This window comes from Leptospira ainlahdjerensis (assembly GCF_016919175.1).
Lineage (GTDB): Bacteria > Spirochaetota > Leptospiria > Leptospirales > Leptospiraceae > Leptospira > Leptospira ainlahdjerensis.
Map to the genome: position 1 here is coordinate 1 of NZ_JAFFPU010000056.1, position 57,671 is coordinate 57,671.

Consider the following 57,671-nt stretch of genomic DNA (forward strand, 5'->3'; position numbering starts at 1 on the left):
GTGGAAAAATTCCGGAAACTTTCCTCTATCATAAAATCAAACTTTTCGCAAGAAAAAATTCTCATGTAGGAATTCCCACAAAATGCCTTTCTCTCGGGACGATTCTCGTTGTATCTCCTCTTAAATTGTGGGAAGGGTTGCGCTCTGGGTGGTGGAGGCGGGCTGGTGGGAAAAGATCGGGAGAATTTTCCGTAGCACAGAAGACAAATTTCGTAAATCTAAAATACACGATTCTTCTTTTGTCGGAACTCCGACAAAGAAAAAATCTGCTGAAAAATTGACCGACTCCACTTCGCCTTTTTCCCAGCGGGATTTTTCGATCCCAAAAGTAGGAGCTCACACGTTCCCTAAAATTTTCGACTGAATTTCTGAATTCTCGTTTTCTCATACGATCCCAAAAAAAACCCTTTGCCGTGGGAACTCCCAAAAAAGAAAAGATCTCCCGGAAAACCCGGGAGATCGATAAGAAGGGAGAAAGATGTCTTGGTTAAAAACAAATTCAAAAAAAAGAGAAGAAGCACCAACGCTTCCTCCGAAAAATTTTCTACTTTTAAATCGGCTCCGCATTTCGAATGGCTTCCTCGATTTCTTTGAGCTGAGTAGAAATTCTCGCGTCGATCGCTCCCACGTCCGTCTCGATGATAACACCGCCTCGATCCACACGAGAGTCTTCGTAGATATTGACCTTGCGAAGAGATTCCATAAGTTTGATAAGTTCGTCTTTGTGAGCCGTTGTAAGTTCCAAGTCCGCGAAGTTGACCCGAATATCCACTCGGTCTCTGTCCTTGATTCTCTTTAAGGCTTCTCTAATATTGTTGAGAACGATTTCCTTTCTCTCAATGATTTCGTCTTTGATCACTTTCCGCGCGATGATCAAAATCATCTCGACCATCTGTTTCTCAGAGGCCTGGATGATTTCCTCTCGAATATCGATCGCTTTACCAACGATGGTTCCTAAACGGTCGATGAGTCTTCGAACTTCACCTTGACCTTTTTTGAAACCGACTTCTCGTCCCGCATCGTAACCTTTTAAGTAAGCCTCGTGTTCGATCTCCGCGACCTTCATCTCCGCTTCTTTGATCATTCTCTCGACTTCCATCTTCGCACGGTCGAGAATCTGTTCCGCTTTTGCTTTTCCGGTATCTTCTTCTAATTTAACTTTTTCTTTGGAATCTTGGATCATCTGGAAGGCGCGCTTGCGTCCTTCCTCTTCGATCTCTTCCGATTTTCTTCTCGCGTCTTCGAGAAGTTTACGAACCTGTTCTTCGTTCTCTTCTCGATAACGGCTCAGTTCCGCTTCGATCTCTTCGATCGAAGGCCCCTGATATTGTTCGATGATATTCCCTTCTTGGTCTACCTCGAACTCTTCGGCGTCTTCGTCTCTGTGAAACTTTTTATATTTATCGGGAATCGCTAATTCGACCTGATCTTTGATGTCTGCGATTTGAATCGGTTTAAAGACGAGTTTGGCCATCGGTTAAGTAGCTCTCCAAAATTTGATACTTCCTTCTTCGATCTCTTCCCGGAGTCTTTCGAGAATTCCATTCTGAGCCGTCTCCATTTCAGCGAGACTGATCGGACCCATTGAGTCCGACTCCAGACGAATCGACGCGCTCAGAGCCGGTTCTAATTTTTCAAGAATCTGGAGCTGAATTTCAGTCTCCGTCCCTTTGAGCGCACAGGATAGAACGATCGGATGAAAAGAAGAAAAGAATCTATTCAAAGGTTCTCTTTCTAAGAATAACAGATCTTCCATCCGAAAGAAGTGTTCAATTATATTTTCGGCAAAACCTGGTCTCTTCTCGCGGATTCGATCGAAGATTTTTTGAGAATCTCCGGGATTCAGTCTTCCCAAAAGGTCCGCTGCCTTTTTCCCTCGCTGGTTTCGAGTCGGAAGGCTCTTCTCTTCCAATGCGAGCGCTTCTAATTTGAACTTCAGAAAGCGTTCCAGGCGATTCTTCTCATACTCGCTGGAAAGGTCGAGATCGTGGATTTGGATGAGAATTTCTTCTTTTCGCGATTCGGGAAAGTCGTTTAACACCGCGGCGGCCGCGTCCGGATTTCCGAAACAGAGAACCAAGGCGATCATATCCGAATTCTCACCCGAAACGATTCTGGAAATTTCTTCCGCGCTCTTTTGTTTGAGCTCTTGTAAAAGATCCCTTTCCTCTTTTTCTTCTTTGAGAAGAGCTTCCAGTTCCCGAATCAGATTGAGACTTTCGGGATCTATATTCTCCTCTCTCTGAATTTTGGAGAGGGAGCCGAGGAAAGAAGAGAGAACTTCTCTCTCTTCTTTTGAATCCGGTTTTCCGCTTTTATGAAACGATTCAAGAAGTTTCCCCGTCGTCTCCGGACCTAAGTGGCGGTAGACTTCCGGAGGGAGATGTTCTCCCAGGATCCGGAGAAGACTTCCCGCTCTATTTTGTCTGGACGACAGGGAATTCATCAGCTTGCTTCCTCTTCAGAGAGCCATGTGCGGAGAAGCTGTGCGACTTCCTCCGGTTTTTCCCTTGCGAGGTTGATCGCGTTTTCGAGGAGTTCTCTTCGATACTTCTCGTCGAGTGAGAGTTCGACTTCCGCTCCACCTTCGTCCATGACTCGAAGAGCCGCTTCTCTCATCATCTGTTGTTGTGCAGCGAGTTCTTCTTCTCTGAGTCTTCTTCTTCTTGCGATTTCTTTCTTAACCGCTCTGTAAACCAGGATGCTTACGATGAGGAGAAGAATGATGATCAAAGACGCGATGATCATTTGGCGGATCGCTTTCTGCTTGCGGAGTTCTTCGTCTTCCGCGGCGAACTGAGCCGATCTGTCTTTTGGAATCGTGATTACGGAAATCTGATCCCCTCTCGCTTTGTCGAGTCCGACCGCGGCTTCTAAGTTCTTACGGATTTGTCTGAGCTCGTCGTCCGAAACCGGAACGTATTTTCTTTCATAGCCGGTTCCGTCTTCTTTCTCTTTCTTTTCCCACATTCCGTCGATCACGACCGACAAATTGATCTTTTCGACTTTCCAAGGTTGTTTCTGAACTTCGGAAACTCTTCTGTTGAATTCGTAGTTATTGATGTTTTCGGATTTGCTATATTCGGATTTTTGATAGTCCGTATCCTTGTATCCGGGAGGAATGTTCGGCTCGGTTCCCGCAGGTCCGTCCGGAGTGAATCCTCTTCCTTTAAAGTCTTCTTTTGTTTCTTTGGAAGAAACTTTTAAAGAATATCCGTCTACGAGTTTTAATTCGGAGTAGGGCGTGTTCGGGTTATCGGGAATTGCGACGACGGGAGAAACGGAGTTGTCTTTATAGGATTCCTTGTCCCAGTTTAAATTATATTCAAAACGTGTAATATCGACTCTTTCTTCGCCGCCGAGGAGCCAACGAAGGGTGTTTCTCATGTCGATCAATCTTTGGATTCTCTGTTCTTCACCGATTCTTAACTTTTCTTGAACGATTCTGAGTTCGAGTCTTTCTTTTTCGAGATCTTCTTCGAAGTCGCTTATGATCTTACCGTCGGCGTCAGCGACGCTCACGTTTTCAGGTTTTAACTTTGGAACCGCTCTCGAGATCAAGTTTACGATCCCTTTTACTTCCTTTCTGGAAAGAGATTCTACGCCGGGAATGTAATGGAGAATTACGGATGCCTTTACTGGAGACGAGTTGGAGCTAAAGAGTTCGTCTTCGGGGAATGCGATGTTGACGTATGCCTTATCAACCGAACGAAGCGTCATCAAGGATTGTTCGATGGCTCCTTTGAGAGCTCTGTATTTCTTGATGTCTTTGTCGAACTGGGTCTCCGTGAACTTGTCCACGTTGAAAAGTTCCCAGCCTTGCACTCCCGCTGGGATTAAATTTTCCTGTGCGAGTTTCGTGACAATCTCTTGTCTTTGTTCGGGATCGACTGTAACAATGCTCGTATCCGAGGTTCCATATTGGTATCCAAGAGAATCCAGTTTTTTTGTGACCTCGGCAAAATCCTTGCTCGTAAGGTCTTTGAAGAGGACGACTCGGTTCTTTTGCAGAGAGATCGTAGAAAGAATTCCGATCGCAACAATTACGGTTAACGCAACTCCTCCGAGGATGAGTTTCTTGGTCGTATCCAGGGTTGTGAAAAATTCCCGGACGTTATTAATGATTTTCTGCAACTGCTCTGGCATAGCGAATCTCCACCGAATTTACAATACGGGACATAATCAAATATCGGAAAGAAAGTACAATCTCTTTTCAAATTTTTTTAGAAAATATTTATTTGGTACACAAATGTTAAGCGTAGTGGGGTGCGAGCATTCGTTATTTTGAATGTGTTTATTGATATCCGCTTGTGTACTCAATCTTTGTGTAGTGAAAAAGGATTCCGAAAAACCTACTTGGCGTTTAGAATTGAATGTAAGACGGACGAAAGACGAATATAAAATTTTTCATTCCTATGCTCGGGCGAATTTTTCTCCGCCTTTGGCGGAGAAAAACCGCGCTCTCAGCTTCAGTCAAGAAATTGTGTCTCCCGGAAGAATATTATAATGTACGAATTTCAATTTCTTGACTCCGCATCGATCGCTTTCGCGTTCATCGATCCCGCTATTCTTGCAGAAACGTTGGAAAACGTTATAGCCAAAAAAAATCTCCGGCTTTTGATTTAAGAATTGGGTACTTCCGTTTCCATCTCTTGACAAAAAGAAAAATGGTCGAAGACAAGTCGAAAGCCAAGGGCCGCGCTCTGGTTGTCGAATTCGGTGGAGGAATCGACTTTCATATCCATTTCCAAATACAACACAATCGGAATCATTCTCACTTTCGTGACGTAAGTCATCGTTCGCAGTCTTCGATTCTGAGGAGGAAGGTCGGCAAATTACGAATAAACATTTTTGTTTCGACTGTACATTTTTCGAAGGCGAGGGGGAGTTGAATTCCTATCTAATTCCCAAAAAAGAAAAACCGACCGTGCTTATCCGAGGAAAAAACGATGTCGAACGCATGTTTCTGAAAAATTAGGGTTGGAAAAAAAGGAGAAGAGGATAGGAGGTTGCGGTCTCTCGATCGTAATTTCTAAAACGATCGAGAGGAGTGAAATTTTCGATCCCTTTCTCTTCAATCCGCTCCGCTTCGTTTGAAAAAATACTGCAAAAGTTTTCGAACCTGGGCTGGAGGGATTCCGTTTCCGAAAAATTCTCCATCCACCCAGATCTCAAAGTGGAGGTGAATGTTATCGGATAAACCTTTCGCTTCTTCGATGAGTCCCGAATTGCCGATGGTTCCGACGATTTCACCTTGTTTGATTTTACTTCCCACCCGCAGATTGTTTTTGATTGAGGAGAGGTGATTAAAGCTCGTCATAACCCCGTTTCCGTGATCGATCCAAACCTGTCTTCCGCCGAAATCTTTCTCTACGTAAGTAACCGTACCTTTGTGCGACTGAGAAGTATGATATTCGTAATCGGCTAAAGTCATCGGAGAATACGAATGATCCGCGCGAACGACGATCCCGTCTCCCGGCGCGACCGCCTCGTCCTGAAAGTTTAGATTTCGAATTTGTCCATCCGTATCTTTCTTTTTGTATATATCAATTCCCTTATGAACTCCGTTTCTATAAATTCTAGGAGCATTCGGAAGCTGAAAATCTTGGGCGGGAATCAGCCCGCCGATCACGGGAAAGGTATAACCTCGGAGCCGCGCTTCGATTCCGTTCAAAAGTCTCTGGTTCAGAAAAAGTTTTAGATCGCTGATCACGACTCCGCGTTCCGTCGTGTTCGGAAAATAAATTCGTATGACAGAAGCGTCTATACTTTCGAGTTTGTGAAAGTTGACGAGTTCCACTTTTTCGTTTGTAAGAATCGTTCTCCAGTCGTCTCGAATCAAAACTTGAATTTCGTATTTGTGAACGGCTCTTTCCTTTCGAAAGAGGGGAACGGTGATCTCAAGTCCGTTGATGAGACGTTTGGAGCCGAAGTCCACGATGACCCATTCGTTTCCCGGTCGATTGGAGGAATACCAGTGTGTTTGTTGATCCGAATCAAAAAGATTAAAACCTCCGTATTCCGCGGAAAACGCGGAGGATACGGAATAACTAAAGGGCGCGGTTGTCCATCTTCCAAAGTCGATAAAGTCCACTTCGGATCCGAAGTTTCCAAAATTGGGGGCCGAAGCGATCGACACCGTTGAAAGTAGAATCAAAAATGAGAATTTTGATAAGCGAAATCGCATTTTATAAATTATAAAATCCTTATACATGAAACGGTTTGCCGGGTTCCGCTTTGAGATGTTTGGAAACCTCGATTTCCCAGGAATCCAGATATCCGCCGCTTCTTTGTGTCAGGTCCGGCCTGAGCGCGATCGGATTTTCGTTTTTGTCGGCGTACAACGCTCTTCTTCCAAAAAATCTTCCGCCGACTTCCTCTTTCCAAGGTTTTTTTTCCCCGTTTCCTCTCATCTTCCACGCGAGAAGCGAAGCGTCGCAGAGTTCTTTGAGTTCTTTCGGGTCGGCCGAAATTCCGTGATCGGGTCCGTCCAAATTCTTATCCAATGTAAAATGTTTTTCGATCATTGCTGCTCCGAGTGCAACGGCACTGGTCGCCGCGACGCTTCCTGCAGTATGATCCGAAAATCCGATCGGAAACGTATAAAGATTTTGGAATGTTTCTATGATTCTTAAATTTGCTTTTTCAGGCGGAGTTGGATAGAGGGACACGCAGTGCAAAAGACAAAGCTGGTTCGTTCCTTCCTCTTCTAAAAAAGAAATCGCTCTATTCACTTCAAAAAAATCAGCAGCTCCGGAGGATAAGATAACCGGAAGTTTTGTTTTTGCGGTTTCACGCAAAAGTGTTTTGTTTGTAACGTCTCCGCTCGCAATCTTGATCGCGGGAACACCGAGGCTGACGAGTAGCTGCAAAGAACTCACACAAAGGGGTGTGGAAAAAAAGATAAGACCCTCGTCTTGAGCGGCCTCCTGGAACTTTCTGTGCATCGTTTCCGAAAGTTCATATTTTTTGAATATATCCACAAGGATCTTTGCGTCCGGATTGTTTACGTCTATAAATTCTTCCGTAACATAGGATTGAAACTTAACTGCCTGGACTCCCGCTTTTTTCGCGGCGGAAATCGTTCTTTTTCCGATCTCTTCGTCGTTGTTATGATTGAGCCCGATCTCGGCTACGATTACGGGTGGATGTTCATTTCCGACGGTTGTTTGTTTTGAGATTGAGAATTCTTTTTGAAAGGTCATGTTTTACTTCGTCTTCTAATTTTTTGGCGGATATATAAGATTTCGGCTCATCAGCTCATAACTTAAGTTCCAAAATGATTTTGCTTTGATATGATAAGATTCGCATTTTACGGGATCATTCTTACATTCTTCCGTTTCTCCGATTCGAGGAGCGATGGAAAAGGAAGAATTTCGAACCTTGTCCGTAAAACTATAAAAGATCCAGTTGTCTTCGATCCAACCAAAAAGATTTCCGAATGCGAAGTAGGCGGTTCCTCCATTCAGCTTCGGATCCAAAAGATCTCTTCCCATCGCGGAGAATAGAACCTTCTTTCCGACGATTCCGAGGATAGTCGGAATCACGTCCAGTTGAGAGGAAATTCTTGAATCTATTTTGGGTGCGATCTTTCCCGGTGCGTAGATCAAAAAGGGAATGTTTCTGTCTTCAAAATAGTCCAGGTTTCGATGGTGCGCGTGATCTCCTACGAAGATAAAAACCGTTTCTTTGAAGTAAGGAGCCTTCTTTGCCTTTTGCAAAAAAGAATGAATCGCTTCGTCGGAGTAGTGATAGACATTAAAATAATCGGCTTCTTCGAGTGCGTTTGTAAAGACTCTGTCGCTCTGATTCGGGGTTTGATACGGATAGTGAGTGGTTAACGTCAATGTGACTGCGAGAAAAGGAGATTTTTGACGCATTAGAGTTTCGTGAAGTTCGCTTAACAAATCTCCGTCGTAGTATCCCCAAGGTCCGGGTTTGTATTTTTTTAGCGTTTCGAAATGTTCCTGACCTAGGATCGTATCGAATCCCCAGTGTGAAAAAAGAAAATTCATATTATCAAAACTAACGTCTCCTCCGTGAAGAAAGAGGGTTTGATAGCCGATCGATTTGAGGATGGTTCCGAGTCCTGCAAAACGACTGAGGACAAGAGGACTTCTGACTACGGTCAGTCCGGGGCCGTCCGGAATTCCGGTTAACGTGGATAGAAGTCCGTTGGTCGTCCTTCCTCCGCTTGCAAAAAAGGAGGAAAAGTAGATTCCTTCCTTTGCGAGTTCTTCGAAATGAGGAGCGACCAATTTTCCCTCCGGGCGAAAGTTTCCGTTCGAGAATGCGTATTTTCCGGTCCAACTTTCCAGAAGAATCAAAACGATGTTAGGCGGTTTTTTCCCATTCTTCTCTTTGGTTTCGCGTAGGAGGGGATATTCTTTCGAAATAAACTCGGCGCCTGGATACTCGATTTCATCTCTTACGGTTTGTATGGCTTTTGGATAAGGAACTACCAAGTTCGGCGGAATCGACTGGTTTTTTAGATCCATGATCGAAGTAAAAACGCCGTTCAGTGCGAGTTGGTTTACAAGGTGAGTCTTCGACGTCATCGCGTCGCTGGCTCGGAGCGGTCTGGATTGAAAGCCGCCACGAATTAACAAGAATATGAGAGGTGGGATATAAAGAAGTTGCAAGAGTTCCTTTTTTCCGAATTCAGGCGTATAAGTATAGTATGAATTTCGAATGTATTTTGCGGTAGTAAACGGAAAAAGGATGATCAGTAGAATCGTCGATACGGTAGCGATGACCGGATTTCCCGCAAAAAAGGATTTGAGAATCACGAAGAATTCCATTCCCAGAAATACGAATCCCTCGTATCCGAGGTGTTTGTTTGTTTCTCCGAAGTAGAGAACGTCTCCTATAAGATGGGCGGCCGTCCAAAAGAAAAGAACGATCGGAGCCGTTCCCCAGAGCAGTGCATAGATTTTCCATCGATTGAGCGGATGGATCGCAGAAAGGATAAAAAAGGGGCCCAATAGGATTGCACATACCGAAAGGTCGAATCGAATTCCTACAAGAAAACTAATTAGGATTTCGATTAACGTAGCGGATTCTATTTTAGAAAAGAAAATCCCCAAAAAAAAGATTCTGTAGATCAAAAAAAGAATCAGAAATCCCAAGGTATAGGTCGAGAGAATCCTGAGATTTAAGGGAAGCTTTCTAAACATCGATCCGTTTTAGGAAAATAAATTCCAAATCTGAAAAACAAAAAAGGAAACCGTATATGCTAAAATTGTCATGTATCCGAAAAGAAACAATGGCCAGAACATCGAGTTTGTTTCTTTTTTTACAACCGCAAGGGTGGACATACATTGACAGGCAAAGGCAAAGAAAAGAAGTAAACTTACGGAATTCCGAAGACCCCAAACCGGCTTTCCTTGTTCGTCTACGTCCTTGCGAATCGCTTCCTTGAGGTCGTCTTCAGATTCTTCCCCTCCGACTCCGTAGATGATGGAAAGTGTGGAAACCATAACTTCTCTCGCCGCGAAGGAAGTGATGATTCCGATTCCCATTTTCCAATCAAAGCCGATCGGTTTTAAAACGGGTTCCATAAACTTTCCCATCTCGCCCGCGTAGGATTCTCGAATTTGAATTTTTTTGACTTCAGCTTCGGTCACATTTGGAAATTGGGAGGAGTCGATTCTCGGATAGTTTGCCAAAAACCAAAGAAGGATCGAAATAAAAAGGATCAGTTTTCCGGCAGTCGTCAAAAACGCTTTCAATTTTTTGAATACGGTAATTCCTAAACTTTTAAGAGAAGGAGTGTTGTAAGCCGGTAATTCCATGAGGAAATAAGAAGAATCGGAACGAAAGAACGTCTTTTTGAAAACGAGGGCTGCGAGCATCGAAGCGATCATCCCGAGAAGAAATAGACTCAAGAGCGCCAATGCCTTGATGCTAAAAATTCCCCAGAGAGCTCCCGCAGGAAAGATCGCTCCGATGACGAGGATATATACCGGATAACGCGCCGAACACGTGATCAACGGAGAAACAAGAATCGTCGTGATACGATCGGCTTTGTTTTCAATCGTTCTCGTGCCCATGATCGCGGGGACCGCGCAGGCAGCGGAAGATAAAAGCGGGATAAAGGATTTTCCAGAAAGCCCGAACTTACTCATAAAACGATCCATCACAAAGGAAGCCCTTGCGATATAACCCGTTTCTTCCAGGATTCCGATAAAGAAAAACAAAAGGCTGATCTGGGGAATGAATACAAGAACGGCTCCAACGCCTCCGATGATTCCTTCTTGTACGAGCGATCGCAGAGGTCCTTCCGCAAAGTAAGCTCCTACAAAAGTTCCCACGCTCTGAACTGTGGATTCGATCCAGTCCATAGGAATTTCCGACCAGGTAAACAAAGCTTGGAATACAAGAGCCATGATTCCCAAAAAGGAAACGACTCCCCAAAACGGGTGGAGGAGAATTCGATCCACTCTGGAAAGAATTCTTTCGTTGTTAAGCGAAGTCCCCGAAACCGCAGAACCCAGTATTTTCTTGATATAGATCGATTTCTGAGTCAATTCTTCCAAATATGTAAACTTCAAATTGGAATTTTCGAACTGTTCTCTAACAAACGTTTGGGATTCTTTCGGAAGAAGGGAAAGAGCGGGAAGACCCTTTTGTAGTGTCTCCCCGGAAAGTTCTTTGAGGGCGCTTGTCAAAACAAACTTTAAAGAATTGGTATCTTTCGATGAGAAGGATTTTAAAAGACGGTTTAAGAATTGCTCGCGTTCTTGATCCCATTGAAAGGATTTGATCGGAAGACGAAAGGCTCCCGGTGAAACGAGAAGACTTTTTAGCTCTTGGATTCCTTCTCCTTTTTTTGGATTTACGAAATGAAATAAAATTCCGAATTCGCGGGAAAGAACGTCGAGATCCAGATGAACTCTCTTTTTTTCCAAGACGTCTTTCATCGTTACCGCGACCAAAACGGGAACGTTCAATTCTAAGATTTGAAGAAGGAACTGCAAAGACCTTTCGGCAAGAGACGCATCCATTACAAATAGAATTCGATCTCCTTCTTCGTGACTGATTAGAACTCGGCTCGTGACCTGTTTGTCTTCCGCGTTTGCTCCGAGGCTATATGCTCCGGGAAGATCCAAAACCTTTAAGGAATTTTCTCCTTGTTTTACGGTTCCTTCGGCTTTTTCCACGGTCACTCCGTGATAGTTCCCTGTCTTTTGTCTAAGACCTGTTAGGCGATTGAAGAGGGTCGTTTTCCCGCAGTTTGGGTTTCCCGCCATCAGGATTCTGGAGGTTTTAGAATTTGTACTCACGTCAGCATGGCCCATCGGCGACCTCACCTATTCGAATCAATTCCGCTTCCGCTTCTCGAATCGCAATTTCCACTTCTCCCGCTCTGAGGATGATTTTTTTTTGAGATTCGTATCTTTCCAAAACGAGAACCTTGATTCCGGGTAGAAGGCCGATATCCAGTATATTTCGAAAAAGGTCTTCTTTTCCGGGCTTCTGAATCAAAGATACGATCGAGGCTTCTTGCCCCTTTTTCAATTCGTTTAACAAAAAGGTCATATCAGAAATTTTTCTCGGTCTCGGATGAGATCGATATCCGGAGCCATCGTCTTTACGTATCGATCAAAATAAAGTATCTGTTTGATGAGAAGTCCGAATTCTTTCGGGATCTTGAGTCCGTTTCGAAGCGAAATTTCCCGAAACTCGAAAAGAATCGCGTTTAACTTCTTATCGTCGAGCGATTCTAAATCTCCCATCTGAAGTTTCATCACCATGTCGGTCATACGAGAGAAAACCGCTTCCAAATCTTTGGAAAGTTTTTTCTCGTCCACCCCCTTTGCAGTGGAATCCATCTGGATCAAACCCTTCGCGATCTTTTCGGTACGATTGAGACTCAGTCCCTCGAGGAAAATCATCAGACCTTCCCAGACGCGGGGCGAAATTCTTCCGACGATTCCGAAGTCGATAAAACCCACGGTTCCGTCCCGAAGAATCATTAGATTTCCTGCATGAACATCCGCGTGAAAAAAACCGTTTCTTGCAAGAGTGGAAAACCAGATTTCGAGGGCTTCGGTGAGAGTTTTTTGAGGATCGGAAGAATATCTTCGGATCGATTGTTCGTCAGTGATCGGAGCTCCGTAAAAACGTTCCATCGTAAGAATTTTTTTCGTTGAAAGTTCTCTGTAAACTTTCGGAACCCTCGCCCTGGTTTCTCCCATTGAAAGAAGTTCCCTTTCAAATTCTTCTATGTTGTCGGCTTCTTTGTAAAAATCAATTTCTTCTAATATAGAACTTTGGAACTGTTCGACCATATCCGAGATTCCGGATTTACTCAGGCCCGGCGCAAATCTTTCAAAAAGAACGGAAGCAAAGTAGATGAGATTCAAATCCGCTGACAAGGTAGCTTCGATATCGGGTCTTTGCACCTTGATGACGACGTCTAGTCCGTCCTTTGTGACCGCTGCGTGTACTTGTGCGATCGAAGCCGAGGCGATCGGAATCGGTTCCACGCTGTAAAAATGATCCGTGAGTTGACCACCGAGTTCTTTGCGAATGATTTTTTCGATCGTAGAATAGGGAAGAGGGCGGATCGAGTCCAAACATTTTTGCATTTCACTCACAAACTCGTCGGGGAAGAGAGAAGGCGCAGAGGCGATAAATTGACCTAATTTGATATAGGTGGCCCCAAGGTCTTCAAAGGCTTCCCGGAGTCGGATGGGAAAGGTTTCCAAGGAACCGCCGCCCAATGCGAGATCTTTTACGAGGAGGAGCGTTTTTGTGGAGAATACAAAACCGCTATTTAAGATACGGGAGGCACCGCCAAAACCCATTTTCAGGGATTCAAAAAATCCGGCCATATTCACAAAGGTTCTGAACTTCCTTCCAAAAGACAACTACAGAAAGGATGCTTAAAAAATGGCGGTGTCTGCGAGAGGAAACCGCTTTTTTGTTTACGAACGAAGTCAAATTCTGATTATGACTAAATAAAATACACCTCCGCGGGCGTATCTTCTCTATGAGTAGCGATTCAGTATTACTTCAGGAACTCGATAAACTTGAACTCAACGACCTGAAGAAAGTCGCCACCCTCTGGAATCTAGCGAAACTTCCCTACAAAGAAAAAAACAAAAACGTAACCTATCTTTACGAAATTTTTCAGGATGAATTTTTTCTGAAAGGAGTTTTGGAAAAGCTCACTCAACTTCAGGTTACGATCTATACCAGCATTCTTAAGAATAAAAACGTTCTGACCTTGGGAGAAATTTCCCGCAAGGTGAACATTCCTCCGATCAACGTGGAGATGGAACTCAATCTTCTCCGAAAATACCAGCTCGTTTATCAGAGAAAAAACCGAGAAAGACTTACAAACAATTTAGATAAGTATCATGCTTTTGAAGAGATTGCCGATCTCGTTCCTCTCGAACAGAATCTCAAAGGGGATAAATATAAGATTTCCTTGGAGAAAATACTCGATCGTAAAAAAACGACCGAAATTCCGGACGAGTGGAAGGCAGCCGTCAAGTCTCCAAAACAGATTGACTCGATAAAAAAATTCTATTCGATCGCGACTTCCGAAGAAGGAATCGATCTCAATCTACAATCTCTCGCGGATTTGGAAAGAGACACTCTTGTGCGAATTTATCTGAGCGGAGGCGTCTCCGAAGCCGAGGATATTCGCAGTTACGTTGTTACAAGCCGTGGAAAATACGAACAAGTGGTTCCTTCGCTCATTGCAAAGGGAATGGTCGTTGACGTTTGTTTCGTCGACGAAAAGTTCGTTCGCGTTTTTGCGATCCCCGATGAAATTCTAAAATACGTTCAAACCCATCCGATTCTTCCTTCCGTAAAAAAAGGAACCAAACAAAGGACCGAAAAACTCGCGGCGAACGATCTTGATTTCTTTCTCAACACGAAGAAATTGATCTCTTATATCAGCCGCAAAGGGCTTGTCCTCGCAAAATCGGGAAAGGTAAAACAAGCCGATCACAAAAGAACGGAACAGGAACTTCTCAATCCGGATATAGGAATCTTCCCTGAAAAGAGCCAGATCTATCAGATGGAGCTCATTCTTCCCGTATTAAAACTTTTGAATCTTGTGGATATCAAAGGTGAGAATATCGTTCTGAAAGGGGACGTGAGCGGGTTTATCGAAAAAGATATCTTTGAGATCATGAAACTCGTCGTGCACGAAGTCAACGAAGCGAGAATGAAACGAGTAGTTCCTGCGGAAGTCTTCACTGCGACGGAGATGCCATTCTACGACAAACTCATCCTCGATAAGTGTGTGAGTTTGATCATCAAGGCGAAACGAATTCATCTTTCGGTGATCTTTTCCAATATCATTCGGGAACACATGATTCTTTCTCCTGGATTTAGAACGAAGAATTTTCAATCTGACCTCGCGGAACTCCGCAAGGAAATCATGAGTGGAATTTTCTATCTTCATCTTTTCGGACTTTTAGAAATCGAATATCCGAATCGTTTTTTGACCCTTTCCAAACTGGGTGAATATTTTTTCCAAACGGGAGAATTGTCTCACAGGACCGAAAAGGGCGGAATCACGATCAACCCGGACTTTACGATCATTGCGTTTCCGGATCGAGTTTCGATTCACGGTCTTCATCTTCTCAAGGCTTTTACCGAACTCAAGGACTACGATCGGGTCTATACGTTTGTTCTTACCAAAGAAGCGTTTCAGCTGGGAATTCTTCTCGGATACAAACCGGCTGAGTTTGTTGATTTCTTAAAGACTTCCAGCAAAGCCGATCTTGCACAGAACCTTCTCTTCTTATTGGAAGACTGGGGCGGAAATCTTCCGGTTGTCGATATCACGGAAGATTGTGTTCTCGTGCGCACCAAAGATCAAAATACGATGGAGCTTCTTTTGGGTCAGATCAAAGGGAAGAAGATCGTCCTCGACGAAATCGGACCGACCGCTGTTCTTGTGGATAAGAATCGGGTGCAAGACGTGATCACCGTTTCTGAAAAATTGAATCTGATCGTAAACCTTACCCGCTAAAAATTCCGGTCCTCGGGTGATTCCTCATCCTCCTTTTTGTCTTTTGTAAAAGAGTTGTTCTCGGTTTCCGCTCCTTTCGAAAATAAGACTCCCCAAAGAATTTCCGGAGACGCGGAATGGGGTAACCTATTAAAATCCGATCTGTGGACTTCGAATTTTCTTCGAAACATTTGCAGTCGACGAAAGATTTGATTCCAAACTTCTAAAAAGTGTGGGAACTCCCCGCCTGGTTTTCAAAAGCAGACTCGAAGACAAAAAGTGTGGGAACTCCCCGCCGGGTTTTCAAAAGCAGACGCGAAGACAAAAAGTGTGGGAACTCCCCGCCTGGTTTTCAAAAGCAGACTCGAAGACAAAAAGTGTGGGAACTCCCCACCTGGTTTTCAAAAGCAGACGCGAAGACAAAAAGTGTGGGAACTCCTCATCGAGTTTTCAAAAGCAGACTCGAAGACAAAAAGTGTGGGAACTCCCCACCGGGTTTTCAAAAGCAGACTCGAAGACAAAAAGTGCGGGAACTCCTATGTTTCTTTTCTCATTGCTTTTCCGCTCAGACCGATCGATGACTTTTTCGAATCTTTCGAAATATGGAAAGAAGCCATTCCTTTTCTGCTCTTGAATGTTCCGAAAGAAACCTCACAGCCGATTCTTGTTAGCAATCCGGAAAGCAACTTTGATCGAGAGACGATCTTATATTTGAAAGAAATGTAGATTCGACCCGGAAATCGGCTCGAATCTACGTGGAAAACAAAAGTTAGGCGGAGGAACTCTTTTCGGCATTCGTTTTTTGTTTTCCGAGGTTTAGATTCTAACCATCGAAATCTTCTTCAGGATCGAGGCGGAATTCAGAAATTCTTCCTCAAAAGAAAAATGATGGTTTCAGATCGTGGAGTCAACACACGAAGGGAGAGGCTTTCGTCGTAAAAGCGGAGGTGATCGCGAACTTTTTTTAGAGAATCCGATTTCAGAAATCGAGGGAAGACGCGGATGGGTTTGTGATTTTTCGAAACCAAGAGGATGAGGAGTTTCCAAAGAAACGTTCGAAAAATTCAAAACAAATTTTCGGGAAAGTTCGGAGGGAGAAAAAAAGGGAACGATTTTAATTTTGAGGAAACAAGAAAAGAAAGGCGAATCTCAGTTTCCGAGCCCGAAAGCTCGGAAAGGAAGTTGAAAAATTACTCTTCTACTTTGATTTTACTTTTGAATTCCCATTTACGATAGGGAGCAATCGCTTGTAATCTTTCGTCCGTTACGAAGAATAAAGCCTCTCCGTATTTCACGAGACCCCCTTTGTAGTGCGCATACTTTGTCTTATGATCGATCAGTCCGATTTCTCTGACCTTGCTCCAATCGTCGCATGTCTTGAGAGTCGGGACTTTTCTAAGATGCAACTCCTTGATCTTATTGTCTTTCACGGAGTCTCTGAGTATCTTTTCCCATTCCATAAAGTGCAAACTAAAAGGAAGGGGGGAAAAATCAAGGGTTTTTGCGCGCCTTGCGGCTCTCTTTCTTCTTCTTTAGAGTTTGAAAAATTCCACTTCTTTTTTTAGATCCTCTGCGAGTCGTGCAAGGCCGATCGAACTGGAACTCAGCTCTTCGGAAGAAGCCGCAGACGACTGATTGAGATCGTTTATCATCGTGATCGTTCTTGAGATTTCCTCGATTGCGATTTTTTGTTCTCTCACCGCGACCTGGATCACGTCCGATCTTCCTTTGACTTCTTTTGCCGTAAGATTCATCTGATCGTTTTTAGAAAGTTGGTCTTCCATAAACTGATTCACGGTTTTCATCTGGCGGTTGATCTCGGAAATTCCCTGGATGATTCCCGATATAACGGTAACTGTGTTCGTGATGTTTTTGATTCCGTTCCCGATTTCGGTTTCGTTACTCTGGATGATTTCCTCAATGTCTTTGATGCTGTTCGTCGTTTTGTCGGCGAGTTTGGAAATTTCATCGGCGACCACGGCAAACCCTTTTCCCGCAGAACCCGCTCTTGCGGCTTCGATAGCAGCGTTTAACGCCAACAAGTGAATCTGTTCCGAGATCGTGTTGATGATTTCGATGACGCCCGTGATGTCTTCGGAACTGCGGCTGATCTTGGTGATCGATTGGTTCGTGAGTTCGAGAGCGCTTCCGCCTTTTTTGGCTTCCTCCGTGATTCTTTCCACGTCCGACATCGTCTTTTCGAGATTGACCGAGGTTTCGTGGATGGAGTTGGAGAATTTATTCATGTCAAGACCGAGCCTGTCCAAAAGACCCACCTGTTCCCTCGTTTGAGTTTCGACCCCATCCATTCCCGCTGAAATCTCTTCGATCGAAGCCGAAATCTCTTCTGAAGAAGCGGCTTGATTCTGCGCGTTGTCCGAGATAAAATTGAGGGCTCCCGACATTTCATCGGAAGAGGAGGCGAGATTACCGGAGGCCTCGATGATCTTCCCGAGGATCATTTTCACTTTTTTGTTAAACGAATTGATGGAGATGGACATTTCTCCGATTTCGTCCATCGACAGAACCTTAAGACCTTTTGTAAGATCTCCTTCCGCCATCGCTTCCAAAACGTCCTTGCTATCCTCCAGAGGTCTGAGTCTTTTTTGCAGAATGATATAGATCAAAAATCCGATAAACAACATCCCTACCGTGGAGATTGCTGCCATCGCAAGAACGGAAATGATCGCATCATCCGCAATCTCTTCGTTTTCGATCGAAGCGAACGTGATAAAGTCGTATTTTGGATTCTTACGAAGAATCATATATTTGTATTTTCCGTTGAATAAATAACGAACCGGAACGTTGTCCTTATAATTTTTCACCTGTTCGTAAAACGGAAAGTCAGTGAGATTTTTTAAGTTTAGAGTCGGGTTTACGTGATTGATGATCACTTCTCCGTGATTGAGAAGACCGGGATAACCCGACTTACCGATTTGAATCGAGCCGATCAATTTACTCGTAAGATCCGCGATTCTAAGGCCGAGTGCAAGATAAGTTGACTTTTCACCCGGAATCGATTCCAGAGCCAAAACTACGGGAGTGCCCGATACCGAAGACGCGATCGGTTTGCTGAGGAACATTTTTTCCGAAGAAAGAGCCTCGATGATTTTTGTTTCGGAGGGAAGTTGGTAATCCGAGAGTTTGGAAGCTCCGTTGGATGCGAGAGTTCCGGTCGCGGCTAAAAGTTTCCAATTCTCACCTTCGGCTCGAATGATCGCCATCGATTCGTATTTGGAGGATCTTCCGAGAAGATTTTCAAAATGTTTCTGCGTTTCTTTTTCTTTTCCGCTCGAGACCGAAAAAAGAAAATTCGGATCGTTTCGAAGTCTATCCGCGTCACCTTGCACTTCCTCAAAAATCGTTTCGGTAAGAATGTGAAGCGTTTCATTCACGTTGATCATCTGATTAAAATACGATTTTCGGATCGCGGTATAATTGAGTTTGAAGACGAGGCTCGAAACTCCGATCGCGAGAATGATGACGATGAAGATAAAAGTGATCGTGAGAGACCTTGTCAATTTGACTTTTACGAGACTGGAAGTGTCGATATTGCTGAACGCGCCGGATTCGATGAGTTTGGAAGTAAGTCTTTCCGAAACCAGAAACGAATAGACTCCCAAGGAAAGCGAAAGCATAAGAATGATCGAAAAAAGATTGTAATAGTCCGATTTATCCAAAACGGTAAAACGGCTGAGCAAAATCACGATGACCAATCCGGAGATAAAAATTCTCAAGGCGATTTCGATCGAATGTCCGAAAGGAAGTCTCAAAACGGCTTTTTGAGCGTTCAGGGCCGTATCCTTATCGATGATTCCTTGCTCGACAGTATGGACGTAATTTTCGATCGGTTTTAACCTGCGTTTGTCCGCAAAGACGGTATAGATCAGAGTAAAGAACGTGGTAGAAAGAGTGATGTATATCGCGATCCTTAGATGTTGCGGTTCCATTTCCAGAAACGTCTGGTAGAAAATAATCGCGGTTCCCACCGCGATTAGGTAGCTGACGAGTTCGGTGATAAGAATAAACTGAAGTATGAATTTGCGGATCGATTTAGTGATTTCATCCATGAGGCGGGTTCCCGATATCACCTTTGCGTAACACGCATCGGTTTTTGCTTCTTTTCGGTAAATTTCCAGGTTTACACGCTTGAATACAAGGAGAAACTAATTTGCCGATGGAAAATCTTAAGTTAGCTCTGATCGGGGACATTCACGGATTTTGGGATCGTAAGGACAACGAATACTTCGATCGTTCGGATTACGACGCACTTTTGCTAACGGGAGACTTTCCCGGATATCTTCCTTTTTCGGGAAGGACGGTGACTCGAGGAATAGCGAAATTGAATAAGACCGTATACTGGATCCCGGGGAATCATGATTCGACTAACGTAGTTCAGTTACTAGGAGAAATATTACATTCAAAATGGATGATACGAACCGGAAGTATCGGACATCAATTTCGTCTAACTTGTCTTCAAAGGAGAATGGGTGATACGGTTTGTCTGGGATATTCGGCGACCGATCTGGATTCTAAAACGGTACTCGTCGGAGCCCGCCCGTTTTCGATGGGAGGTCCTTTGAGTTTTCTTCCCTTACTCAAAAAAGTATACGGAGTCTCTTCGATGAAAGAATCCTTCGAAAAAATGAAATCACTTTATCCAAAAATCCAAGGAAAGGATTGTATCGTTTTAGCTCACAACGGTCCCGCGGGATACGGTTCCAAACGAGACGATATCTGGGGGTGTGATTTTAGAAAGAAGGGAGGAGATTGGGGTGACGGAGATCTTCGTAGATTTTTGGACTTCCTAAAAGAAAAGGGGGAAAAGGTTTCCCTGATTCTCGCGGGGCATATGCATCGTAAAATCCGGGATCTAAATCGGGATCGGACTTGGAAAGTGAGCGAGAATTCTTCGCATACGATCAACGCGGCCAAGGTTCCTAGAATTTTTAAAACAAAAGAAGGAAATTTATACAGACATCATATTCGTTTGGAACGGAAAAACGGAATTTGGGATTGTCAGGAGATCTTCGTTGCAGAGAAAGGGGAGGAAAGAATTTCCCTCCCCGAAGACGAGGAGTTCTTATTCTCCTCGGATACTTTCTAATTTAAGTTTGATCTCTTCGTTGAGAGGTTGTTTTTTTTGAAAGTCCTCCAAGAGACGAACCGCTTCCGCAGGTTTTTCCAACTCCACGTAAAGATCGGACAATTCCAGAAGCGGTCTCGGATCCATAGGAAACTTTTTGTGAAGATCGAGATAGATTTCCTCGGCCTTGTCCCGTTTGCCGATCAGTTTGAGAGAAGAAGCCTTTCCAAGTAACGCGAAGTAATCCTCTCCTTCTGCAAGAATCCGGTTAAAACACTCGAGCGCTTTGTCGAATTCCCCCATCCCTCGTAAACTGTCCGCATAACGGTTGATGATGAGTTTATTATCGGGATCGAATTCCAAAATTCTTTCCCAATATTGATTGGCTTTGTGGAAATCCTTTTTTCCGCGATAACTTTCGGCAAGGCCGTATAACGCGAAAAAATTCTTCCGATCGAGTTCCGCAGCCCTATGATAATACTGAATCGCCTCGTCGTAGTCCTTGATCTTGCGGTAAGAATTTCCGATTTCGGTTAATATTTTGATGTTATCCGGTTGGATGAGAAGGAGTTTTTCCCACCAATGGATCGCGTCCTTATATTTCTGACAGGCAAAGTAAAGATGTCCCAGTCCGACGATCACATACTGATCCTTCGGATTGATCTGAAGCGCCTGCATATAATAAATTTCCGACTCTTTAAAGTTTTTGAGTTTGCGATGAGCGTCCGCAACACGGCTCAAGATCGAAGCGTCGGTAATCGTGATATGTCTGTAATCTTCGGCGACTTCGATCACTCGAGAAAGAAGATTCATTTCCCGATAGCAGTTCATAAGTCCCATGAGGGAAAACTTGTTCGATGGATCCTCTTGTATACATTTATGATAATATTCGATCGCATTCTTATAGTCTTTTTTCTTAAAAAAGAGATCTCCCATTCCGACGAGACCGTATGTGTTGTGCGGATCTTTTTCCAAGAGCTCCTTGAGTTTGGCTTCGGCCTTTGGAAATTGATGAGAATCTAATAATTTATAGGCTTCTTTCGCGAGACTTTTGATGACCGCGAATTGTTTGTCCTCTTCTTCTTTTTCAATATTAGGATTTTCCATTTGATTCTCTCTTTTTAAAGTTTACTCTCTTCCAATTCTTGTATTCGCATTATTGTTTTTGACGTTCGACTTTGATTGAATATTCTTTTGAGGCTTAAATATTCTGTAAAGAAAATAAGAACAGATTGCAAGAATCCGAAAGTAAAAAGTAAATTGCGTCGAAAATTAGCCCTTTCTATCTATATGATTTTGGAAAAAAATTTCCATTCTCTGATTCTTAGAACCGACTTCTTTGAAGTCGGTTCCGCATCTGTAAAAGGAAAGAAATCCTCTCGGAGAAAATGCTCATCGGGGTTGGATTGGTCAATTTCTTATCGTTCATTCCGAATCTTCTGCCGAGAACTCCGAATTCTTTTCTATTCCCAATTCTTTTTTATCGAACGGTACCTTCTTTTTGCGAAAGTGGAGTTTCCAAGCTCTTCGTTTTCAGAGTAATTTTGATCGGACTCGTTTCAAAAGAACCAAACAACTTCCATTCTACAAATGAGAAACCGTCGAATAAAACTTTCTTTGCTTCTTATATTTAAGAACTCGGAAACACGATAAAACCGCCGTTTCAAGGGCTTAGAATGAGGATCTCAAGATTCGGTTCGTCTTGACAGTAGCCTTTCCGGTATCTTTATGGACGTAAGGGGAGGGACCATGTCCTCAGAATCAGGAAGAATAACAGGCGCCAGATTGATGGTGGAACTTCTGGAAGAATACGGAGTGGATATCGTCTTTGGATACCCTGGCGGAGCCATTCTACCCTTTTATGACGAGATCTACAAGAGTAAGAAAATAAAACACATTCTTGTAAGACACGAACAAGGCGCGGTTCACATGGCCGAAGGTTATGCAAGAGCGACCGGAAAACTCGGAGTGTGCATCGCAACATCCGGACCGGGGGCCACCAACCTCGTCACCGGTCTTACCGACGCGAAGATGGACTCGGTTCCGGTGCTCGCGATCACGGGTCAAGTCGCGACCAATACGATCGGAACCGACGCTTTTCAAGAAGCCGATATCTTCGGGATTACAATTCCAATCACAAAATACAACGCACTTATGAAATCCGCGGACGATATCGCGAGACATTTCGAGGAAGCCACCTTGATCGCGTTAGGTGGTCGCCCCGGTCCGGTCCTTTTGGACTTTCCAAAGGACGTGCAGACCGAACTTACTAACGTAAGAAAGGCGACCCGTCTCAAGATCGCACCTCATCACTACAAAAAACCGGAAGTAAAGGGAAACGTAGAAGAATTCGCCGAAGCCCTGAACTCGGCAAAAAAACCTCTGCTTTATGTTGGAGGGGGAGCGATCAACGCAAACGCTCATAAAGAAATATTCGAACTCGCAACCAAGGCCGGAATCCCGGTGACAACAACTCTGATGGGAATCGGCGCTTTCCCTGGAACACACTCCCTGAGTGTGGGAATGTTGGGGATGCACGGGACCGCTGCGGCGAACAAAGCAGTATTAGAATGTGATTATATTCTCAATTTGGGTGCGCGATTTGACGATCGAGTCGCCAAAATCGGAGAATTCGCCGAAAAGGCTGTTCGTGCCCATATCGATATCGATACCGCCGAATTTAATAAACGAATTCCTGTAGATTATCTTCTGCACGGGGATTTAAAAGACGCTATTCAAGCGATTCTTCCTTTTGTAAAAAAACAGGATCATTCTTCTTGGACCAATTATTTGCAAGGATTGAAAAAAGATCATCCTCTGGATTTTGATAATTCCGGAAAGACGATCAAACCTCAGGACTTCTTGGATCGTCTTTATAAAAAAACCCAAGGAAAGGCGATCGTTTCCACGGATGTGGGACAACACCAGATGTGGGCGGCCCAGTATTATCTTTTTGACGAGCCGAACAACTGGCTTACTTCCGGAGGACTTGGTACGATGGGTTACGGACTTCCCGCCGCGATCGGAGCGAAGTTCGGAAGACCGGATAAGATGACGATCTGCGTTTCCGGAGACGGTTCGATCCAGATGAACATCCAAGAGTTAGCGACGATCGCGGCCAACAAACTGGGAGTCAAAATTCTTATCTTCAACAATAACTTTCTCGGAATGGTTCGGCAGTGGCAGGAACTCTTTTACGAAGAAAGATTCTCCCAATCCGAATGGAACTTCAACCCGGATTTTGTAAAACTAGCGGAAGCCTATTCGATTCCTGCGATGAAGGTTTCCGATAAATCGGAGATCGACAAGGCGATCGAATTTTTTATCAAAGACGACGGAGCTGCGCTTTTGGAAGTGATAATTCCGGCCGAAGAAAAAGTGTTTCCGATGATCCCGGCGGGAAAATCCCAAAAGGATATGATCGAATTTAAGGATTTAGCCGGACTCAAAAAATCATGAAACACATTCTGAAAATTCTGGTAAACAATCATCCCGGGGTCATGAGTCATGTTTCCGGTTTATTCACTCGCAGAAGTTATAATATAGATTCGATCGCTGTCGGAGTTACCGTAAATCCCGAAGTTTCCAGCATGGTCATCGTGGTTAAAGGCGACGAGTCGACCGTTGATCAGGTAAAAAGGCAACTTTTCAAACTTCCGGATGTGCTGGAAGTGGAGGATTTGGCGTATCACGATTGTGTGAGTCGGGAATTGGTACTTTTGGTTGTGAAACTTTCAGAGACTACAAGAACCGAAATTCTTTCCGTTTGTGAAGTTTTTGAGGCCAAGATCGCCGACCTTACTCATTCTTCTCTGACGATAGAATATTCGGGGAATTCCAGAAAGGTAAATGCCATCGTAGAAATCATGTCCAAATACGGAATCGAAGAGATTGTAAGAACGGGGCAAATTGCAATTCGTTACAGAAGTATCGGATCTTAACATTCGATTCCATTTTGAAATGTAGAATCTGAATTTCGTAATGTGTGTTCGCCTTGTAGAAGGGATTTATTTACGGCGAATCGAATTCTGATTTTAGTAAATCATCCAGCTAACAGTGATTCTCTTTTTTTCCAGGGTTTTTTCTTGTGAGAATCAAAAAGAATACAGAGAGAACTGGATTGGCAAAGAATTCTGTAATCCGATTTCCGAATGATCCTTTGTAGAATTTTGTAACGGGGACCCGTTAGATTCTGGAGTTCGGTTTGGACTATAACAAAGTCCGAATTGTAAGGGATTTCCTGAAAGTCGGATTCCGACCAAAGAATCAGGGGTTCAATAGAATGGCTTCCGAAAGAAAAAGGATCCGGTTCGATGTTCCGAAGAGCCTCCTTTCTTGCCTCGTTTAATACCGTTTGAACCTTTTCAAAGGTAAGCTTATCGTCTCCGTCGCCCTTGGGACATGGAAAGGATGTTTCGTATTGGTGGTGTGTTTTTGTTTTGCTCATCATTGTTGTCTCTTATCTAACTCGCTGTCATAGATTCTAAGAAATAAAAAACGGAACGAGAAAGGATTTTTTAAGGGAGCCTTGTCTAAGTTTTGAGAACAAATCGGTTGTTTGACAATAAAACATTGTGGACGATCCCTTTCTTTGTTAGGTTATCGTTCGGCTATATATGAAAAATTGTATACAATTATTTTTGAATGTAATTGTGTTTATCGGAATGGATTTTGGATTCTTTGCGGTGAAACGGTTTCAAAAAAGAAACCGTTTTATAAGGAAGCGAGTTTTAGGATCTCGGAATCTAAAAAAAGAATGGATTCCGGCTTCCAACAAAAGATGCCATTTTCGAAAGTCGCCTTGTTTTCGTTTTCTAATACACGAAGGGACCGTTCTAAAACTTCTTTTTTTTCCGGAATGAGGTCATAAAAAGAATCCAGATGGAAAGGTTGAAATAAACGAAAGAGAGAAAGAATCAATTCTTCAAAAACCTCGGGTTTGTTGTATTCTTTTGAGAATTCCTTTTGTTTGTATGTTTTCACGTTTCTCGGGTTGGAATATCTTCCAGCCGGTAAAAATCCGTGAGCTCCGGGGCCGATTCCCAGATAATATTCCATAGTCCAATATTTAAGATTATGCCTGGAATGGAATCCGGGTTTTGAATAATTGCTTACTTCATATTGAGACATTCCGTAAGGGGAGAGAAGTTTTGGGAGTTGTTTTAGAATTTCTTCTTGGATCTCTTCTTCAGGGCCCGGGGTCAGCGAATCCATTACTTTTCTTGAATATTCGGTTCCTTTTTCGACGGTAAGAGCGTAGAGGCTGATATGTTTGCCTCCGTAGGAAAGAACCTGTCGGATGTCCTTGAGAATTTCTTCGATGGTTTGTCCGGGAATTCCGTATATCAAATCCGCGGAAAAATTTTGAATCGGTGAATTCTTCGCCGTTTCTAAAATGGTTCCGTAACGCTCCGGATCGTAGTGTCTTCCTAAAAAGCGAAGTCTTTCCGGTTGAAAACTTTGGATTCCTACGGAGATACGATTGATTTCTATCTCGGAGAGGGATTGTAAAAAGTCCGGAGTGATGTCTTCCGGATTGCATTCCATTGTAATCTCAGCATTTGAGGAAAGGGAAAGATTTTGTTTTAAGAATCCGATGAGGTTTTGGATTTGACGGAGATCCGCTCGGCTTGGAGTTCCCCCTCCGAAGAAGATTGTATCAAATTCTAAACTGGAAAGGGAAGGATTGTCTGAGATTCTTTGAAGAATTTCCTCTTTGTATCTTGCAAAGAGTCTTTTTTCGTCGGGGATCGGGGCTTTGCCGTTTCCAACGGAGAAAAAATCGCAATATTCACATTTTTGAATGCAGTAGGGATAGTGGACATAGATTCCAGGCAAACCTGTTTTGAAAATTGGATTTTGCAAGTCCGCTCTATTTTCTTTCATAAGCTAACGGCGAAAATCTTGAGTTCGGGAAATTGTAGGAACTCCGACGATCCACCGTAAAAGTCGCGCGCCCCACCCTGACCTTGGGTGGGGGGTGAGGTGGTGGGAAGAATCGGGAAAATTTTCTCTATCATAAAATTACGTTTTCAGCAAGTAGAAAACTTGCTTCTTGTTTTGTAGGAACTCCGACAAAAATCAGCTTAAGCCAGACGAGGTCAGAGTCTCAAGAGAACTTTTGCGATCCTTCTTATTTCGCCGAGGTCTTTTCGTTCGAGTTCTTTAAGATCAAATCGACGACCGGAACCGGAGTTGTTCTTTCCACCACCGTATAAAGAAGGGCTTTTTTAGATTCAACCGTAGGGGAAAAAGAAAAAAGAATTCTTAGATTGGGAAGAGAATTCAATTTTAAGAATGGAGTTCCATAGTGAAGAGTAACGATCTCCAATGTCGGATAACGTTTCGCGATTCCGGCCGCAAGATCGAGTTCCAGTTGGCTAAAAGACGTAAGAACGATTCTTTTGAATTTATTTTCTTTTACGAGGGCCGCAATTTTTCCACTATTTGAGTTTGTAAGATTCTTTTCGGTGAGAACGCTTTCAAATTCTTTTCCTCGAACGGCAAAGATCGTTTCTTCAGTCTTTACCGAGTTTGGTACGAATGCCTCCGGAAACGAAACGATTGCGGCTCTCGAAACGTCAGCATTTAAAGTCGGAGAAAAAATTTCCAAAAAAATCTTTTCTCTTTCTGCGATCTGATCCTGGAAGAACGTCATTTCTTTTTCTTCCATCGGAGACAATTCCTTTGGATTTGATTTTTTGGCCGAAAATTCGTAGATGATTCCGTGTTTGAGTTTGAGAAGAATCTGTCTATAAGCGGCTTCTTTCAAAAGATCCCTTTCTCCTTTTTGAAAGGTTCCCTTATTGTATGCGTTTAGAATCTGATCTCTCATGTCGCGAGTGGTTTTTCCCCAGCTCGTCATAAGAAGAATATCAGCACCTGCTAATAGAGCGAGAACTCCCGGATCCGTGTCTTTGTAGTGAACTGAAATGGCGTTCATCTCCATCGCGTCGGTGATGATCACACCTTTGAACCCCATTCTTTCTCTTAAGATTCCCGTAAGAATTTTAGAAGAAAGAGTCGCGGGAAGATTTGGATCCAATTTCGGATATAAGATATGCGCGCTCATCACGACTTCAGCGCCTTGTGCGATCGATTCTTTGAAAGGAATGAGTTCCATCTTTTCCAATTCTTCCAAATTCTTATCGATCTTAGGAAGTCCTAAGTGACTGTCTACGTTTGTATCTCCGTGTCCCGGAAAGTGTTTGATCGTCGGAATCGCACCTCCGAGTCTTGCGCCTTTTTCATAACCGATTCCCGCTTTGGAAACCATCTCGGGAGAACTTCCGAGAGAACGAGTATTGATGACGGGATTGTCCGGATTGTTGTTGATGTCCAAATCCGGAGCGAAAACCAAATTGAGTCCGAGTTTCCGAAGTTGATAGGAGGTGACAAAACCCACTTTGTATGCGTAGTCCGCGTTTTTTGCCTGCCCGAGCGCCATTGCACCCGGAAACTGAGTCACTCCGTCTTTTACACGAAGCACTCTTCCACCTTCTTGATCCACGGAAATGAGAAGAGGAAGTTTAGAATGTTTTAAACTTTTTCTCTGAAGTTCGTAGTTGAGTTTGAGAATTTCCTGTTTGGTCCCTAGGTTCATTCCGAAAAGAATGATTCCTCCCGGAAGAATCTCCTCGATCTCTTTTTCAGCAGTCTGATCCAAGGTTTTCCCGGGAATCGCAACATGGATCACTTGGCCCGCCAATTCTTCCGGAGACATTTTGTCCACGATCGACTTTGCTTGAGATTCTAAATAACCGTCCCAGCCGTCTGCCTGGAGTTCTTGTTGGTAAGAAGGAATGTAGTAAAAAGCCGTAAGGAAAGCCAAAAGAAGAAGGAACACAAAGAGAAAACGTCGGATCATAGTTTGACAGGATATAAGAACGTTGAATTCTGTAAAAACAAATTCCTTCGGGTAGGCCTTGTTATGAATCGTTTCCAATTCCTCTTGATCCTCTTTTGTTCTCTGAGTTTAAGTCCTCTTTTTGCCGATTCCAAAACTTCCCCGATTCGGATTCTTTTTTTTGGGGATAGTCTTACTGCAGGACTCGGACTCAATTCACCAGAGGAAGCCTATCCGGCGGTTTTGGAGAAAGAACTTTTCAAACAAGGAATTTCGGTAAAGTCCGTCAATGCGGGAATGAGCGGGGACACGAGTTCGGGCGGTCTGTCCCGTCTGGATTGGGCACTTTCGAATCCGTTCGATTTGTTCGTCCTCGAACTCGGAGCGAACGATTCGATGCGCGGAATTTCACCGGATCAAACCGAAAAGAATCTCAAAGAAATTCTTTCTCGAGTGAGAAAGAAAAATCCAAAATCAAAAATTCTTCTCATCGGGATGAAAACCTTTCCCAATCTTGGAAAAGAATATAGAAAAAAATTCGAATCCATTTTTCCAAAAATCGCAAAAGAAGAAAACCTTCCTCTGGTTCCGTTTTTTTTAAACGGAGTCGCCGGAAATAAAAAACTCAATCAGAAAGACGGGATTCATCCGACCGCGGAAGGACATCGGATTCTTGCAAAAAATCTTTTACCCTTCTTTCAAAAAATTCTAAGGAAAAGATGATTCTCCAAAAAGTGAGTTTACACCGGACTTTTGCCGAAAATCATGGATCTACCTGAATAATCGCGGGAATAGCTCAGTGGTAGAGCACCTCCTTGCCAAGGAGGGGGTCGCGGGTTCGAATCCCGTTTCCCGCTTTTTCTTCTATACTCTTCTCCTCCAGGCCGATTTACATCATGGATTATAAAACAAAAAAGAATTCGAACGCTACCGTTGATATTAAACTTACCTTCGAAGCTTCCGATATCGAGAAAGCTTTTGAAAAAACCTACGCGGAAAAACAGAAAGACGTAAAAATTCCAGGCTTCCGTCAAGGCAAGGCTCCTCTCCAGATGGTGAAACGTCATCTCGGAGATGCGGTGGCGAGTGACGCGATCAACACTCTCATCGTGGATGGAATGACTTCCATCATCACAAAATTAGAACACCCGATGGTCCGGTTTCCGAAATTCGAAATCCAAGACTATCAACCCGGAAAAACTCTCATCGCGACCGCGGTCTATGAAACCAATCCGGAAATCACACTCGGAAAATATAAGAAGATCAAGATCAAACTTCCCGAAGTCGTCGTTTCGGACGCTGACGTGCAGGAAGAGATCGAAACCATTCGTAAACAATTGGCCCGAAAACAACTAAAAGAAGAGGGCCAAGTCACCGTGAGCGGGGACATTATTGATATGGAATATGTAGTTCGCGAATCCGGTCAAGAACCCAAAAATGCAAGTAATACATCCAACGACTATCATTTAGGTCACGAGAGCAATCTCAAGGGGTTTGATGAGAATCTCTACGGTTTGAAAACGGGCGAAAGTAAGGATTTTGTCCACGCATTCCCAGAGGACTACGCACAGAACGAAGTCGCCGGAAAGTCCTTTGAGTATTCCGTGACTGTAAAAGCGCAGTATGCAAACATTCTTCCGCCCGTGGACGACGATCTCGCTTCCGAATTCGACGGTTCCGAGTCTCTCGGCGCTCTCAAAGATAAGATTCGTAAGAATCTGAAGGAACGTTTTGAAGACGGGGTAAAGAATAAGAAGATGGAAGAGATCTACAAGGAAGTCATCGACGATTCTAAGTTTATCTTCCCGGAATCCTATGTAAAAGAAGAATCCGAGCACGTTTTCCACAATATGATCCACGAATTCCGTCTTCCCCACATTACGATGGAAAAATACGCGGAGATGATCAAAAAAGATCTGAAAGAAGTACAAGAATCCTTTAAAAATCTCGCAGAATCCCGCCTGAAGCACTTTTTTACCCGTCAAAAGATCGCTCAGACGGAGAACATCGTGTATTCCGATTCAGATTTTGACGCCGATCTGGAAAAACTTGCGTCAAGTTACCAGATTTCTCTGTCCGATCTTAAAAAAGAGCTGGAAAAGGGAAAACTCATGGATAATTATCGAGAGAATTTTTTCGCGAAAAAAGTGGATGATACCCTCTTTGATCTTGTAGAAAAGAAATATACTGACAAATTGAGCATTGGCCAGGTAAAAGAATATCTGAACCAAAAGGAAGAACAGAAAGCATGAGTGTAATTCCGTATGTGATCGAGCAAACGAGCAGGGGAGAGCGTTCTTACGACATTTTTTCCCGACTTTTAAAAGATAGAATCATCTTTCTCGGAAACGCAATCAACGACGATTACGCAAACGTGATTACTGCCCAGCTATTATTCCTGGAAGCGGAAAATCCGGAGAGAGATATTTATTTGTATCTCAATTCTCCCGGAGGTTATGTTTCTTCCGGTCTTGCGATTTATGATACGATGCAATACATCAAGCCTGACGTAAGAACCCTTTGTTTGGGTCAGGCCTCCTCGATGGCCGCACTTCTTTTGGCGGGCGGGGCTCCGGGAAAACGTTCCGCACTGCCGAATTCCAGAATCATGATGCACCAGCCAATGGGCGGGGCAACGGGTCAGGCAAGTGATATCGAGATCCAAGCAAGAGAAGTTCTCAAGCTCAAGGAAATTCTGAACGCAATCTATCACAAACACACCGGAAAGAGTGTGGAGCAAATTCAGAAAGATACCGAAAGAAATTTTTATATGACCGCGGAAGAAGCGAAGAACTACGGGATCTTAGACACCGTAATCGATATCGACCGCAGTAAAACAGCGCCAGTCGCTGCCCCAGCTTAATCAGGAGAAATTCCCTTGGCGAAAAAAACACCGGGAACCAACGGTAAACAAAAACTATTCTGCTCTTTTTGCGGAAAAGAACAGGATGCAGTAAAACGTTTAGTCGCCGGCCCGGGTGTTTACATCTGCGACGAGTGTATTTCTCTTTGTAATGAAATCATTGCGGAAGATCACGATCATACTCACGAGAAAACCGAAGTATTCAGCGAGGTTCCAAGCCCCGCTGATATCAAAGCGATCTTAGATCAGTATGTCATCGGACAAGATCACGCAAAGAAAGCCCTCTCGGTAGCGGTTTACAACCACTACAAGCGCGTAAATCTGAAAGAAAAGAAATCCGATATCGAAATCGAAAAATCGAATATTCTTTTGATCGGACCTACCGGAAGTGGGAAAACTCTTCTCGCTCAGACTCTTGCCAGAATTATCAAGGTTCCTTTTGCAATCGTAGACGCGACTGCATTGACCGAAGCAGGATATGTGGGAGAAGACGTTGAGAACATCATTCTCAAGCTCATCCAAAACGCTGACAACGATATCAAGAAGGCCGAGATCGGAATCATCTACATCGACGAGGTCGACAAGATAGCGCGTAAGTCGGACAGCGCTTCGATCACAAGAGACGTGAGCGGAGAAGGTGTTCAACAAGCGCTTCTTAAGATTATAGAAGGAACCGTAGCCAACGTTCCACCTCAGGGTGGAAGAAAACATCCTCACCAGGAATACTTACAAGTCGATACCAAGAATATTCTGTTCATTCTCGGAGGAGCCTTTGTGGATCTTCCGAACATCATCAAGTCCAGAACCGGCGTGAAAACGATCGGTTTCGGATCCGAAGAGACAAGACCTCAGTCGGACAGTAAGGACGCGTTGATGGGACAGGTGATTCCGGAAGATCTAATCAAGTTTGGATTGATTCCTGAATTTATCGGACGTTTGCCGATCGTAGCGACACTCCAAGAGCTGGACGTGGATATGCTCAAACAAATCTTCCGCGAACCGAAAAACTCCGTTCTCAAACAATACACTCGTTTATTGGAACTCGAGAATGTAAAACTTACATTCCGTGAAGATGCGATTGATCGTATCGCGGAACTCGCGATCAAAAGAGAATCGGGAGCCCGAGGACTCAGAGCCATCGTGGAAAATATCATGCTGGATTTGATGTTTGACATTCCTTCTCGAAAAGACATTGAAGAAGTAATCATCACGGGAGAAGTAATTTCCGATCGTGTGATGCCGACTCTCATTCTAAAAAAAGAATCTAAGATCGCATAATTCCGTCAAAATATCTTTCCGGAGCGGCGTGATTTGAGTTTCCCGCTGGAAGTCAGATACGGCCTTTTGGTTTATTCAAAGGGCTGAAAGGGCGAGCTGTGACGAAGAATTCGATTTCTTTTTCGTGTTTTGTCCTCTGAAAACAACCGTGCCTTTTTGCAGAAGATTCGAGAGAAAAGCTTTTTTACTTCCAAAATGGGTTCTAAAAATGCGGAATCCCGATTTTGTTTGAAGGTGAAAAAGGAAGGGGAGGTTAAATTTTTTTTTCGTAGACCCAAAACTGTCGGTCGCTTCGTATCCAATCCCGAGACGGATCCCTTCTATAACCGAGTTTTTCATAGAGTCTGTGTGCCGCCTCCATCGAGGATTGTGTGGATAAAACCGCCTTTGAAAACCCCAAACTTCTCGCTTCGATTTCAAAATGTCGGCAGAGGTTTTCCCCGATTCCTTTTTGTCGGACGGTCGGCAACGTCGCCAAGAGCTGCATTTCCGCTTCGTCCATTTCTGCGATTTGTCGATATGGATTCTCATTCATTCCTACGATCACCATGCCGACCACTGCTTCGATCGAATCGATTCCCAATAGAATTTTTCCCCGCTTTTTGACTTCTTCGATGCTAAAAAATTTTTGAGCGACTGTAGGATCCGTAAAACCGGCTTCGACATAGGCGCGACTTAATAAAACTTCGATCCCTCGGTCGTATTTGTTTTCGAAGGACGGGTATGATGTGATTTCTATTTCCAGAGAAAAATTCCTAACAAAATCTCAGGGTTCAATTTGGATTGTGTCGACTCGAATTCTAAGCGCGTTTTTTCAACGCGCGATCGAAACTGAAGGAAGGTTCGCGATTTAATTTCCTAAATCGCGAAGATGTTTACTTCTTTTTTTTCTTTTCCTCACCTTTCGAAGCGAGAACGGATCTACCTTGTAATTCCAATTTTTTCTTCTCCGCCCAAGGAATCGCGACACTCAACTGTTCCGCTAAGGAAAGAAGATTTTCGTTGATGTCGATGAGTTCGTCGATGATCACAAAGTAAGAGACACTGGATTTCAGTTTGCTGTCTCCCTTTTTGATTCGTTTCATCTGGCTTTTGTAGATGTTTTGTTTTGCCTTTTCGAGATTTTTTGTCTTCTTCTCCGATCTCGCTTTTTCCAAAAGATCAGGAAACTTATCCGAATCTGCAAGGAGTTCCATCAGATTTGTCGCCTGTTTTCTGAGCTCTTTCACTTCTTCCTTTTCGTCTTTGGAAACTTCGTGGAAAGAATTGATTCCGTTGGAGGAAGTTCTCAAAATATTCCAGATACTTTCGGTGATTCGATCCAGGTGATTGATGGAATCCGTGATCGGATGGATGGACGCCAAGTCTTCTTCTTCGAGATGTTTGTTTGCGATCGATAAAAAACTGGAAAGAGAATTTTCTCTCATCTTCTTTAAGTCTTTCAGAAGTTTCTGAGTTTGTCTGAAATTCTTTTTCTTACCGTTTACATAACCCGCACACGCGTTGTTGAGAGCTTTTCTCGCCACACTCAGACTCGCGAGCATCGAAGATATCGTTCTGGAAAGCGCCCTTTCCGGATGTTTTCTAAGAGTGATCAGTTTTTCGAGATTTTCGTCATAGGTGTCTTGGCGTTTTTTATGAATTCTTCCAAAAAGAAAAATCAGAAGACCGGCGACGATCACAAGAACAAAAACCGAGGAAAATCCGAAGACGTACAGAATGGAACCTATGATTCCTGCGGTTGCCGACGCGATGATCGCCGTAAAGAACCAACCGCCTACGACTGTCAAAACTCCGCTTACTCGATTGACCGAATTCTCCTTGTTCCAAGCTCCGTCCGTCAACGAAGTTCCCATCGCCACCATAAAGGTTACGAACGTCGTGGAAAGCGGAAGTTTGTAGAGCGTTCCGATCAGGATCAATGCGCTCGAAATCTGGATGTTCACGGAAGCTCGGAGCAAGTCGAAAGCTTCCGTCTCGTGAACTTTCATGATTTCTAATGTGTTTCTGTTTTCAAAACGTCTTCCGATGAAGTTTCTCACACTCGCGGGAAGAATCGCTTTGATCGGTAGATAGATTCCCAGAGCGATTTGAACAAAAACGCGAGCCACTAAACTTGTGTTAAATGCTTCCAAGGTTTCCCCTTGAGAACCTAAAGTGACTTCCGTTTGTGTAACGGATTCTGCTTTTCTCGAAAACCAGAGCGGGAAAAGCATCACGCAGGCGGCGCCCAACAAAAGAAAGCTCGGAGTAGAAACGTTTCCGGCAAGACCGGTCGCTAAAGCCGTAGGATCCCCGCCTTGTTGTATCAAAGTCCACGTTGAAAAACTCGCGAGCGGAACCCCGATAAAGTTTACAAGGTCGTTACTTGCAAACGCCATCGCCAGAGAACCGGTTCCCACCAAAACCAAGAACTTGAGAATATTCCATTCTAATAATACTAAAACTTGAAAGAGGATCGAAAATCCGGCGAAACTGATCAGAAGGATGTTGGTAAAATTCTCGTTCAAAAATTTGCTCATCTCCGGTGGGATTAGAGCGGAACCTTTCATCGCCGTCAGAAGGGTGAAAAAGATCACGGTAGTAACCGAAAGTCCTCCGAAAAGACCTCCGAAGTATCTCATCGTTCTTTTTAGATCGAAAGAAAAGATAAAACGAAAGAAGAACTGTAAAATCATCCCGGAAAAGAAGGCGACGATCACACTCGTCACGATCCCGAAGATGATTTTTAACGCGCTTTCGGAGTTGATGATTTGAAACGCTCCGTTTAAAGTTCCGGTTTTTAAGAATGCGATCGCAAGAGCCGCACCTAAAAGCTCGAACACGAGAGACACGGTCGTTGAGGTCGGTAGTCCGAGGGTGTTATAAAGATCCAAAAGAACGATATCCGTTAGCATTACGGCTAAGAATAAAAACATAAGATCCTGGAGCGCAAACCCGCCCGGATGAAAGATTCCTTTTCTTGCGACTTCCATCATCCCACTGGAAGAAAGTGCACCCAAGATGATCCCGATTCCGGCAACGACCAGAATGATTCTTTTGGAGGAGGCCTTGGAACCGACTGCTGAGTTGGTAAAGTTTACGGCGTCGTTTGAAACCCCGACTAAGAGGTCGCCGACTCCGAGAATGGCCATAAGGATTACAATGATGAGGAAAAAGTCCATGAAACGCTTCCGTTTATAGTTTTGTAGAATCTACAGTTTTCGCTTAAAATCTTGAATTATCGAGTTCTTTTTTAGTCTTTTCCATAGGGAGAGTCGGACAACTGAAATTTTGTTCCGGGCCCGATTGTGATTATTACTTTTTTATTACAAAAGCAACCGGTTAATCCTCGAGGTCCCAAAAAAAATCCTTATTCGTGAGTTCTTCTTCCGGCTTAGGGGAATCGGCAACAGAAAAGAAATGTGCATCCCCTAAGGAACCGAGGATGAGTTTGTATTGTTCTTTGAGCTCGAGAGTCTCTTTTTCCCAGTATTCGTTTCCGACAAAGTGCGGAAAAGCCGTGGGAAAGGAAGGATCGGTTTCAAATCGGGTGGAAATCCAAGCCGAGTAGTGGATAAATCGCATGGCTCTTAAAATTTCTATGAGTTCAAACCAACGATCGTCGAATTCCCGAAATTCCCGATAACCGGAAACGAGGTGTTCTCTTTCTTCGATGCCTTCTTGTCCTCTCGAAAGGAGCATCCAGAAATCTTGGACCGCCGGACCGTTTAAAGAATCGTCGAAGTCCACAAAAAACCAACCTTCTTTTCCGTTCAGAAGATTTCCCTTATGACAGTCTCCGTGAATTCTATGCATCGGAACGGAAGTGATTTTTTCTTGGAAAAGATCCAAGATCCGAAGAGCCGTTTCTTGGTATTCTTTTCGGCAATTGGATGGAATCCAATCCCCTTGGATCAGAGTTTCCAACGGCGCCGTTCCGTAGGTTTTAGAATCCAAGTTGATTCTGCGTTTTAGGGTTTTGGACTGACCGACGTTGTGGATTCTTCCTAAAAGTCTTCCCAGAATTCTTAAATTGTCCGGACTCAGCTCGTCCGGGGAACGTCCTCCGACTCGAGGCCAGAAAGAATAAAAGATTTCCTCCTGGAAGCTCGCGAGGCTATTTCCATCGGGGAACAAAAGCGGGGCGCAGACGGGAATTTCTTCTTCTCTTAGATCCAGGAGGAATTGATGTTCTTCCAAGATCTGTTCCCGAGTCCATCTTCCGGGTCTGTAGAATTTGGAAATGATATGAGTTCCGTCTTCCATACGAAGATCAAAAACCCGGTTCTCCAAACTGTTGAGAGCCATACAATGACCGGAGGGTTCGTATCCCGCCCTTTCCGCTAAGGTAAGAATTTCACCGGGATTGAGTTGAAAAAAATCGGCCATTTGCTCTCCAGGATTCCCGTTTCCAATCTGCTTCCAAGACAAAAACGTCGGATTCTCCCTGGTTCTTTGTTTTGTGTCCTCATATTTTTTTTCTTAGAATCTTGTTCAGAACCGGAGAGTTTTGTGTATTCTCATTCTGGAATTTGGTTTTCAATAGAATTGGATTTTGCAAATTGATTCCCGAGAAGGAAAAATCATGAAGATATCAGTAGGAAATTTGCCCCAGGAACTTACCGAAGACGAGCTGAAAAAGATTTTTTCGGAGTTTGGAACGGTTCAGGAAGTAAATATTAAAAAAGACAAAACCACAGGTCGTTCTTTATCCTATGGATCCGTCGAGATGGAAGATTCCGCCGGTGAAAAAGCAATCGCGGCGTTGAATAAAAAAGAAATCTCCGGCAAACAAATCGCCGTTGTAGATTCCGAAGAATTGAAGAAAGAATTCGAAAGAAAACAATCCCTCAAAGGAGTTTCCGGTTCCGGTAAGGTTCACGGAAGCCAAGCGAAGGCAGGGGGATTTTCAGGAGCCGGAGTCAGAAGAACCGGAGGGAGAGGAAAATGAAATCGATTCGTTTGAGCGTTGTATTGAGTCTTTTAGTTTTATCGGCGGTTCCCGCGTTCGCTGAGGATTTGATTATCAAAGACATTCGTGTTGGAACCGGAAAAGAAGCCTTCTCCGGATCTAACGTTACCGTTCACTATGTGGGAACTCTTACAAACGGGAAAAAGTTCGACAGTTCTCGAGATCGCCGGGCTCCTTTCACTTTCAACTTAGGCGCGGGTGAAGTCATCAAAGGATGGGATCGAGGCGTAAGAGGAATGAAAGAAGGTGGAATTCGCAAACTTACGATTCCTCCCGAGTTGGGATACGGATCTCGTGGAGCGGGCGCTGCAATCCCTCCCAATTCCACTCTCGTATTTGAAGTCGAATTACTAAAAGTGTACTGAACATTCTATCGTTTTGAAACAATTTTTACCGGATTCTGACGTTAGATTCTGACCGATTTCCGGTTCTAATTTTCATAGATTGGAGGAGCTTTCCCAAACTGTGAACGCTTAGAACCGGATGCCATACAACTTCTTTGAACTATCCCCGGTTCCGGCCTGCATTTTAGAGCCATCCTTTGAAATCAAAAAAGCCAATTCCGCCTTTTGTAAAGCCTCCGGTTATTCTAAATCGGAATTAGAAGATCGAAAAAACTGGACCGCAGTTTGCGAATTTAGAAATGAAATCCCCGATTTCTCCGATCCTTCTCTTTGGCCCGATCTCAAACACTCGGAAAACAATCCAAATTATGAAATTCTAATCCTCGCAAAAGACGATTCTCAAAAGTTTTATTCGGTTACCTTCGCGTTCGATCCGGAAGAACTTCAAATCTTTGCGTATTTGGAACCTTCTCTTTTTGCGGCGAATGCTTCTTCTCTTCATTCACCTTCTCACGAAACTCCCTTTCCCGGTTTGGAAAAACCGACCGATTCCTGGATACAAAGACAAAAACTGGAAGCGATCGGAACTCTTTCCGCAGGGGTCGCTCACGAAATCAACAATCCGTTGATGGGCGTGATCAACTATGCGGAAATGGTTTTTAACGGAATTGAAAACGGAAACCCGCTTCGAAAATACGCCGGAATCATACTCCAAGAAAGTAATCGGATCTCGGAGATTGTTCGGGATATGCTTACTTTCACACGTTTGGAAAAAGAAGAAGTCAAGATCCACGATTTGACTTCGATCTTTTGTTGTACCTTCGGACTTTTGAAGAACGGCTTTCGAAAATCGGAGATTGAAACGGTGGTCCCGGATCTGGGAGTTCCTGTTTACGCGGTTTGTTCCGCGGGAAGACTCAGACAGGTTTATCTCAATCTTCTTACCAACGCAAAGGACGCGATCGAAAGCAATACGAATCCGAACCAGCAGAGAATTCTCAGGGTTTCTTGGACTCCTCTTCAAAAACAAGGCAGAAAGTTTATCCGAACGATCGTGGAAGATTCCGGAATCGGAATTGCGGATGAAAACAGACATAAACTTTTCGATCCGTTCTACACTACGAAAGCGATCGGAAAGGGTACGGGGCTCGGGCTTACTGTTTCTTACAACTTAGTCCGAGAGATGGGGGGAGAACTTTCCTTTCAATCCGAAAAAGGGGCAACCCGCTTTTACGTCGACCTTCCGGAATCCTTCTGAAAGATCCTTGACTTTGCGAAGGACAGAATTCATTCTAATAGACTCCCTTCCGACACACTATGACAGGTCCCACGAGTTTCGAACAGAAAAGTTACGACCCCGAGGAACGTTATTCACTCTTGTTTCATTCCGCGATCGACGCGATCGTATCCTTAGACAAGGATTTTCGTGTTTTTCTCATCAATCCCGCCGCGGAGAATATGTCCGGTTTTTTAGCCTCGGAACTTCTGGGAAAAACGATCGAACACCAGTTTCCGCTCCGGGTTCGAAATCGTTTTTATAGAATTCTAAAAAATGTCGCCAAACTTCCTGATAAAAAAAGGAAAAAACCTTTCGGGCCGATTCGGCTCATTCGAAAGGATAAATCGATTCTGATCTCGGAAGTTTCAGTTTCCGTAACGGGGCCGGAGGATTCTTATCAATATCATATCATCATCCGTGATATATCAGAAAAACATAGAATTCTAATGGAGCTCAAAAGAGCCAATCAAGCTCTCAAAAAAATGGATCGGGAAAAAGAGGAACTCCTCGAACGACTCGAGGAAAAGGTCAGACAAAGATCCAGATTACTCGCGGGATATTACAAATCCATGAAGGAGGAACTCAGCCTCGCGAAACGACTTCAATCCGAAATTCTTTCGGATATTCCCGCGATTTCGGGAATCAAGGTTCATTCCGCATATCTTCCGATGATGGAAGTCGGGGGCGATCTCTACGATCTTTTCGAAATCAAACCCGGTGTTTTGAGGGTTTTTCTGGCCGACGCGACCGGACACGGGATTCAAGCCGCACTCCTTACGATGACTCTCAAAGGAATTTTAGAATCCATAAAAAAAAAGGACCTCGATCCGGGAAAAATTCTCACGGAGTTCAATCACGAGTATTGTAAGAATTTCGGAAACATAGGAATGTTTTTTTCCTGTTTTCTGGCCGACATCGATACGAACCAAAAAAGAATCATATATTCTTCCGGAGGACATCCTCCCCAATTTTTTCTATCCGAAGATCTTGTGATGGGACTCGATCGCACGGGTTCTCTTTTAGGATTGGATCCGGGTAACAGCTACGGAATATTTTCCTTAAATTATCGAGAAGGGGACAGACTTTTTTTACTCACCGACGGCATCTACGAAGAATTTAACTCCGATAAACAGCAGTTTGGCGAACTTGCTGTTCAAAATCTTCTCGCTAAAAAATTCAAAGAGCCGATGGAAGAAACCATTCCCGCAATTTTACAGGCTCTGATGGATCACCTCGGAAAACAAAAAATTCAGGACGACATCACGGCGATTCTCATTTCTTTAGAATCCAACGTCTGACCCAATATGTTTTTTTCGATTTCGATTCTTTCTGTTTCGTTTTTACTTTTTGTCGTATTTCTATTTTTGGAAAAAAAGAAACACTCAGATTCCCTGGCCCGGATTCCGATTCGAATCCACGTAAACGGAACCAGAGGAAAATCTTCGGTGACCCGCCTCATTCATTCCATTCTTGTGGAAGCGGGTTGGAACGTTTTTGCGAAAACAACCGGTTCGGCTGCGAGTCTTTTGTTTCCGGATCGCAGTGAGAAGCGCATTTTTCGAAATAAGGTTTCCATTTCCGAACAGATTACGTTCTTAAATTTTATAGCAAAAAACAAACCTCGGGCCGTAGTGGTGGAATGTATGGCGGTTCAACCGCAGTATCAAAAGGATTCTGAATCGATTCTTCTGAACGCGACTCATACAGTAATCACAAACATAAGACCGGATCACGGCGAATACTCAAATTCGAAGGAGGAGATTCGAAACGGTTTTTTATTGACGATTCCAAAAAACGGAATTCTCTTATACGGAAGATCTCTGGAAAATCTGGACTGGACCACTCCCGCAAAACAAAAAAATACGGACGCGATTCTCGGAGTTCCTAAAATCTCCGAAGAGTATATTCAAAAAATTGCAAGTTCCTTGCGTTATCCGGAACATATCGAGAATATAGAAATCGCGGTCGCTCTTTGCGAAAACTTAGGTTTGAAAAAAAACGAGATTCTAAAAGGGATTTTCAAAACGAATCCCGATCCCGGCGCGCTTGAAATCCGCGAGTTTAGCTTCCGGGAGTCAAAACAGATTTTTGTTTTTGCGTTTGCCGCAAACGATACGATTTCTTGGGAGAAAATCCTCCTTTCGGTCGAAAGGGAAACTTCTTCCGTTAGAGTGAACGTCGTTTTTACTTCCAAAAAAGAAAGACCGGTAAGGACTAAAGAATTTGCGTCTTATCTTTCCAAGATTTCGAATTTGGATACGATTTATTTTTTCGGAACTGGATATCGACTTTTTACTTCCATTTATACTGGAAACGCTCGGGTGCTGTCCGTAAAAAAAACAGATTCTATACAATGGGACTCGAATATTCAAAATTCTAATATTTGGATCGGAGCAGGAAACTTCGAAGGAGAGGGAAGGGTTTGGCTCCGAAATCAGATTCTGTCCTTGGAAAAAATGCGGGAGAAAGAATGGAAATCTTAACCTTATCGATCGGGATCGGTATTTTTCTCGGATTTTTTCTTTGGGAAAAAACGGGACTTTATCCCGGAGGGTGGGTAGTTCCGGGTTATATTGCGCTTTCTCTTTTACAACCTTGGACGTTATTCTTTTTATTCGCGAGTTCCTTGTTGACGTTCGGAATTTACAGAATCGTGGAAGGTTCGTTTTTATCCTTCGGTCAAAGAAAAATCGTCCTTCTTCTCTTACTTTCGATTCTTATTTCCCTGTGTCTTCAGGAAATGGAACAACTCTATTTCGGATCCATTAGAGATTTGGAATTTAGGTGGATCGGTCATATCGTTCCCGGTTTACTTGCGATTTCTGCGGAAAAACAGGGGCTGCTTCGTACGATTTCTGCGACCATACTTTGTTCCTCTTTGGTTCGGCTTTTGTTGATCCTTTTATTGGGAGAATCGATGGTACGATGAAGGTTTGGTTTTTACGAAATCGTTCTTCTTTGCTCATCATTGCACTGAGTTTGTTTTCCCTTTTCGCTTGGGGACTTGTCGAATTTTTTCCGGAAGTAAAACCGGTTTCCGAATTCAAACTCAAACAGGACGCGAGTCAAAGGGCATTTTTGTGCATTCAAAGAATCGCCAGGCTCAGACAGGAAAAGGGTTTGAAAATCGATTCCGATTTGGATCCGAGCCGTTCCGGTTTGATCGGGCTTGAACTTTCTCCGGTTACGAGTTCTTCCGGAAAATTGGCCTCCAAACAGGCCTCGATTCATCCGGACTTTGCGATTTGGTTTGTGAATCAGTTTTTAAAAGTCGGTTTAAAAAAAGGAGACGAGATCGCCGTCGGAATTTCAGGATCTTTTCCCGCTTTAAATATCGCCTTGTTCGCGGCCGCTGACGCGATCGGTATCAGAGTAAACACGATCGGAAGCGTATCTTCTTCGCAGTATGGAGCCAATCTTACTGATCTTTTATGGCCGGATATGGAGAATCTTTTATTTCAAGAAGGTTATATATTCCAAAAAACGAATGTATTTTCAACCGGAGGAATCGACGACCAAGGCATCGGAATCGGAAAAGTCGGATTGATTCGGATTCGGGATTCGATCCGAAGAAACGGATATCCTTATCTTTCGGTCGAGTCCTTTGAGGATTCGCTTCTGAAAAGAATTCGTATCTATGAAAAATCGAATGTGTCTCTCTATGTCAACGTCGGAGGCGGTACCGTTTCAACGGGGACAAGTTTGGGGAAAAAGAAAATCCCCAAAGGCCTTGTTTACGGAATGGAAGAATTCTCAGAACTGCCCGATTCCATTCTAAAATACTATCTCGAAAAAAAAATCCCCGTTCTTCACGTGATCGGAATCGAATCGATCTCCGAAGAATCCGGAATGCGTTATACGAAAGATGTTGTTTCAAAACCGGGGACCTCGAATCTTCTTTATACAAAAACAATGGATCGTCGGATCGCAGGAGGTTTCTTTTTTCTGATTTGTTTTCTGATTTGGAAACTATCACCTTGGATTTCGCTCGGAGAAACGAAGAAAGAAAATACGATCCATCTTTGAAGGATTAGGCCTTGGAGAAAAACCAGGAAATCGTTTCGTCACGTTTTAGATCCGGAAGCAAAATCGCTTCGTAGTGATTTTTATCCGGAAGGGTGAGAAAGACCGAATCCTTCCAGACTTTTTGAAAAGTGGCGATTGCGGAATCCGGAAGCAGTTCGTCTCCTTTTTTAAAATTGGGTTTTCCGGCGCGAACGATCAAAACCGGCGCGGAAATTTTAGAATAGGGAAGAACACGATTCTTCTGTAAGATTCGAAAACTTTGAATCGGTTTTTTTAAAAAATTTATGAAAATTTTTAACGGATTTCTCGCGCCTCCCATCTGAACCAATTCGGAATCGATGACCTCTTCCGGAATATTACACCGATAGAAGGAATTATTTTTTTCGTCGATCCTTTCCAATTCGTATATTAGAAAATTTGCAATATCTTCGTTCCAAGAACTCAAAATAGGGGAACGTTTCGCGAGTTCTAGATATTCCTCCTCTGAAGAAAATTTTTTCCCGAGTCGTTGTAAGGATTCCTGGATCATAAGAAGATTGGAAATCTTTCTTACGATGGAAAGTTGTCCTCCTCCGTCGATCAAACAGAGTTTTCCCGTTCTCTGCGGATATTTTTTTGCAAACGCCAAAGAGATCCAACAACCCAAGGAATGTGCGAGAAGATTGGCTTTTTCGATTTTTAAAAAGTCGATGATCTTTAAAAGGTCGTCGGCGTGCAAAGTATGAGAATAGGTTATCTCCGGTTTGGAAGAATTTCCTCTTCCTCGAAGATCGTAAGTGATTACGGTGAGACCTTGTTTTACGAGATCTCTCGCGAGAGGAGCGAAGTTTTTGAGATTACCGGTAAGACCGTGGATACAAATCACCGGCGCCGGAGAATTTTTTAAGAGAGGGAATGCACCGTAAACTTCGGCCGCGATGACTTGAGAATCTCCGATCGGAATTTGTAACGATTTTGAAATATATTTTTTGTCTGACGAAAGATTCCTATTCTTCATTCGTCCGATATTTTGGCCCCGAAGCGTTCCATCAAGCTTCTTAATTCGAATTCTATTCCGGAACGAAACGCAAGATGGGTGAACGCGATCTTCTCTTTGAGTTTGATCGCTTCATAAAAACCTGTTTCCGACCTGCGGATGGAATACCAGATTTTAGATTCTCCAAAACCCGCGAAACGAATGGTAAGTTTTTGATCTTCGAGATGAAAGCTTACAATGGAACCGAGTTCTTTTCCGCTGAGTGCTTTCTGCACTTTTTTGAGAAAGAGTTCGGGAGAATCCTCAGTCAACTGAATCGTTTTCATTCGGTCCTCGTCTTTAAGAAACATAGAGCATATAAATTCCTTGGAAAAGTCCGACGATCGCTCCCAACACGGACCCGATCAATATCAAAACGTATTCATCTTCTTGAAATGCGGAACGAAGAATCGGTTCGAATTCTTCAGGCGGAAGATCCTTCATCCTTTTGAACATATTGTTCTCGATGGACATCGCCCTTCCCATATAAGTTTCTAGTTTGTTGGAACTGTTCGCCAAAGAATCGGAAACTCTTGTGATCACTTCTTTTTTGGAAGTTTCAAACTCTGAATTCTCGTCGCTCGTCTCACCGTCCAAAGTTCCGTTTAGGTGCAGACGTTGGACCGCGGATTCCGTTTCCGATTGGATTGTTTCCACCAAGGAACGCGCCACCCGTTTGTATAAGATTTCTTCGAGGACGTTTCTTGCGGTCAATACTTGAGTTGCAAATACGTTGGAATATTTTTTAGAAACGTCTTCCTGACGTTTGAGAAAAAGCCCCTGATAACGGATGGGGCCGATTTTTTTTTCATACAAGGGACGAAAGATCATCGTAAGCGCGACCCAGTTTGTGATATAACCGACCACCACGCCTTGGATCGGAAGCGTCCACCAATAAGGAAAAAGATTCCAGGCGAGCGCTTGTAGAATTCCCATCGCACCTCCGAGATACCAACCGCAGTGTTCGATAAACTTAAATTCTTTTGCTCCCACTTCCTGAAAAATATCCACGATTCGTTTTACGTTGGGCCCGGTTAGTTTGCGAAGAACCAGGGATTTGAAGTTGAAAACGCTCGAAACGTTCTCCTTTACCTGTATCATAATATTCTTAACCGTATGTTCGTTTTTTTTCTGAACACCGGAGATGATTTTCGCTTCTTCGTCGCCTTCCAATCGGGAACGAAGGGAAGGGTTGATATGATGTATGATTTCGCGAGTTGCTTGGGGGATGAGCTGATCCAAAACCGGTTGAAATTCTTTTTCCAATTGATCCGAATCGACCTTGGAAAAGAAGTCCTCCACCTTGATCAAACGTTCGGTCATGATGTTCACGGATTTGAGCGCTAACTTTTGCGACTTCCTCGGAACGATACCCTGCCATCCTAAATACGGGGGAATTCCTACAAACTCCAAGGGATAGAAGGTCATTTTTAAGGCGACGACGTTGGTAAACCAACCTACAAATCCGTAGGTGATGGGCATCATCAGGATTCCGAGCAACTCTTTGTTTTGGGCGAAAAATTCCATAAAATTTCCTGTAGCAAACGCTATACTTTTCAACTTCTTGCAAGTTCGAGGGTCCGGATCAACCAGGCAAACCTTTTTTTTCTAACAATTAGAATAAAATAATCAGAAAAGAAGTGTTTTCAAAGCCCTATCGGAGCGATTCGAGCAAAATTTCTACATTGATTTTCATCTTTCCATCGATGCCTCATTTGAATTTTCAATTGCAGGATTATAGAAAGGGAGTCATTGTAAGGATTTCCTCCTCATGAGTCCAAACCAGCAAACGAATGCCACCGACGGAATGTTGAATCCAAGGGAGGGAGTTTCCATCCAATGGAATCTGCTTCTTCGAAAGAATGGGGAAATTCTGAGCGCGGATTCGAATCTTCTCGAAAATCTCGGATATTCGAATTTGCAAACTCTAACGGCTCCAAAACTGATCCGAGATTGGAATTCGATTCGGAGCCAGGATTTTCTTTGGAAGGGAAGTCTGATTCTTTTGGATTCTCAGGATCAGGAAGTCAGGCTGGAAGGGTTCGTAGAATTGTTAAGCGAAGACGTTTTTCTTTTTCGTCTATTTCGTTTTCAGATCGAAAAAAGGATGGAGGATCTTTTTTTCCAAATTTTTCATAAGAATCTCGCGATCAAACTTATCATCGAAGTCGAAACGGGAAAGATCGTAAACGTTAGCGAGTCCGCTCTTGAGTTTTACGGATATTCTCGAGATGAATTTTTAAAACTGAGAATCAGTGATATCAATCTTCTCAATCCGGAACAGATCAAAACTGAAATGTTGCTCGCGAGTTCCGAAAACAGACTTCACTTCAATTTTATCCATCGATTGAAATCCGGAATCCATCGGGACGTGGAGGTTTTTTCCGGGCCCATTTCCTTAAACAATAAAACCTATCTTTATTCCATCATACACGATGTTACTGAAAGAAATCGGGCCTTGGAAGCAAGGGCGATCAGCGAAAAAAAATACAGAAACCTGATCGAGCTCGCGGCGGACGGAATCGTTTTGATCGGACCCGACGGTAGTATAGAAGAGGCCAATCCGATGTCCTCGGAACTTACCGGTTATCCCAAGGAGAGTATGCTCGGGATGACTGCGTTTGATATGATCGACTCGGACAATCTTTCGGAATCTCCACTCCGCTTAGAGGAAGGAAGCACTCTCATTCGAGAAAGGGTGATCCGCCGCGCCGACGGAAGTCTGATTCCGGTAGAGATCAATGCGGTCAGTCTGGAACACGGACGTCTTCTCGCGGTAGTTCGAGATATTCGGGAAAGAAAACTCATCCAGAAAAAAATGGAGAACTCCTTAAAAGAAAAAGAACTGATGTTGCAGGAAATTCACCACCGTGTAAAAAACAATCTTCAGATCGTTTCGAGTCTTTTGAGTCTTCATTCCGAATTTAACGAGAATCCGTATTTACAAAAGGTTTTACGGGAATGCGAACTGCGAGTAAAATCGATGGCGCTCGTACACGAGGAGCTCTACCGATCGGATGACCTTGCAAAAGTTGATCTCAAAAGTTATTATTTTTCCCTTTCCTCCAACCTGCTATCCATCTATGGCCGATCCGAAAAGGTTCAAATTCACGATTTGCAAGATTCTTTTTTTATGTCCATCGATCGTGCCATTCCGATCGGTTTGATTTTGAACGAACTTCTTACCAATTCCTTAAAATATGCGTTCGAGGATGATCAGAACGGAGAGATCTTTTTGTTATTAAAAAAAAGAAACGAACAAGTGGAATTGGAATACAGGGATACCGGAGTCGGTTTCGATTTGGATCAAGCACAGGAGTTGCAGAACGGACTTGGTCTTAAATTGATCGATATGCTTTCTCAACAACTGCACGCAAAACTATCTCTTAAAACCGAAAAAGGTTTTTTTCTTCGGATGCTTTTTGACGGTTGGAAGGAGTGAAATTTGGTTGTAATGACGGAGAGGCCGTGGAACCTGCTTGCATTATTTAAACTGGGAATTACACTCGCATTTCGGGAAATATTATGCAACATACAAAAGAAGAAATTCTAAAACAGATTTATCTATTTTCCAATTTTACGGAGGACGAATTAAGTTCGATCGCCGAGAAGACGGAATACAAAGTTTATGAACAAGGGGACGCCATCTTTCACGAAGGCAACGAAGCTAAGGCGTTTTTTGTGGTTATCTACGGAACGTTAAAGGTTTTGACCTCTACCGAAAAAGGCGACGATGTAAACGTGACGACGATCGCTACGGGTGATCATTTCGGCGAACTTCCGTTTTTAGATCCGGGAAAACGATCCGCTTCGGTGGAAGCGATGGAAAGATCGGAACTTTTAAGAATTCCTTACGATCATCTAAACGATGTATTTGCGAAAGACGCAAAGGCTTCCTTAAAATTCTATCAATCGATTTCCCACTTTCTGGCAAAACGTTTGAGAATGCTCACTCACGATTTGACGTATGCGAGAGAGTTGAGAAAAAGATTTACGATCTGATTTTTAAATAAACGACCGGATTCGAAAATCGGATCCGGATTTCTTTTCGGGAATCAAAAGGATGATGAGAATGAAAATAAAATTTTTCGCGAGTCTTTTCTCCCGTTTTACGATCGCCTTCCTTGTTTTAATCACACTAACAATTTCGTTTAACTCTTGTTCGGCGGCCCTTGTATCGTCGGCATTGTATTACGAACGTTTTCAATCCAACTTAGAAAAAAAGGAAATTCAAGTAGGCGCTTATAAGTGGACTTACCTCGAAGGTGGTAAAGGCGAAACGATCTTCTTGATCCACGGATTTGGGGGTGATAAGGATAACTGGACCCGGTTTGTAAGAACTCTTACCGGATCCTATCACGTCGTCCTTCCGGATCTTCCCGGATTCGGCGAGAATGATCGAAAACAGGAAGACGAATATACGATTCTCACTCAGGTTTCCCGTTTGGATGAATTTGCAAAATCCTTGGGATTGCGCAAATTCCATATTATCGGTAATTCGATGGGAGGATCGATCTCGGGGGTTTATGCCGCCGCTTATCCCGAAAAAATACTGACTCTTGGACTTTTTGATTCGGCCGGAGTAAAGTCGCCGATACCGAGCGAATTTTCGGTTCATCTTTCCCAGGGAAAGAATCCGCTCGTAGCAAACAATGAGGAAGAGTTCGACTATCTGATGAACTTTATCTTCGTTCAACCGCCGAAAATTCCTTCCTTCTTAAAAGGATACTTTTCAGACAAATCGATTCGGAATCGGGAATTTAACGAAAAAATTTACAAAGAAATCCGCTCTCAATTGTCAGTGCTTGAAGAAAGAATGAAACTGATACAGGCAAGAACATTAATTGTTTGGGGTGATACCGACCGAGTCATACATATCAGTTCATCGGACGTTTTGTTAAAAGGAATCCAAAATTCCACCAGAGTGATCCTAAAAGACTGCGGACACAGTCCGATGTTGGAAAGACCGAAAGAGACTGCGGAGATCTACTCTAAATTTTTAAAGGGAGAAAACGATCGTCTTCAGGATTGAAATAGATGTGAAATCGTAGATTCAAGATCTTGAATTTGAATCGGTTTTGCGATGTAGGCGTCCATACCTGCGTCGATACATTTTTCTTTGTCGCCTTCCATCGCATTAGCCGTCATCGCAACTATGACGGGGTTTGGATTTGTAAAATCTTTTCTGATATGATAGGTCGCTTCGAATCCGTCCATCTCGGGCATTTGGATGTCCATAAAAATCAATTGATAGTTTTTGTTCTTGAGACTCGATAACGCTTCGACTCCGTTATTTGCCGTGTCGACGGAATATCCAAGTTTTCCCAATAGTCGGATCGCGATCTTTTGATTGATTACGTTGTCTTCCACCAAAAGGATTTTGAGAGGGATTTTTTCCGAAAGCGTTTTTTCGTTTGGTTGTTCTTCTTTCGAAATTCGAGTGGGGAAGGCTTTATCAAAATTTTTGCTGAGTTCTTCCAAAAGAATCGGTTTAAACATCATGAATATTTTAAATCCGGGTCGATTGAAGAGTCCTTGTGTCACGTGATGATAGGAGTTCTGTAGTTCTTTTTCCATAAAAAGAATGATCGTGAGTTTGATATTCGGGTTTTGGTTTTTGAGTTCGTCCAAAATTTCGGGAAGATTCATGTCCGGCAGACTGAGATCCGTGAGAAAAATCCCGATTCGTTCTTCTTCGGAGATAATGCGGATTACTTCCTTCGCGTTTCGAGCAAGTTTAACGGAAAATCCATTTCTCTCGCAGAATTTTTTAATCTGTTCCTTGAACGTATAGTCTTGTATGGAAATGACGGCAATTTTTGCCAGGTTTTTAGAATGTAATTCTAAAACGCCAACAGGTATTTTATAATCCAATCTTTCGCTGATGATGGAAAGTGTGAACTCGGAACCCCGTCCTACTTCGCTTTTTACGATGATTTCGCCCTTCATCAACTCGGCTAACTTTTTGCTAATGGTGAGACCGAGTCCCGAACCGCCGTATCTTCGTGTGGTGGAAGAATCGACTTGGCTGAAAGCTTTGAACAAGAGCTCTAATTTTTCTTCGGGAATTCCGATTCCAGTGTCCTGCAGTCGAAAAACAATTCTTAGCTTATCGTTCGGAAATTTTTCGGCTTCCACAGAAAGTACGATTTTTCCTTTTTCCGTAAACTTGATCGAGTTCCCTAAGAGATTCATAAGAATTTGTCTTAGGCGATAAGGATCCGAAATGATCCAGGTCGGAACCAGAGACGATATTTGGAGTTCGACGACTAAACCTTTTTCCTCGGCCATAGGTCGGAAAAGATTACAGACCTCTTCGCTTAGTTTTTGCGGAGAAACGGGTTGCATTTCTAATTTGAGTTGTCCGGATTCGATTCTTGAAAGATCCAAGATGTCGTTTAATAAAATTAATAAATTCTGACCGCTGGATTTGATTATATCGAGGTATTCTTTTTGTTCCAAGTTTAGGGAAGTGCCTTCCAAAAGGCTGACGGTTCCGATCACTCCATTGAGAGGGGTGCGAATTTCATGGCTCATCATCGCCAAAAAATCGGACTTTGCTTTGGACGCTGCTTCGGCGGTTTCCTTTGCGCGTTTTAGAGAATCCTCATATACTTTTCTTTCGGTAATTTCGTGCCAAACGGCCAGGAAGACGTTTTTCTGATACATCTTCATCGGAGTGAGCGTGATTTCGGTCGGAAATTCTTCACCGTTAAAACGTCTGTAGTTGCGTTCAAACGTATAAATGCCCCTTCTGCGCGCTATCGTTTCGGTTTCGTCCACTCGTATTCCGGCGAATTGCTTTTCGGTGGAAAAATACGAAGGGTGTTTGCCTAAGATCTGATTTTTATCCTCGCAGCGAAGCATGTTCAATGTCGCTGGGTTACATTCAAAAATTCCAGAGTCGTCGTACAAAACGTGAGGTTCGCTCGAATGTTCGAATAGAAGTCTGAATTTTTCTTCAGCCAACTTTTTTTCCGTGATATCCACGGAAACCGCGCTCACTCCCATGATATCACCAGCCGAATTCTGAATCGGATAAAAGGAGGTTTCGGTAAAAACAGTTTTTCCTTCGTAAGAACGGGAGCCGGTGATTTGGAAACGTTCGCCCAAAAAAGCCCGTTGGTAATAGGTTTTCCATTTTTGAATTTCCTCTTGTGGAATTCCCGCCTCAAAAATATTTGAACCCGGTGAAATCTCACAATCGAAATATTTTTTCATCTCCTTAAAAAAAGAAGAATTGAATATAAGAATTTCATAATTTTTGTTGATTGACCAGATCATCGCTTCAGAGTTTTCGACCACTGCATTTAGGTTCGCCTCATGTTCCGCGATTTTGACGGATTGTTCGATCAAAGATTTTCGCGCGTTGACTTTGTCAGTGATATCCTTGATTTGAACGAGAGCCACGGTGTGACGTTGCGAGTTTAGGATTCGAAAGGATGCGCTTCCCCAAAATTTTTTCCCGTCAAAGGTTTTGAATTCCACTTCCCAAGTGTAAGGTTCTCCCTCTAAAATTTTCTTTCTCATAGACTGAAGCTCCAAAAGCGAAAAGCCGTCCACGAGAAGGGAAGTAAAAGGAATTCCGATAAAATCGGAAGCGGATTTCGCTCCAAAGAAATGGATCGCAGTTTGATTGTTCTCAATTACGGAATCGGTTTCCGGATTCAAAAGAAAAATCGCGTTAGCTGATCTTTGGAAGATCATCGATCGAAGCTCAGTATCTTGGGAGAAAATACTCGATTCTTCGAGGAAGGAATCTTTTGAAAAAAGGATCAGTTTGTGTTTATTTTCTACGCTTATAATTTGAATAGAGACGGAGAAGACGTTTCCATCTTCCTTGCGAAATTGCAGTTTTCTGGCAGTTTCGGAGTTTTCATCCGTCTGGACTTCTTTCCAAAACGAGACCCATTCTTGAGGTTCGACCCAGGCCCAATTCTCAGGCTTTGTTCCCTTTTTTAGATTGCGGGAGAATTCTTCCCAATCGAGGTTGAGACGCCAGGTGACCGGTTCTCCCGAGGAATTGAGTAGTAAAAAGTTTGATTCCGATCTAAAAAGAGTCATTTGCGTTCTATAATGAAAGATAAGATTAGTAGGATGGAATGAATTGGATCACTAAACAAGCAAAATAAAAGCAAAAATACGGAGTATACTTTGATTCTACACAATTCAAAAAACATTGTGGAGAAAGGATAGCATGGGTTCACAATCTTCTTTTTAAAAAAAGTTTCGAATTTTTTATATTTCTAAAATAAGAATTCCTTTTTTCATTTTGGGACGGATTTCATTCTGTTTGATAAAACGATATAGGACCTCTCTTTGGGTTTGATTGACTTCTCTCAGTCTCAAAAGTAAGATGTCTGGTATTGACGAAAACATGGAACCCATTCCCATCACAGAAGAACGTTACGGACTCCTCTTCGACCTTTCCAGGGACGGACTCGCCGTTCATTCCGAAGGGAAAATTCTCAGAGCCAATCCCGCCCTTGTCAAAATGCTCGGTTACGAGTCGTTAGACGAAATCATCGGAAAACCGGTACTCCAGTTCGTACACCAGCGATCCCAAGGTGTTGTAAAAGAACGAATTCATAAAATGAACCAAGAAGGTTCCGGTGTCGGAATTCTCGAAGAAGAATTTATTCGAAAAGACGGCTCCACCCTTTTTGTGGAAGTCCTGGCCACTGCCTTTTTTGAAAACGAACGTCAGTATGTTCAAGTTATCGTACGAGATATCAATACGAGAAAACGGGTGGAATTGGAACTCGAAAGATTGCGCTCCAAACTTCAGATTACCAGGGATCGTTTGCTCGGAGTGATCGAAGGTACGAAGGATTCTATCTGTGCGGTGGATATCAACTTTCGAGTGATCGCTTTTAATTCTTCCTTCGAGCTGAACTTTTGGAAACTCTACGGTAAAAAAATCGAAGAAGGAAATTTATTACCCGACTTGATCTTGGATCCTTTGGAACGAAGCGTTGTCATCGAAAATTGGAGTCGAGCCCTTCGTGGGGAGGTTTATACGACCGAAAGGACGATGAGAGGTTTTGTCCAAGACGTAGCCATATTAGAAATCAGTTATAGTTCGATTCGAGACGCTTCGCATAACCTGATCGGAGCGACTCAGATAATACGAGATATCACCGAAAGAAAAAGGGGAGAAGAAAAACTCAAAAAAACGCTGGAAGAAAAAGAAGTGATGTTGAAGGAGATCCATCACCGCGTAAAAAACAATCTCCAGGTGGTCGCGAGCCTTTTGGGACTTCAGGCAGAACATTCCGATAACGAAAAAATATCCCTGATTCTTCGCGAGTGCGAACGTAGAATCCAGTCCATGGCCTTAATTCATAAGGAACTCTATCAATCCGAGAATATTACAAAAATCGATTTTTATGATTATCTAAACACTTTGCTCGTCAGTCTTCTGCATTCTTTCGGGAAGGAAAAAAAAGTCGAATTTAGAATTTCCTCAAAACCGAACTTTGTATCGATTGAAACCGCAATTCCTCTCGGACTGATCGTAAACGAACTCGTCACAAATTCTCTGAAGTACGCGTTTCAAAACGGTAGCCAAGGTATGATCTCTGTTAAACTCAGAACCGACGGCGGAGATTCCATTTTGGAAGTCAGCGACAATGGAATCGGTATGCCTGAGAATTTCGACCTTTCAAAATCGGAATCCCTCGGCCTAAGACTTGTCGAAATTCTTTCCAGACAACTTCGGGGAAAATCTTTGTTTCTACCTCCGATCGACGGAAAAGGAACAAGGTTTCAGGTTCAATTTAAAGTTTAAAAACACTTGTCCTCTTGCGCTTCGATAGGGACTCTGCAACTGTCCCATGAATTTAATTTCAGTAGATAAGATCTCGAAAGAGATCGGTGAAAAAGTCCTTTTTAATCAAATCAGTTTCGGCATCAACGAAGGCGAAAAGATCGGAATTCTCGGAATCAACGGTTCCGGTAAATCGACTCTTCTCAAGATGCTCGCCGGGCTGGATGTCCCGGATTCGGGACAAATTCTCAAAAATAAAATTCTTCAGATCGCGGTCCTTTCGCAGTCTCCCGTTTATCAACCCGAACATACGATCTTAGAACATATCTTCTCCAGCAAAAGTCCGATCCTAACAACGATCCGCACCTACGAAGACCTCTGCGAAAAACTCGGTTCCGGAGATCCCGAGGTCGAAAGGGAATACGAACGAATCATGCAGGAGATGGATCGTCTCGGCGCCTGGGAACTCGAGGCCTGGTTCCGATCTCTTTTGAAGGAATTGGATCTTCCCGATCTTTCTTTGAAGATGAATTCTCTTTCCGGCGGGATGCTCAAGAAAGTGGCGCTTGTTCAAACACTCATGGAAGAATCGAATCTTCTCGTTTTGGACGAACCGACCAACCACTTGGATGTAGATACGATCGTCTGGCTCCAGGATTATCTGACAGAAACCAAAAAAGCGGTTCTTCTTGTGACTCACGATCGTTACTTTTTGGAAGAGGTCACCGATCGAATCATAGAACTCGAAAATGGAAATTTATTTTCTTTCCCCGGTAATTTCGGATTCTATCTCGAAAAAAAAGCCGAAGCCGAAATCATAAAAGAAAAAACCGAACATAAGGAAAAACGATTTCTCAAAAAGGAATTGGAATGGTTGCGGAGACAACCGAAAGCGAGAGGAACCAAACAAAAGGGTAGGACCGATCGAGCCCTCGAAGTGATGAACCGTAAAAAAACCGGTAAAGAAATCGTCTTGGATTTTTCGGTTTCAGGCAGAAGGCTTGGCAAAAAAATTCTTGAATTGAAGAATCTTACGAAGTCCTATAAGTCCCCTTTGATCGGCGGTTTTTCTTATACGTTTAAGAACGGAGAAAGGATCGGAGTCGTAGGTCCTAACGGAGCGGGGAAGTCCACGTTACTCAACTTAATCACCGGAAGGGAAACGCCCGACTCGGGAGACGTGAGCGTCGGAATGAATACGAGTTTCGGTTATTTCGATCAGGTTTCTCGAGAACTATCGGGGGATATGCGAGTGATCGAATATATCAAAAAAGAATGCGGTGTTTCCGTAAAGATGAACGACGGGTCGATCCTGAGCGCAGCCGACATGCTCGAACTTTTTCTTTTTGACGGAAGGCTCCAGGCCAACTTTATCCGAAACTTATCCGGCGGAGAAAAAAGAAGACTTTATCTCGTCTCAATTCTGATGACTCATCCTAACTTTCTCATTCTCGACGAACCGACTAACGATTTGGATATTCGGACTCTTTCCGTTTTGGAGGAATTTCTTTCCGAATACGGAGGTTGTATCCTGGTGGTTTCCCACGATCGTTATTTTATGGATAGAACGGTGGATTATCTTTTTGTCTTTCAAGGAAACGGAGTGATCGAAAAATTCCCCGGCAACTATTCCGAATATTTAGAATATAAGAATTATATAAATAAGCAGAAAGATAAAAAAATCCCCGAAATGCTGATCAAGGAATCCGAACCAGAAAAACAAAAGGTCTCCAAAAAAGGACTCAATTTCCAGCAGAAAAAAGAATTGGAATCCTTGGAAGAAGAGATCGCTTCTTTGGAAAATGAGGAACAGGGACTTACGAAAATTCTTCAATCCGGAACCGGAAAACCGGAAGACCTCGTGGTCTCCGGAAATCGACTTACGGAAATTCATTCGATTCTTCCCTTAAAGCTCGAACGTTGGGAAGAATTACAAAATCTACTCTAAAAAACCAAGTGCAATCACCGCTCCCAAAGCTTTGATTTACTGACAAACCCCGTTGAATTCAAAGGCTCCGATCGAATATCCGAACGAGCCGATCGGAACTGGAAAGGCAGGCGTAACGTTTGTCGTGCGTGCTATTCCGTTTCTGTCGTTCTGATACAAAGGTAGATAGACCGGGTAGGCCGGATCCACTCCTCCGTAAACGGAAGTGCAAGCGGAAGGAGAGGATCCTCCGCCTAACTGAAAATAGTTCAAAATTCCGGTCGCGGGCAAGAAGAATGGATTGGCGCTGAAGTTCTGCGCGTTTACCGCGGGGGCGATGTTGGTCGTACATGCCGCGTTCATAAGAGGACCCGGATTTCCGAAACAAGTCAGACCGAAATTAAACACAGGAGTTTTTCCCAGAACCGTACAGTTGAATAGATTGTTTCCTTTTACCTCCGCACTCGCACCCGGAATCGGGGTAAAGTTTAGACAGGTCGAATCGGTCGCGCTCGGATTTGTGAAGATTTGATTGTTTGCGATCTTGTGTTCTATGCTCAATCCGAGAGAACTGATTCCGAACGATTCTGCGGTTCCGATTCCGCCGAAAATGGTATTGTGGATGATGTGAACGTTAGTCGCGTTTACGTTCAGGGATCGGATTCCCGAAGTATTTGCGGGCATTACTGCGGGGGTTCCGGTCAGATGATAGGAATTGATCACGTTGTTTCCGATCGCTAAGGACTGTCCGGCGGTCAGGTTTCTCGCAAAGATCTCGGTTGAGAAGTCCCCCGCAGTCACTCCTAAGTGGGAATTCCCGTTGATCCAGTTTGAAAAAATCACACCAACGCTGTTGTTGATATAAATCCCGGCAGATCCACTGTTCCCCGATCCTCCAAGGATATAGTTGTACGAAATGTTGAGGCTCGGACTGATTCCATAGGCCGCGATTCCGGAACGAATGATTCCCAGGGCATAGGCGCTACCCGAATCGGTTCCTTGAATCAGGTTACCAGAAATGATGGCTTGGCTGACTCCCGTATTGACCCCGTTTAGGAAAATTCCGGTCGACCACGGATTGTTCGGATTCGAGCGAATCGTAAATTGATTGATCTGAATGTTCGCCGTTAAATTTGCGAGAGGAGCCCCGATAAAGATCGGAGCACAAGTATTTCCTTCGACCGCACCACAATTCCCGAACGGGGAAATGTCCTGAATCGTCGACGGAAAGGAATTTACGTTTCTTTGAGTGAACGTAGAATTAAAGGCGCCTAAAAGATTTACACCGTCCCTGAACTCGATTCTTTGTGTTGCGTTATCCGAAATCGAATAGGTTCCCCCTGCCACCAAAACAAAACATGGAACCGCGGCACAAGTGGTGATCGCGTAACGAATCGAAGAACATGCGTTCGCTACGGAATCGCACAAGCCTGCGGGAAGTCCGGCCGGGATTACGTATTTTACTTCGTTGGTTACTGTATATGTTAAGAGCAATGGATTTCCGTTGTTGTATGCTTTTCCCGTTCCCGGCTCGATACAGCCGGTCAGACGAACATACAAGCCCGACCCTGTCGGCCAGGCCCCACCCGAGTTCACCCGAACCTGATTGGAGGCCGGAAAGGTCAAGTTTGCGGGAGCCTGTAAAAATTTAAGATTTCCGGCCGGAGTATTGACCCCGTCGAGTACACAACCAGTTACGTTTTTAGAAAAGGTAAGATCGACGACATCCAAGGGACGAAGAACGGTTTGACTTACCGGAACTGAGTTTGTAACGCTCAAACAATTTACGCTGAGAAGAACAGGCGCGCCGGCGATGACTCCCGCCGGAAGAGGTGGAGTTTCGAATTGGCAGACATGATCCTGGGGATTAGAGAGGATCTGGACGGAATATCCGGATTGATCCGGGACCTCTGCCGAGAATGCGTAAGTTCCGTCTGTGGTAATCGAAAGAGAATCTACGGAACCGTTCCGCACCTGAAGATTTCCGGCTGCCGTGGAGGAAATTCCAAAAACCTGGACGGATACGGGATAGGTTTTGGCAGCACAGACGACTTCCACAAACGCAAAGAAAGGATCTAAAACGCCTTTGGGATTAGTGACGGAACAACTGATTGCGGGACTTGGAAACGCATTTGGCTGGGTCAAGACAGACACTGAATAATCGGAATACTTTGTCTTTTGTTGTGAGAACTTGTAGGACCCGTTTTTTGTGATCGAAAGTGTATCGGAGCTGTCACTTTGTAAAATGAGAGTTCCACCTGTGAGCCCGGAGACCTTGACGTTCAAATCGATCGGGGTTTGAGA

At 43.6% G+C, this 57,671-nt stretch carries 46 protein-coding genes and 1 tRNA gene (1 of these 47 running past the window's edge); 23 read left to right on the forward strand and 24 right to left on the reverse strand.

What is annotated here, in order from left to right; translation table 11 throughout:
* A partial coding sequence (locus JWG45_RS14605; RefSeq protein WP_205280420.1) for a hypothetical protein occupies window positions 1–281 on the forward strand: 281 nt, incomplete at its 5' end.
* Window positions 282–550: 269 nt separating this feature from the next.
* Here the strand turns inward: JWG45_RS14605 and fliH are convergent.
* The 10 genes from fliH to JWG45_RS14655 form a co-directional block, all read right to left on the reverse strand.
* Entirely contained in the window at window positions 551–1,474 is a 924-nt protein-coding gene (gene fliH, locus JWG45_RS14610; protein ID WP_002626492.1) for a flagellar assembly protein FliH, read from the reverse strand.
* Between the two features lie 3 nt (window positions 1,475–1,477).
* Complete coding sequence (locus JWG45_RS14615; protein ID WP_205280421.1) at window positions 1,478–2,446, reverse strand: FliG C-terminal domain-containing protein; 969 nt, start codon at window positions 2,444–2,446, stop codon at window positions 1,478–1,480.
* Window positions 2,446–4,146 carry a flagellar basal-body MS-ring/collar protein FliF gene (gene fliF / locus JWG45_RS14620; RefSeq protein ID WP_205280422.1) on the reverse strand — a complete coding sequence of 567 codons (1,701 nt, stop codon included), beginning with the start codon at window positions 4,144–4,146 and terminating at the stop codon, window positions 2,446–2,448. Before fliF ends, JWG45_RS14615 begins: the two co-directional genes overlap by 1 nt.
* Before the next feature lie 476 nt (window positions 4,147–4,622).
* Window positions 4,623–4,796: a hypothetical protein gene (locus JWG45_RS14625; RefSeq protein ID WP_205280423.1), complete on the reverse strand. Its 174-nt coding sequence runs from the start codon at window positions 4,794–4,796 to the stop codon at window positions 4,623–4,625.
* A 278-nt stretch (window positions 4,797–5,074) separates the two neighbouring features.
* Window positions 5,075–6,187 (reverse strand): peptidoglycan DD-metalloendopeptidase family protein, encoded by a 1,113-nt coding sequence (locus JWG45_RS14630; RefSeq protein WP_408611638.1) that lies wholly within the window; start codon window positions 6,185–6,187, stop codon window positions 5,075–5,077.
* A gap of 19 nt (window positions 6,188–6,206) precedes the next feature.
* Window positions 6,207–7,205 carry an N-acetylneuraminate synthase family protein gene (locus tag JWG45_RS14635; protein WP_205280425.1) on the reverse strand — a complete coding sequence of 333 codons (999 nt, stop codon included), beginning with the start codon at window positions 7,203–7,205 and terminating at the stop codon, window positions 6,207–6,209.
* Between the two features lie 15 nt (window positions 7,206–7,220).
* Window positions 7,221–9,176: an LTA synthase family protein gene (locus tag JWG45_RS14640; protein ID WP_205280426.1), complete on the reverse strand. Its 1,956-nt coding sequence runs from the start codon at window positions 9,174–9,176 to the stop codon at window positions 7,221–7,223.
* A gap of 9 nt (window positions 9,177–9,185) precedes the next feature.
* Window positions 9,186–11,300 (reverse strand): ferrous iron transport protein B, encoded by a 2,115-nt coding sequence (gene feoB, locus JWG45_RS14645; protein ID WP_205280427.1) that lies wholly within the window; start codon window positions 11,298–11,300, stop codon window positions 9,186–9,188.
* Window positions 11,287–11,541, reverse strand: coding sequence for a FeoA family protein (locus tag JWG45_RS14650; protein ID WP_205280428.1), 255 nt, complete (start codon window positions 11,539–11,541; stop codon window positions 11,287–11,289). Before JWG45_RS14650 ends, feoB begins: the two co-directional genes overlap by 14 nt.
* Window positions 11,538–12,839, reverse strand: coding sequence for an ABC1 kinase family protein (locus JWG45_RS14655; protein WP_205280429.1), 1,302 nt, complete (start codon window positions 12,837–12,839; stop codon window positions 11,538–11,540). Before JWG45_RS14655 ends, JWG45_RS14650 begins: the two co-directional genes overlap by 4 nt.
* Before the next feature lie 158 nt (window positions 12,840–12,997).
* On the opposite strand from JWG45_RS14655, the gene JWG45_RS14660 reads away from it, so the two are divergent.
* Both JWG45_RS14660 and JWG45_RS14665 read left to right on the forward strand, forming a co-directional pair.
* Entirely contained in the window at window positions 12,998–15,001 is a 2,004-nt protein-coding gene (locus JWG45_RS14660; protein ID WP_205280430.1) for a helicase, read from the forward strand.
* A gap of 258 nt (window positions 15,002–15,259) precedes the next feature.
* Complete coding sequence (locus tag JWG45_RS14665) at window positions 15,260–15,706, forward strand: hypothetical protein (RefSeq protein ID WP_205280431.1); 447 nt, start codon at window positions 15,260–15,262, stop codon at window positions 15,704–15,706.
* 464 nt (window positions 15,707–16,170) lie between these two features.
* On the opposite strand, the gene JWG45_RS14670 is transcribed toward JWG45_RS14665, so the two are convergent.
* Entirely contained in the window at window positions 16,171–16,440 is a 270-nt protein-coding gene (locus JWG45_RS14670; RefSeq protein WP_069609254.1) for a hypothetical protein, read from the reverse strand.
* A 72-nt stretch (window positions 16,441–16,512) separates the two neighbouring features.
* Complete coding sequence (locus JWG45_RS14675) at window positions 16,513–19,050, reverse strand: methyl-accepting chemotaxis protein (RefSeq protein ID WP_205280432.1); 2,538 nt, start codon at window positions 19,048–19,050, stop codon at window positions 16,513–16,515.
* A gap of 107 nt (window positions 19,051–19,157) precedes the next feature.
* Here JWG45_RS14675 and JWG45_RS14680 point away from each other — a divergent pair, with 107 nt between their 5' ends.
* On the forward strand, window positions 19,158–20,087 hold the full coding sequence (locus JWG45_RS14680; protein WP_205280433.1) for a metallophosphoesterase: 930 nt from the start codon (window positions 19,158–19,160) through the stop codon (window positions 20,085–20,087).
* On the opposite strand, the gene JWG45_RS14685 is transcribed toward JWG45_RS14680, so the two are convergent.
* Window positions 20,064–21,173 carry a tetratricopeptide repeat protein gene (locus JWG45_RS14685; protein ID WP_205280434.1) on the reverse strand — a complete coding sequence of 370 codons (1,110 nt, stop codon included), beginning with the start codon at window positions 21,171–21,173 and terminating at the stop codon, window positions 20,064–20,066. The genes JWG45_RS14680 and JWG45_RS14685 overlap by 24 nt on opposite strands.
* A 642-nt stretch (window positions 21,174–21,815) precedes the next feature.
* Here JWG45_RS14685 and ilvB point away from each other — a divergent pair.
* A complete protein-coding gene (gene ilvB, locus JWG45_RS14690) occupies window positions 21,816–23,525 on the forward strand; it encodes a biosynthetic-type acetolactate synthase large subunit (protein ID WP_205280435.1) in 1,710 nt (569 codons plus the stop codon).
* Window positions 23,522–24,007, forward strand: a complete 486-nt coding sequence (gene ilvN / locus JWG45_RS14695) for an acetolactate synthase small subunit (protein WP_205280436.1) — start codon at window positions 23,522–23,524, stop codon at window positions 24,005–24,007. Before ilvB ends, ilvN begins: the two co-directional genes overlap by 4 nt.
* A gap of 101 nt (window positions 24,008–24,108) precedes the next feature.
* On the opposite strand, the gene JWG45_RS14700 is transcribed toward ilvN, so the two are convergent.
* From JWG45_RS14700 to JWG45_RS14710, 3 genes are all read right to left on the reverse strand, one after another.
* Window positions 24,109–24,516, reverse strand: a complete 408-nt coding sequence (locus tag JWG45_RS14700) for an acyl-CoA thioesterase family protein (protein WP_205280437.1) — start codon at window positions 24,514–24,516, stop codon at window positions 24,109–24,111.
* Between the two features lie 263 nt (window positions 24,517–24,779).
* The gene (hemW, locus tag JWG45_RS14705) at window positions 24,780–25,952 is read right to left on the reverse strand and encodes a radical SAM family heme chaperone HemW (protein WP_205280438.1); all 1,173 of its coding nucleotides are present in this window, start codon (window positions 25,950–25,952) and stop codon (window positions 24,780–24,782) included.
* 247 nt (window positions 25,953–26,199) lie between these two features.
* Window positions 26,200–27,933: a glycoside hydrolase family 3 protein gene (locus tag JWG45_RS14710; RefSeq protein WP_205280497.1), complete on the reverse strand. Its 1,734-nt coding sequence runs from the start codon at window positions 27,931–27,933 to the stop codon at window positions 26,200–26,202.
* Between the two features lie 63 nt (window positions 27,934–27,996).
* On the opposite strand from JWG45_RS14710, the gene JWG45_RS14715 reads away from it, so the two are divergent.
* The 5 genes from JWG45_RS14715 to clpX all read left to right on the forward strand — a co-directional run bounded on the left by JWG45_RS14715 (window position 27,997) and on the right by clpX (window position 32,053).
* Window positions 27,997–28,635: an arylesterase gene (locus JWG45_RS14715; protein WP_205280439.1), complete on the forward strand. Its 639-nt coding sequence runs from the start codon at window positions 27,997–27,999 to the stop codon at window positions 28,633–28,635.
* A 62-nt stretch (window positions 28,636–28,697) separates the two neighbouring features.
* Window positions 28,698–28,769, forward strand: a tRNA-Gly gene (locus tag JWG45_RS14720).
* Window positions 28,770–28,808: 39 nt separating this feature from the next.
* Complete coding sequence (gene tig / locus JWG45_RS14725) at window positions 28,809–30,164, forward strand: trigger factor (RefSeq protein WP_205280440.1); 1,356 nt, start codon at window positions 28,809–28,811, stop codon at window positions 30,162–30,164.
* Window positions 30,161–30,775 carry an ATP-dependent Clp endopeptidase proteolytic subunit ClpP gene (gene clpP, locus JWG45_RS14730; protein WP_205280441.1) on the forward strand — a complete coding sequence of 205 codons (615 nt, stop codon included), beginning with the start codon at window positions 30,161–30,163 and terminating at the stop codon, window positions 30,773–30,775. Before tig ends, clpP begins: the two co-directional genes overlap by 4 nt.
* 15 nt (window positions 30,776–30,790) lie before the next feature.
* A complete protein-coding gene (gene clpX, locus JWG45_RS14735; protein WP_205280442.1) occupies window positions 30,791–32,053 on the forward strand; it encodes an ATP-dependent Clp protease ATP-binding subunit ClpX in 1,263 nt (420 codons plus the stop codon).
* 253 nt (window positions 32,054–32,306) lie between these two features.
* Here the strand turns inward: clpX and JWG45_RS14740 are convergent, their stop codons facing one another.
* From JWG45_RS14740 to JWG45_RS14750, 3 genes are all read right to left on the reverse strand, one after another.
* Window positions 32,307–32,798 carry a GNAT family N-acetyltransferase gene (locus JWG45_RS14740; RefSeq protein ID WP_205280498.1) on the reverse strand — a complete coding sequence of 164 codons (492 nt, stop codon included), beginning with the start codon at window positions 32,796–32,798 and terminating at the stop codon, window positions 32,307–32,309.
* Between the two features lie 130 nt (window positions 32,799–32,928).
* Window positions 32,929–35,217 (reverse strand): inorganic phosphate transporter, encoded by a 2,289-nt coding sequence (locus JWG45_RS14745; protein ID WP_205280443.1) that lies wholly within the window; start codon window positions 35,215–35,217, stop codon window positions 32,929–32,931.
* A gap of 160 nt (window positions 35,218–35,377) precedes the next feature.
* On the reverse strand, window positions 35,378–36,424 hold the full coding sequence (locus tag JWG45_RS14750) for a serine/threonine protein kinase (protein ID WP_205280444.1): 1,047 nt from the start codon (window positions 36,422–36,424) through the stop codon (window positions 35,378–35,380).
* Window positions 36,425–36,590: 166 nt separating this feature from the next.
* Between JWG45_RS14750 and JWG45_RS14755 the strand changes: the two genes are divergently transcribed.
* From JWG45_RS14755 to pgsW, 7 genes are all read left to right on the forward strand, one after another.
* On the forward strand, window positions 36,591–36,986 hold the full coding sequence (locus JWG45_RS14755) for an RNA recognition motif domain-containing protein (RefSeq protein WP_205280445.1): 396 nt from the start codon (window positions 36,591–36,593) through the stop codon (window positions 36,984–36,986).
* A complete protein-coding gene (locus JWG45_RS14760; protein ID WP_205280446.1) occupies window positions 36,983–37,372 on the forward strand; it encodes an FKBP-type peptidyl-prolyl cis-trans isomerase in 390 nt (129 codons plus the stop codon). Before JWG45_RS14755 ends, JWG45_RS14760 begins: the two co-directional genes overlap by 4 nt.
* A 118-nt stretch (window positions 37,373–37,490) precedes the next feature.
* A complete protein-coding gene (locus JWG45_RS14765; RefSeq protein ID WP_205280447.1) occupies window positions 37,491–38,609 on the forward strand; it encodes a PAS domain-containing sensor histidine kinase in 1,119 nt (372 codons plus the stop codon).
* A 59-nt stretch (window positions 38,610–38,668) separates the two neighbouring features.
* On the forward strand, window positions 38,669–39,928 hold the full coding sequence (locus JWG45_RS14770; protein ID WP_205280448.1) for a SpoIIE family protein phosphatase: 1,260 nt from the start codon (window positions 38,669–38,671) through the stop codon (window positions 39,926–39,928).
* Between the two features lie 6 nt (window positions 39,929–39,934).
* Window positions 39,935–41,113 (forward strand): poly-gamma-glutamate synthase PgsB, encoded by a 1,179-nt coding sequence (pgsB, locus tag JWG45_RS14775; RefSeq protein WP_205280449.1) that lies wholly within the window; start codon window positions 39,935–39,937, stop codon window positions 41,111–41,113.
* On the forward strand, window positions 41,101–41,559 hold the full coding sequence (pgsC, locus tag JWG45_RS14780) for a poly-gamma-glutamate biosynthesis protein PgsC (RefSeq protein ID WP_205280450.1): 459 nt from the start codon (window positions 41,101–41,103) through the stop codon (window positions 41,557–41,559). The genes pgsB and pgsC overlap by 13 nt, the downstream gene beginning before the upstream one ends.
* Window positions 41,556–42,656 (forward strand): poly-gamma-glutamate system protein, encoded by a 1,101-nt coding sequence (gene pgsW / locus JWG45_RS14785; protein WP_205280451.1) that lies wholly within the window; start codon window positions 41,556–41,558, stop codon window positions 42,654–42,656. The genes pgsC and pgsW overlap by 4 nt, the downstream gene beginning before the upstream one ends.
* Window positions 42,657–42,660: 4 nt before the next feature.
* Here pgsW and JWG45_RS14790 read toward each other — a convergent pair whose 3' ends face one another.
* Genes JWG45_RS14790 through JWG45_RS14800 form a run of 3 tightly spaced genes read right to left on the reverse strand, consistent with a single transcriptional unit; the run spans window position 42,661 to window position 45,198 of the window.
* Complete coding sequence (locus JWG45_RS14790) at window positions 42,661–43,653, reverse strand: alpha/beta hydrolase (RefSeq protein ID WP_205280452.1); 993 nt, start codon at window positions 43,651–43,653, stop codon at window positions 42,661–42,663.
* A complete protein-coding gene (locus tag JWG45_RS14795) occupies window positions 43,650–43,982 on the reverse strand; it encodes a hypothetical protein (protein ID WP_232380706.1) in 333 nt (110 codons plus the stop codon). The genes JWG45_RS14790 and JWG45_RS14795 overlap by 4 nt, the downstream gene beginning before the upstream one ends.
* The gene (locus tag JWG45_RS14800) at window positions 43,972–45,198 is read right to left on the reverse strand and encodes a DUF445 domain-containing protein (protein WP_205280453.1); all 1,227 of its coding nucleotides are present in this window, start codon (window positions 45,196–45,198) and stop codon (window positions 43,972–43,974) included. Before JWG45_RS14800 ends, JWG45_RS14795 begins: the two co-directional genes overlap by 11 nt.
* Window positions 45,199–45,442: 244 nt before the next feature.
* Between JWG45_RS14800 and JWG45_RS14805 the strand changes: the two genes are divergently transcribed.
* The 3 genes from JWG45_RS14805 (at window position 45,443) to JWG45_RS14815 (ending at window position 48,703) form a co-directional block, all read left to right on the forward strand.
* Complete coding sequence (locus JWG45_RS14805; protein ID WP_205280454.1) at window positions 45,443–47,113, forward strand: sensor histidine kinase; 1,671 nt, start codon at window positions 45,443–45,445, stop codon at window positions 47,111–47,113.
* Between the two features lie 83 nt (window positions 47,114–47,196).
* Window positions 47,197–47,673 (forward strand): cyclic nucleotide-binding domain-containing protein, encoded by a 477-nt coding sequence (locus JWG45_RS14810; RefSeq protein ID WP_100784405.1) that lies wholly within the window; start codon window positions 47,197–47,199, stop codon window positions 47,671–47,673.
* Between the two features lie 70 nt (window positions 47,674–47,743).
* On the forward strand, window positions 47,744–48,703 hold the full coding sequence (locus tag JWG45_RS14815) for an alpha/beta fold hydrolase (protein WP_205280455.1): 960 nt from the start codon (window positions 47,744–47,746) through the stop codon (window positions 48,701–48,703).
* Here the strand turns inward: JWG45_RS14815 and JWG45_RS14820 are convergent.
* Window positions 48,694–51,735 (reverse strand): PAS domain-containing hybrid sensor histidine kinase/response regulator, encoded by a 3,042-nt coding sequence (locus tag JWG45_RS14820; protein ID WP_205280456.1) that lies wholly within the window; start codon window positions 51,733–51,735, stop codon window positions 48,694–48,696. The genes JWG45_RS14815 and JWG45_RS14820 overlap by 10 nt on opposite strands.
* A gap of 313 nt (window positions 51,736–52,048) precedes the next feature.
* On the opposite strand from JWG45_RS14820, the gene JWG45_RS14825 reads away from it, so the two are divergent.
* Window positions 52,049–53,461, forward strand: a complete 1,413-nt coding sequence (locus JWG45_RS14825) for a sensor histidine kinase (RefSeq protein WP_205280457.1) — start codon at window positions 52,049–52,051, stop codon at window positions 53,459–53,461.
* Between the two features lie 46 nt (window positions 53,462–53,507).
* The gene (locus JWG45_RS14830; protein WP_205280458.1) at window positions 53,508–55,388 is read left to right on the forward strand and encodes an ABC-F family ATP-binding cassette domain-containing protein; all 1,881 of its coding nucleotides are present in this window, start codon (window positions 53,508–53,510) and stop codon (window positions 55,386–55,388) included.
* 36 nt (window positions 55,389–55,424) lie between these two features.
* Here JWG45_RS14830 and JWG45_RS14835 read toward each other — a convergent pair whose 3' ends face one another.
* Window positions 55,425–57,671 carry the 3' portion of a hypothetical protein gene (locus JWG45_RS14835; protein WP_205280459.1) on the reverse strand. It continues 132 nt past the right edge of the window, so only the last 2,247 of its 2,379 coding nucleotides appear in the window; its start codon lies beyond the right edge, outside the window — the gene reads right to left on this strand; it ends in the stop codon at window positions 55,425–55,427.

Excerpts from the sequence above, each read along its gene's own strand:
- fliH (WP_002626492.1), bottom strand. The coding sequence starts at position 1,474 with ATGGCCAAACTCGTCTTTAAACCGATTCAAATCGCAGACATCAAAGAT.
- JWG45_RS14615 (WP_205280421.1), bottom strand. The coding sequence starts at position 2,446 with ATGAATTCCCTGTCGTCCAGACAAAATAGAGCGGGAAGTCTTCTCCGG.
- fliF (WP_205280422.1), bottom strand. The coding sequence starts at position 4,146 with ATGCCAGAGCAGTTGCAGAAAATCATTAATAACGTCCGGGAATTTTTC.
- JWG45_RS14625 (WP_205280423.1), bottom strand. The coding sequence starts at position 4,796 with ATGACTTACGTCACGAAAGTGAGAATGATTCCGATTGTGTTGTATTTG.
- JWG45_RS14630 (WP_408611638.1), bottom strand. The coding sequence starts at position 6,187 with ATGCGATTTCGCTTATCAAAATTCTCATTTTTGATTCTACTTTCAACG.
- JWG45_RS14635 (WP_205280425.1), bottom strand. The coding sequence starts at position 7,205 with ATGACCTTTCAAAAAGAATTCTCAATCTCAAAACAAACAACCGTCGGA.
- JWG45_RS14640 (WP_205280426.1), bottom strand. The coding sequence starts at position 9,176 with ATGTTTAGAAAGCTTCCCTTAAATCTCAGGATTCTCTCGACCTATACC.
- feoB (WP_205280427.1), bottom strand. The coding sequence starts at position 11,300 with ATGGGCCATGCTGACGTGAGTACAAATTCTAAAACCTCCAGAATCCTG.
- JWG45_RS14650 (WP_205280428.1), bottom strand. The coding sequence starts at position 11,541 with ATGACCTTTTTGTTAAACGAATTGAAAAAGGGGCAAGAAGCCTCGATC.
- JWG45_RS14655 (WP_205280429.1), bottom strand. The coding sequence starts at position 12,839 with ATGGCCGGATTTTTTGAATCCCTGAAAATGGGTTTTGGCGGTGCCTCC.
- JWG45_RS14660 (WP_205280430.1), top strand. The coding sequence starts at position 12,998 with ATGAGTAGCGATTCAGTATTACTTCAGGAACTCGATAAACTTGAACTC.
- JWG45_RS14670 (WP_069609254.1), bottom strand. The coding sequence starts at position 16,440 with ATGGAATGGGAAAAGATACTCAGAGACTCCGTGAAAGACAATAAGATC.
- JWG45_RS14675 (WP_205280432.1), bottom strand. The coding sequence starts at position 19,050 with ATGGATGAAATCACTAAATCGATCCGCAAATTCATACTTCAGTTTATT.
- JWG45_RS14680 (WP_205280433.1), top strand. The coding sequence starts at position 19,158 with ATGGAAAATCTTAAGTTAGCTCTGATCGGGGACATTCACGGATTTTGG.
- JWG45_RS14685 (WP_205280434.1), bottom strand. The coding sequence starts at position 21,173 with ATGGAAAATCCTAATATTGAAAAAGAAGAAGAGGACAAACAATTCGCG.
- ilvB (WP_205280435.1), top strand. The coding sequence starts at position 21,816 with ATGTCCTCAGAATCAGGAAGAATAACAGGCGCCAGATTGATGGTGGAA.
- ilvN (WP_205280436.1), top strand. The coding sequence starts at position 23,522 with ATGAAACACATTCTGAAAATTCTGGTAAACAATCATCCCGGGGTCATG.
- JWG45_RS14700 (WP_205280437.1), bottom strand. The coding sequence starts at position 24,516 with ATGATGAGCAAAACAAAAACACACCACCAATACGAAACATCCTTTCCA.
- hemW (WP_205280438.1), bottom strand. The coding sequence starts at position 25,952 with ATGAAAGAAAATAGAGCGGACTTGCAAAATCCAATTTTCAAAACAGGT.
- JWG45_RS14710 (WP_205280497.1), bottom strand. The coding sequence starts at position 27,933 with ATGATCCGACGTTTTCTCTTTGTGTTCCTTCTTCTTTTGGCTTTCCTT.
- JWG45_RS14715 (WP_205280439.1), top strand. The coding sequence starts at position 27,997 with ATGAATCGTTTCCAATTCCTCTTGATCCTCTTTTGTTCTCTGAGTTTA.
- tig (WP_205280440.1), top strand. The coding sequence starts at position 28,809 with ATGGATTATAAAACAAAAAAGAATTCGAACGCTACCGTTGATATTAAA.
- clpP (WP_205280441.1), top strand. The coding sequence starts at position 30,161 with ATGAGTGTAATTCCGTATGTGATCGAGCAAACGAGCAGGGGAGAGCGT.
- JWG45_RS14745 (WP_205280443.1), bottom strand. The coding sequence starts at position 35,217 with ATGGACTTTTTCCTCATCATTGTAATCCTTATGGCCATTCTCGGAGTC.
- JWG45_RS14750 (WP_205280444.1), bottom strand. The coding sequence starts at position 36,424 with ATGGCCGATTTTTTTCAACTCAATCCCGGTGAAATTCTTACCTTAGCG.
- JWG45_RS14760 (WP_205280446.1), top strand. The coding sequence starts at position 36,983 with ATGAAATCGATTCGTTTGAGCGTTGTATTGAGTCTTTTAGTTTTATCG.
- JWG45_RS14765 (WP_205280447.1), top strand. The coding sequence starts at position 37,491 with ATGCCATACAACTTCTTTGAACTATCCCCGGTTCCGGCCTGCATTTTA.
- JWG45_RS14770 (WP_205280448.1), top strand. The coding sequence starts at position 38,669 with ATGACAGGTCCCACGAGTTTCGAACAGAAAAGTTACGACCCCGAGGAA.
- pgsB (WP_205280449.1), top strand. The coding sequence starts at position 39,935 with ATGTTTTTTTCGATTTCGATTCTTTCTGTTTCGTTTTTACTTTTTGTC.
- pgsC (WP_205280450.1), top strand. The coding sequence starts at position 41,101 with ATGGAAATCTTAACCTTATCGATCGGGATCGGTATTTTTCTCGGATTT.
- pgsW (WP_205280451.1), top strand. The coding sequence starts at position 41,556 with ATGAAGGTTTGGTTTTTACGAAATCGTTCTTCTTTGCTCATCATTGCA.
- JWG45_RS14790 (WP_205280452.1), bottom strand. The coding sequence starts at position 43,653 with ATGAAGAATAGGAATCTTTCGTCAGACAAAAAATATATTTCAAAATCG.
- JWG45_RS14795 (WP_232380706.1), bottom strand. The coding sequence starts at position 43,982 with ATGTTTCTTAAAGACGAGGACCGAATGAAAACGATTCAGTTGACTGAG.
- JWG45_RS14800 (WP_205280453.1), bottom strand. The coding sequence starts at position 45,198 with ATGGAATTTTTCGCCCAAAACAAAGAGTTGCTCGGAATCCTGATGATG.
- JWG45_RS14805 (WP_205280454.1), top strand. The coding sequence starts at position 45,443 with ATGAGTCCAAACCAGCAAACGAATGCCACCGACGGAATGTTGAATCCA.
- JWG45_RS14810 (WP_100784405.1), top strand. The coding sequence starts at position 47,197 with ATGCAACATACAAAAGAAGAAATTCTAAAACAGATTTATCTATTTTCC.
- JWG45_RS14815 (WP_205280455.1), top strand. The coding sequence starts at position 47,744 with ATGAAAATAAAATTTTTCGCGAGTCTTTTCTCCCGTTTTACGATCGCC.
- JWG45_RS14820 (WP_205280456.1), bottom strand. The coding sequence starts at position 51,735 with ATGACTCTTTTTAGATCGGAATCAAACTTTTTACTACTCAATTCCTCG.
- JWG45_RS14825 (WP_205280457.1), top strand. The coding sequence starts at position 52,049 with ATGGAACCCATTCCCATCACAGAAGAACGTTACGGACTCCTCTTCGAC.
- JWG45_RS14830 (WP_205280458.1), top strand. The coding sequence starts at position 53,508 with ATGAATTTAATTTCAGTAGATAAGATCTCGAAAGAGATCGGTGAAAAA.